General features: G+C 58.5%; 45 protein-coding genes (2 of these 45 only partly in view). 7 read left to right on the top strand and 38 right to left on the bottom strand.

The window, feature by feature from the left end; genetic code table 11:
* Positions 1-522, top strand: the 3' portion of a protein-coding gene (locus E0E20_RS00745; RefSeq protein ID WP_130836161.1) for a TetR/AcrR family transcriptional regulator. Its footprint begins 120 nt before the window's first position; the window shows 522 of its 642 coding nt (coding positions 121-642); its start codon lies beyond the left edge, outside the window; the stop codon is at positions 520-522.
* A gap of 3 nt (positions 523-525) precedes the next feature.
* Here the strand turns inward: E0E20_RS00745 and E0E20_RS00750 are convergent, their stop codons facing one another.
* From E0E20_RS00750 to E0E20_RS00930, 37 genes are all read right to left on the bottom strand, one after another.
* Positions 526-1281 carry a TVP38/TMEM64 family protein gene (locus tag E0E20_RS00750; RefSeq protein WP_130836162.1) on the bottom strand — a complete coding sequence of 252 codons (756 nt, stop codon included), beginning with the start codon at positions 1279-1281 and terminating at the stop codon, positions 526-528.
* 44 nt (positions 1282-1325) lie between these two features.
* Positions 1326-2066, bottom strand: a complete 741-nt coding sequence (locus tag E0E20_RS00755) for a type 1 glutamine amidotransferase (RefSeq protein ID WP_130836163.1) — start codon at positions 2064-2066, stop codon at positions 1326-1328.
* A 66-nt stretch (positions 2067-2132) separates the two neighbouring features.
* Entirely contained in the window at positions 2133-3509 is a 1377-nt protein-coding gene (locus E0E20_RS00760; RefSeq protein WP_130836164.1) for a Mur ligase family protein, read from the bottom strand.
* A 130-nt stretch (positions 3510-3639) separates the two neighbouring features.
* On the bottom strand, positions 3640-5043 hold the full coding sequence (locus tag E0E20_RS00765) for a beta-N-acetylhexosaminidase (RefSeq protein ID WP_130836165.1): 1404 nt from the start codon (positions 5041-5043) through the stop codon (positions 3640-3642).
* A 69-nt stretch (positions 5044-5112) separates the two neighbouring features.
* Positions 5113-8226, bottom strand: a complete 3114-nt coding sequence (locus E0E20_RS00770) for a glycoside hydrolase family 2 TIM barrel-domain containing protein (RefSeq protein WP_130836166.1) — start codon at positions 8224-8226, stop codon at positions 5113-5115.
* Positions 8227-8281: 55 nt separating this feature from the next.
* Positions 8282-9091: a carbohydrate ABC transporter permease gene (locus E0E20_RS00775; protein WP_330508632.1), complete on the bottom strand. Its 810-nt coding sequence runs from the start codon at positions 9089-9091 to the stop codon at positions 8282-8284.
* Positions 9084-9968 carry a carbohydrate ABC transporter permease gene (locus E0E20_RS00780; RefSeq protein WP_130836167.1) on the bottom strand — a complete coding sequence of 295 codons (885 nt, stop codon included), beginning with the start codon at positions 9966-9968 and terminating at the stop codon, positions 9084-9086. Before E0E20_RS00780 ends, E0E20_RS00775 begins: the two co-directional genes overlap by 8 nt.
* A 102-nt stretch (positions 9969-10070) precedes the next feature.
* Positions 10071-11447, bottom strand: a complete 1377-nt coding sequence (locus E0E20_RS00785) for an ABC transporter substrate-binding protein (RefSeq protein ID WP_130836168.1) — start codon at positions 11445-11447, stop codon at positions 10071-10073.
* Positions 11448-11661: 214 nt separating this feature from the next.
* Positions 11662-13095 carry an extracellular solute-binding protein gene (locus tag E0E20_RS00790; protein ID WP_130836169.1) on the bottom strand — a complete coding sequence of 478 codons (1434 nt, stop codon included), beginning with the start codon at positions 13093-13095 and terminating at the stop codon, positions 11662-11664.
* An 85-nt stretch (positions 13096-13180) separates the two neighbouring features.
* Positions 13181-14047, bottom strand: a complete 867-nt coding sequence (locus tag E0E20_RS00795) for a carbohydrate ABC transporter permease (protein ID WP_130836170.1) — start codon at positions 14045-14047, stop codon at positions 13181-13183.
* Positions 14047-14964 (bottom strand): carbohydrate ABC transporter permease, encoded by a 918-nt coding sequence (locus E0E20_RS00800; protein ID WP_130836171.1) that lies wholly within the window; start codon positions 14962-14964, stop codon positions 14047-14049. The genes E0E20_RS00795 and E0E20_RS00800 overlap by 1 nt, the downstream gene beginning before the upstream one ends.
* A 312-nt stretch (positions 14965-15276) precedes the next feature.
* Positions 15277-15969: a ferredoxin--NADP reductase gene (locus E0E20_RS00805; RefSeq protein ID WP_130836172.1), complete on the bottom strand. Its 693-nt coding sequence runs from the start codon at positions 15967-15969 to the stop codon at positions 15277-15279.
* Between the two features lie 19 nt (positions 15970-15988).
* On the bottom strand, positions 15989-16867 hold the full coding sequence (locus E0E20_RS00810) for an ROK family protein (RefSeq protein WP_130836173.1): 879 nt from the start codon (positions 16865-16867) through the stop codon (positions 15989-15991).
* Positions 16868-16962: 95 nt separating this feature from the next.
* A complete protein-coding gene (locus E0E20_RS00815; RefSeq protein WP_130836174.1) occupies positions 16963-18147 on the bottom strand; it encodes a lactonase family protein in 1185 nt (394 codons plus the stop codon).
* 122 nt (positions 18148-18269) lie between these two features.
* Positions 18270-18824 carry a prolyl-tRNA synthetase associated domain-containing protein gene (locus E0E20_RS00820; RefSeq protein WP_130836175.1) on the bottom strand — a complete coding sequence of 185 codons (555 nt, stop codon included), beginning with the start codon at positions 18822-18824 and terminating at the stop codon, positions 18270-18272.
* 48 nt (positions 18825-18872) lie between these two features.
* Entirely contained in the window at positions 18873-19175 is a 303-nt protein-coding gene (locus E0E20_RS00825) for a Dabb family protein (protein ID WP_130836176.1), read from the bottom strand.
* 14 nt (positions 19176-19189) lie between these two features.
* Positions 19190-21052, bottom strand: a complete 1863-nt coding sequence (locus E0E20_RS00830) for a diguanylate cyclase domain-containing protein (protein WP_130836177.1) — start codon at positions 21050-21052, stop codon at positions 19190-19192.
* Positions 21053-21386: 334 nt separating this feature from the next.
* Entirely contained in the window at positions 21387-21779 is a 393-nt protein-coding gene (locus E0E20_RS00835; protein ID WP_130836178.1) for a pyridoxamine 5'-phosphate oxidase family protein, read from the bottom strand.
* A gap of 28 nt (positions 21780-21807) precedes the next feature.
* On the bottom strand, positions 21808-23547 hold the full coding sequence (locus E0E20_RS00840; RefSeq protein ID WP_165443918.1) for a GGDEF domain-containing phosphodiesterase: 1740 nt from the start codon (positions 23545-23547) through the stop codon (positions 21808-21810).
* Between the two features lie 220 nt (positions 23548-23767).
* Positions 23768-24946, bottom strand: a complete 1179-nt coding sequence (locus tag E0E20_RS00845) for a serine hydrolase domain-containing protein (RefSeq protein WP_130836180.1) — start codon at positions 24944-24946, stop codon at positions 23768-23770.
* A gap of 41 nt (positions 24947-24987) precedes the next feature.
* Positions 24988-26493 (bottom strand): alpha-L-fucosidase, encoded by a 1506-nt coding sequence (locus E0E20_RS00850; protein ID WP_130836181.1) that lies wholly within the window; start codon positions 26491-26493, stop codon positions 24988-24990.
* Between the two features lie 270 nt (positions 26494-26763).
* Complete coding sequence (locus tag E0E20_RS00855) at positions 26764-27801, bottom strand: PHP domain-containing protein (RefSeq protein ID WP_165443919.1); 1038 nt, start codon at positions 27799-27801, stop codon at positions 26764-26766.
* Between the two features lie 240 nt (positions 27802-28041).
* Positions 28042-29127 (bottom strand): LacI family DNA-binding transcriptional regulator, encoded by a 1086-nt coding sequence (locus E0E20_RS00860; protein WP_130836183.1) that lies wholly within the window; start codon positions 29125-29127, stop codon positions 28042-28044.
* A 7-nt stretch (positions 29128-29134) separates the two neighbouring features.
* Positions 29135-30658: a 4-alpha-glucanotransferase gene (gene malQ / locus E0E20_RS00865; protein ID WP_130836184.1), complete on the bottom strand. Its 1524-nt coding sequence runs from the start codon at positions 30656-30658 to the stop codon at positions 29135-29137.
* Between the two features lie 48 nt (positions 30659-30706).
* A complete protein-coding gene (locus E0E20_RS00870) occupies positions 30707-31597 on the bottom strand; it encodes a carbohydrate ABC transporter permease (protein ID WP_442911466.1) in 891 nt (296 codons plus the stop codon).
* The gene (locus tag E0E20_RS00875; protein WP_130836185.1) at positions 31597-32448 is read right to left on the bottom strand and encodes a carbohydrate ABC transporter permease; all 852 of its coding nucleotides are present in this window, start codon (positions 32446-32448) and stop codon (positions 31597-31599) included. The genes E0E20_RS00870 and E0E20_RS00875 overlap by 1 nt, the downstream gene beginning before the upstream one ends.
* Positions 32449-32576: 128 nt before the next feature.
* Positions 32577-33944, bottom strand: a complete 1368-nt coding sequence (locus E0E20_RS00880) for an ABC transporter substrate-binding protein (protein WP_130836186.1) — start codon at positions 33942-33944, stop codon at positions 32577-32579.
* A 272-nt stretch (positions 33945-34216) separates the two neighbouring features.
* Complete coding sequence (locus tag E0E20_RS00885; protein ID WP_130836187.1) at positions 34217-36514, bottom strand: Tex family protein; 2298 nt, start codon at positions 36512-36514, stop codon at positions 34217-34219.
* A gap of 30 nt (positions 36515-36544) precedes the next feature.
* Positions 36545-37393 carry a DegV family protein gene (locus tag E0E20_RS00890; protein ID WP_130836188.1) on the bottom strand — a complete coding sequence of 283 codons (849 nt, stop codon included), beginning with the start codon at positions 37391-37393 and terminating at the stop codon, positions 36545-36547.
* Positions 37394-37417: 24 nt separating this feature from the next.
* Positions 37418-38335, bottom strand: a complete 918-nt coding sequence (locus E0E20_RS00895) for a transporter substrate-binding domain-containing protein (RefSeq protein ID WP_242622597.1) — start codon at positions 38333-38335, stop codon at positions 37418-37420.
* Positions 38336-38355: 20 nt separating this feature from the next.
* Positions 38356-39024: an amino acid ABC transporter permease gene (locus E0E20_RS00900; RefSeq protein ID WP_130836189.1), complete on the bottom strand. Its 669-nt coding sequence runs from the start codon at positions 39022-39024 to the stop codon at positions 38356-38358.
* Between the two features lie 211 nt (positions 39025-39235).
* Positions 39236-40696: a nicotinate phosphoribosyltransferase gene (locus E0E20_RS00905; RefSeq protein ID WP_130836190.1), complete on the bottom strand. Its 1461-nt coding sequence runs from the start codon at positions 40694-40696 to the stop codon at positions 39236-39238.
* A 15-nt stretch (positions 40697-40711) separates the two neighbouring features.
* Positions 40712-42616: a Na/Pi cotransporter family protein gene (locus tag E0E20_RS00910; RefSeq protein WP_130836191.1), complete on the bottom strand. Its 1905-nt coding sequence runs from the start codon at positions 42614-42616 to the stop codon at positions 40712-40714.
* Positions 42617-42807: 191 nt separating this feature from the next.
* The gene (gene mfd, locus E0E20_RS00915) at positions 42808-46461 is read right to left on the bottom strand and encodes a transcription-repair coupling factor (protein WP_130836192.1); all 3654 of its coding nucleotides are present in this window, start codon (positions 46459-46461) and stop codon (positions 42808-42810) included.
* Between the two features lie 225 nt (positions 46462-46686).
* Positions 46687-47283, bottom strand: coding sequence for an aminoacyl-tRNA hydrolase (pth, locus tag E0E20_RS00920; protein WP_130836193.1), 597 nt, complete (start codon positions 47281-47283; stop codon positions 46687-46689).
* 115 nt (positions 47284-47398) lie between these two features.
* Entirely contained in the window at positions 47399-48517 is a 1119-nt protein-coding gene (gene glgD / locus E0E20_RS00925; protein ID WP_130836194.1) for a glucose-1-phosphate adenylyltransferase subunit GlgD, read from the bottom strand.
* A complete protein-coding gene (locus tag E0E20_RS00930; protein WP_130836195.1) occupies positions 48514-49785 on the bottom strand; it encodes a glucose-1-phosphate adenylyltransferase in 1272 nt (423 codons plus the stop codon). The genes glgD and E0E20_RS00930 overlap by 4 nt, the downstream gene beginning before the upstream one ends.
* A gap of 353 nt (positions 49786-50138) precedes the next feature.
* On the opposite strand from E0E20_RS00930, the gene murC reads away from it, so the two are divergent.
* The 6 genes from murC (at position 50139) to E0E20_RS00960 (ending at position 57416) form a co-directional block, all read left to right on the top strand.
* On the top strand, positions 50139-51581 hold the full coding sequence (murC, locus tag E0E20_RS00935; RefSeq protein WP_130836196.1) for a UDP-N-acetylmuramate--L-alanine ligase: 1443 nt from the start codon (positions 50139-50141) through the stop codon (positions 51579-51581).
* A gap of 213 nt (positions 51582-51794) precedes the next feature.
* Positions 51795-52700 carry a DnaD domain-containing protein gene (locus E0E20_RS00940; protein WP_130836197.1) on the top strand — a complete coding sequence of 302 codons (906 nt, stop codon included), beginning with the start codon at positions 51795-51797 and terminating at the stop codon, positions 52698-52700.
* A 32-nt stretch (positions 52701-52732) separates the two neighbouring features.
* Complete coding sequence (locus tag E0E20_RS00945) at positions 52733-53761, top strand: ATP-binding protein (protein WP_130836198.1); 1029 nt, start codon at positions 52733-52735, stop codon at positions 53759-53761.
* Positions 53762-53821: 60 nt separating this feature from the next.
* Positions 53822-55030 carry a ribose-phosphate pyrophosphokinase gene (locus E0E20_RS00950; RefSeq protein WP_130836199.1) on the top strand — a complete coding sequence of 403 codons (1209 nt, stop codon included), beginning with the start codon at positions 53822-53824 and terminating at the stop codon, positions 55028-55030.
* A 749-nt stretch (positions 55031-55779) separates the two neighbouring features.
* Positions 55780-56133, top strand: a complete 354-nt coding sequence (locus E0E20_RS00955; RefSeq protein ID WP_130836200.1) for a helix-turn-helix transcriptional regulator — start codon at positions 55780-55782, stop codon at positions 56131-56133.
* Positions 56130-57416 carry a type II toxin-antitoxin system HipA family toxin gene (locus tag E0E20_RS00960; protein ID WP_130836201.1) on the top strand — a complete coding sequence of 429 codons (1287 nt, stop codon included), beginning with the start codon at positions 56130-56132 and terminating at the stop codon, positions 57414-57416. Before E0E20_RS00955 ends, E0E20_RS00960 begins: the two co-directional genes overlap by 4 nt.
* Positions 57417-57439: 23 nt before the next feature.
* Here E0E20_RS00960 and E0E20_RS00965 read toward each other — a convergent pair whose 3' ends face one another.
* Positions 57440-57671, bottom strand: partial view of a hypothetical protein gene (locus tag E0E20_RS00965; protein WP_130836202.1) — the end only. It continues 2324 nt past the right edge of the window; the window shows 232 of its 2556 coding nt (coding positions 2325-2556); its start codon lies off the right edge, out of view; it ends in the stop codon at positions 57440-57442.

A 57671-nucleotide genomic window follows, 5' to 3' on the forward strand; every position in this document is an offset into this window, starting at 1 on the left:
ATTTCATCCCGGGCAAAGGTCGCAAAGGGGACATTCTATCTCTATTTTTCGGACAAATATGATCTCCGGAACTTTCTCATCGCACACAAGGCCGGCCAGATTTTCCGCACCGCCAAGGAGCACATGCTGAAAGCGCGGGCCCTGCCGGGAGGAGCGGCGGCCTCTGTGGAGGACCGTATCGTCTTTCTCGCCTCCGACATCATCGACCAGTTTTCCGCCGATCCCTCGCTGATGCGCTTCATCTCCAAAAACTTAAGCTGGGGCATCTTCAAGCATGAGCTGGCGGTGTCCTCCGATCCGGAGGCCGTCGATTTCCGCGCCGTGTTCGAGGACGCCTTTGAGCAGTCCGAAGTGAGCTACGCCGACCCCGAGGTCATGATCTTCATGATCATCGAGCTGATCAGCTCCACCAGCTACAGCGCCATTCTCTATCAGGAGCCGATGGACATTCATGAATTAAAGCCCTATCTCCTGCGCGCCGTGCGCGATATCGTACGCGGTCATCAGCAAGACGGCATCTGACCGTCACACTTCTTGCCGCGCTTCCGGCTTTTCTCTCTCCTTTTTCTCGAGTCTTTCAAGAATCCGGTCCCTCTTCACGAGCACCAGCGCAATCACAGCGAGCTGAATCGCTATTGCCGCCACGCCGTACGCATATTTTCCCTCAAGAAGGAAGCGTCCTGTCAGACAGGACGACAGGATCGGAAGAAAGCAGCCCGCCGCCACCGCCTCGGCAAACTGCGCGAAATGGATTCTCGACTCGGCCGCCAGATAAGGCACGAAGCCGTTGGGCACGCCGGGAACCAGACAGGCAATCATGATGACGAAGCCCGGCTGCGTGGAATTCAGCCTGTCCATGAGCCATGCTGCCCGGCGTCCGGAACGGAAGCGCCCGGGCGTGCGGCCATGCATGCGTCTTGCGAAGAAAAACACTGCCATATTGGCAGACCAGTAGCCGGAAAAGCAGATGAGGAAGCCCTCGAGCCAGCCATAGATGGCGCCCGCCGCAATCTGGATCGGCGTTCCCGGAAAGAATATGCTCACTACCTGAAAAAAGGCCAGCACAAAAACGCTGAGCATGCCCGTCCATTTTCCCTCCGCCTCAAGATAGGCGGCGATCCGCTCGCTGTCCCCGTGCCGGAGCAGCGGGATCAGCTCCGGAAGCAGCTTCCCGAACGCATGCCAGAGGAGCCACGCCGCCGCAAAAAGTCCCGCTGTAACGGCGACCGCCCGCAGGAGGCCGCGTATTTTTCCTGTGTGCACCGCGCCGTTCTCTCTCATATTTCACCATCTATTCTCTTTCATATATCGCCGTTTATTCTCTTTCATATGTCGCCGTTCATAATTTTTGCGAGGACCGAGTCGTGCGCCAGCCTCTCAAAGCGGTCATCCAAAGGCTCCAGCTCCGCCCGCCCGTATTTTCTCTCCAGCGCGCTGGAAAGAATCGCATCGCACAACTCCGGATTCTTCGGCAGCACCGGGCCGTGGCTGTACGTCCCGAAGACGTTCCGGCTCCGGCATCCCTCCGTGCCGTCCTCTCCGTTATTTCCGCAGCCTTTCAGCACCGTCCCCAGCGGCCTTACCCCCTCACCGAGATACGTCCGTCCGCTGTGATTCTCAAAGCCCACAACGACGCTGCCGCCCGACTCTTCGCTCAGACGGAACGCGTAGTTGTCGATCATGCGCCGATCCGCTCCCACGGTATGAAAATTCACCGCGCCGAGAAAATCACAGCGCACCCCCTCGCGAGTCTCATAGTAGTGTCCCATCATCTGGTAGCCGCCGCAGATCGCAAGAAAGGTCTTCCCGTCCTCCACTGCCGCGCGGATCTCCTGTCCCTTTCCGGAGGCGAGGTCCGCGAGCAGCACCTCCTGCTCGAAGTCCTGCCCGCCGCCGATGAAAAAGAGATCGAAGCGGTCAAGCGCCGTCCTCTCCCCGATCCGCAGAGGCGTCGTCGTGACCCCGATGCCGCGCCGGCGAAGCCGCTCCTCCATGCAGAGAATATTCCCCCGGTCACCGTATAAATTCAGCACCTCCGGATAGAGGTGACATAATCTGAGTTCCATCCATTCCTCCCGCCGGCCCGCTTACGAAGCACCCCGCAAAGACATTTCCTCTTCTGCGGCCGGCGACTATTTCTCCCAGAACGCTTTCGCACCGGTCGCCTCGCTGAGCACGGCACGGAGTGAAAGCATGGCCGTGTAATTCGGCATCACAAAAACGGGGCGCTGACTCTCCCGCATCATGGCGAGGAGCTTTACGTTGTCTTTTTCGAGAACAATCCTTTCTTCCGGTACGCCTGCGTATTTCAGACGAAGCTGCATATCCTCCGCCCGGTCGCCGGAAACATAGACCTGCCGAAGCCGCGGATCCGCCGCAAAGCGCTCGTACTCCGCATCCCATATCCATGAGATATCATGTCCGTCCGCCGTCCGGTCATTGAGGCACAGCACCAGCGTGTAGTCCTCCGGAAGTCCTGTAAGAAAGCCGATGGTCTGCGTGCAGCCCGCCGGATTCTTCACAAGGATCATCTGCACCGGTTCCTTTCCCGGATAAAAGGTCTCCATGCGCCCGAAGCTGCTGTGCACGCCGGAAAGAGCCCCGATCGCCGCAGGTGCGCTCTCCCCCAGAGCCAGGCAGGCTGCCACTGCGGCCGCCGCATTATATACGTTGTAAATCGCGGGGAGAGGGATGCGCGCGGGATAGTTCTGTCCCCCGACCGAAATGCAGAATTCTGTCCCGGAGGCGTCCATGCGGCTTACTGAGCGCACAGATACCTCGGGCGGTCTGCGGCGGTAACCGCATGACGGACAGTAGAAATCGCCGAGATGCGCATAGGTATAAAAATGATAGCGATACGGCGCTCCGCAGCAAATACAGTGCGCCGCATCCGAGACGGCGCGGGGCTCCTGCCCTCCGAACGGCATATCCAGTCCGAAGTACACGACCCGGTTCGGCACATCCAGAGCCAGCGACGAGACAAGGGAATCCCCGGAATTAAGACAGAGCGTGCTCTCCGGAACGCTCTCCACGCCGCGCCTGATCTGCTCCAGCGTGTGCATGACCTCGCCGTAGCGGTCCAGCTGATCCCGGAACAGGTTGGTGACGACAATGACTCTCGGACGGATGAGCGGCACAACCTGCTTGAGGGCGCCCTCGTCGCACTCGATGACGGCAAAGCGCTTCCCCGGTCTCCCCCGCCAGTCCGCCGCACAGCAGAACTCCGCCGTCACGCCGGAGAGAAGATTCGCGCCGGATTTATTCGCGAGCACATCCTTCCCCGCTGCTGCGAGCGCCGTTTCAATCATATTCGAGGTCGTTGTTTTGCCGTTGGTGCCGGTGACGACCGCGATCTCCATTCCGCGGGCCGTCTCCGCCAAAATATTTTTCTGAAACTTCATGGCAGCCTTGCCCGGAAGCGCCGTTCCGCCGCCGCGCTTCGTAATGCGGAGCAGCGAGCGGACGAGCTTGCAGGAGGCCACAGCCAAAACTGTCTGCAATTTTTTCACAAATCAACCTCATAAAAGGATGCGGCGCCCTGACAGGCAGAGCGCCGCATCCATCAGAACTATCGTTTATCATAACAGTAAAACGCACGATTCGCAATTTCGGCCGCAGCAGAGCTTCTCCCCTGCCGCTTCATCCATGCGCCGCCAGCCCCGGGTCACCCGCACTGCGGGGATACCGCCTGCGGGAAAGTGCGGTACAGCCCTCATACCGCGCAAAGAAACTGTCATTATCCCGCGAGCTCTCCAGCGTCCACGCCGTCTCCGCAAGCGCCGGCAGGCTCGGATAGAGCAGCTGTCCCGCCGTTTCCAGATCAGGGATGTTCTCCGTCCAGAGCAGCCCTTCCAGTCCCTTAACCTGCTTCGCCTGTTCTTCATTCAGAAAATCCGGAACCGGGCCGCGCCTCAGAACCTCCCACGCATCGAAGTCACCATGGGGTCGGTTCAAATGACAAAACGATATATCGGAATTGATGATCTCTCCGCCCCGACCGGCAAATTCGGCAAGCTCCTCCTGCCCGCCGGAGCACAGCTGAACGATGAACTGCTTCGGTGAAAACGCACCGCCCCGAAGCGCCTCATTCCAGATCACGGGCCGCATGCCCCGCGCACGGAGACAGGCGCCGACACGCCCCACATACCAGCTCTGCAGCGCATCCTCATCGAAAAGTCCCAGCTCCGCCATCCTCTGGCGGCAGTACGGGCACGCGCGCCACTGACTCTTTATTTCTGCATTTCCGCCAATATGAATTTCCTTCGCCGAAAAAAGCTCCGTGATCTCGTCGAGAACATCCATGAGAAAATCAAAGCATTCCTCTCTCCCGGCGCAGATCAGGTTCTCAAAGATGCCCCCTCCTGCCGCAACCGGGATCGAAAAACCTGTACAGCCGAGCTCTGGGTAAGCCGCAACAGCTGCGGTCGCGTGCCCCGGGATCCCGATCCCGGGGATGACCGCAACATTTCTCTCCGCGGCGAAACGCAGGAGCCGGCGTATCTGCGTCTTTGTGTAGAAGCCCCGGTATTCTGTATCCCCGGCTCCTCCCGTCCCTGTCTCTCCGTTTCCCCGGGAGGATTCCCCTCCGCTCCGCACCGATCCGATCTCATGGAGGCGCGGATATCTTCTGCTCTCTATGCGCCAGCCCTGATCATCCGCAAGATGCCAGTGGAAGCGGTTCAGCTTGAAAAAGGCCGCCGCGTCGATCAGCGTCATGACATCCGGCTCGGAAAAAAAGTGGCGCACACTGTCCAGCATGAAGCCCCGTTGCGGAAACCGCGGTGCATCCTCGATCCGGATACAGGGAATTTCGCCCGGAAACTGCACGCGGAGCTGCTCCAGCGTCCGCTCCGCATAGAAAAGACCGGGAGCCTCTCCCCGCATGACGATCTTCGACGGGGACAGCTCCAGAAAATAGGCCTCTGCGCCTCCGGGGAGAGATACGTTCTCCCGGTATATCCGCGCATCCGGGGAGCAGCTCCCCGTGCCGGCAAATACCACCCGCACCGGCTTCGGAACCAGGTTCAGCGTAATATCTCTCATGATAAATCTCCATGACGGAACAATCCGGGAGCTGCGAACCAACTTCCGCCCCGCAGCCCCCTTTTCTGCTCAGATTCCGCGGAACATGAACGCAAAGTGCAGAGCCTGTCCCGCAGGCAGCAGATACTCCTCATGCGTCCGCGCCCCCCAGCTGTCGTCGCCGGCAATTCCCATCTGCATCATGGCACAGCGGACAACCGTGTGAAACACCCGCGGCAGCTCATAGGAATGGTGCGCCTCCTCAAGCTGCTCCGGCGTGTAGGGAATCGCGGAAAATTCCATACTGTCTCCCGCAAAAAACATTCCCCTCCCTCGGCGATCCGTCACCTTCGCCCAGCGGACGCCGGTACGGTTTCCTGTCTCCTGAGGGACGAGATAGGGCTCCATGTTCTCCTGAGCCGTGCGGGTGAAAATGCCAAGCCTCGCACCGTGGTTCCGGTCACAGTAATTTTCTTCCGGTCCAAGACCATACCACGTCACGCGATCATAATCCGCATTGAGACGGAACTGAAAGCCGAATGACGGCATCGGAGGAAGCCCAGGTGCCGGCTCGCAGTCTATCGAAACCCGCACCGCGCCGTCGCCGGTCACCCGATAGGTGATGTAGGCGACACTCCGGGGCGCGCTCTCCAGAAACACACGGAACGCAACGTCCACATAGCTGTCCGTTTGCACAAGCTTCGGATAGTCTCCGTACTTCAGATATTTTTCAAACTCACCTGCATACTCTGCCGGGACCGGACCCTGATAGAGGCTCGCCAGCTTCCACACACCGTACCTGGCCGCCATGCGGTTGCCTGCATCATTGTCTGTCGGCGCCCGCCAGAAATCCGGCCTCGGGACAAACTCGATCAGTTCCCTCCCGCCATAGCGGTAGGAAACGATGCCGTTCTGATTTCTGCCAAAAAGCACGGAGAAGTTTTCTCCCCGGACACCGATGTTCAGAACGCCGTTCACAACCGTAAGAGAGCCGCCGTCTCCTGCCTCCTGCACGCCGGAATAGCAGCTCTCTCTCTCCGGGGTTTCCCGCAGCACCTCCGCCAAGGCCTCCTCTGCTCCGGTTCCCACCGTGTAGACTCCCTGTCCGAACGCCAGCTCATAGCCGGCCTCTGCCCACGGCGTGCTCTCCCGCAGGCGAAACGAAACCGTCACCGCATATTCCCCATCTGCGGTCTGCACCGGGAACGGCAGCGGATAGCTCTCCTCCGAGAGCGGCGGAACATGCGTCGCAAGCGGTGCGCGGCGGATCACCCGCCCGTTTCGTTCCAGCGTCGCAACGCAGTCAAAGCGATCGGTGCCGACAAAGAGATTCTTGTTAATGATACGCACGGAGCTGTTTTCAACCTCAGCGCATATGCTCTGATAATTGAATTTCACCTCCTGCATCTTGGCATAGGGACGCCTCTGCGAATTCACGATGCCGTTCCCCGAGAAGTTATAATCGGTCGGCCGCTCTCCGCAGTCCCCGCCGTATGCCTGGAACTCCTCTCCGTAGCGGTTCCTGCGCCGTACCGCCTGATCAATAAAATCCCAGATGAAGCCGCCCTGATAGCGGGGCTCCCGTTCCTCCAGCTCGATATATCTGTGCATCGCGCCGTTCGAATTCCCCATGGAGTGCGTGTACTCACAGAGTATCAGGGGACGATCGGTGTGCTCGCGCAGAAACGCTTCGATCTTCGGAACCGGCGTATACATTTGGGAATACATATCGGACATCTCAGGATGGCGGGGATCATGGTCAATCCCCTCGTTGTGCACAAGACGATCCGGATCCTGTTCCCGGAAAAAATCCGCCATCGCCGAAATGACGGTTCCTCCGTAGGATTCATTGCCGCAGGACCAAATTACGATGGCCGGGTGGTTCTTATCCCTCTGGTAACAGGAATTGACACGGTCAAGCAGCATATCCATATATTCCGGCCGGTCCCCGGGGACGATCTCCGCCTCCGTGATTCGCCCCCGCATCATCGCATCCCAGGAACCGTGGCTCTCCATGTTGCTCTCCGCAATCATATAGAGGCCGTATTCGTCGCAGAGCCTGTAGATCATCGAAGCGTCCGGATAATGACAGGTGCGCACTGCGTTGATATTATTGCGCTTCATCGTGATAATGTCCGAGATCACGTCCTCCCGCACCACCGCACGTCCACGGTCGCAGGAAAACTCATGCCGGTTCACGCCGCGGAATACAATTCTCTTTCCATTGATGCACATGAGACCGTTCTTCATTTCAAAGCGGCGGAAGCCGACCTTTTCCCGGATCACTTCGGTCTGCGCACCTCCGCTGTCGCTGATGGCAAGCGTCAGCTCATAGAGATACGGCTCCTCGGCACTCCAGCGAAACGGTTCTTTCACCTCCAGGGCAATGCGCGTCTCCGTGCTCCCCTCCGCGACGACCGTTCCCTCCGCATCGCGCAGCGTGTAAGCGCATTTCCCGGGGCGGTTTCCGTAATCAAGCGTCACCTCAAGCCTGCCGTCACGGTAATGTTCATCCAGAAGCGCCCGGATACGCAGATCATAGACGTCCGCCGCCGGCCTCGTGAACAGGTAGACCTCACGGAAAATGCCGGAAAAGCGATAAAAATCCTGATCCTCCAGCCAGCTCGACGCCGTCCATTTGAACACCCGGACGGCGAGCTTGTTTCTCCCGGTCCGGATGTAGGACGTCAGGTCAAATTCGGAGGGCGTGAAGCTGTCCTCGCTGTAGCCGACATACTCTCCGTTCAGCCAGAGAGCAAAGCCGCTCTCCACCCCCTGAAACGAAATGAATACGGGCCCGCTGCCGAAGCTCTCCGGAACCTCGAAATACCGGACATAGCTGCCGACCGGATTGAAGCGCTCCGGAATCTGTCCCGGCACGATGTCCTCGCTCCCGTCCCACGGATACTGAACGTTGATATAGGCCGGGACATCGTAGCCCTCCATCTGCATGTGAGCGGGCACACGGATGCTGTCCCAGCCGCTGCAGTCAAAACTGTCTTTCTCAAAGCCCCGGATCGCAGACACCGGGTTCGGCGCGTAGGAAAACCGCCAAAGACCGTTCAGCGAATACCGGAAGCTCCCTTCTTTCCCCTCGCCTTCCCCAGGCAGAAGCGCCTCATGGTCCGAATGGGCCGGCAGAACATTCTGCTTATAGACCCGCGGATCTCTCACTATGTTGAAATCAAAAGTCTGCTTTATCATGTTCAAATCCATACTCCCCGCCGCGCTCTTCGCGGCATCTGCGCCTGCCCGGGCGTCAGCCCTTTACCGCGCCCATGATTCCGTTTGTGAAGCTCTTCTGCAGTCCGAAGAAAATAATCGCCGTCGGGAGTGTGCAGATCAGAACTCCGAGCATCAGCATACCATAATCCACAGTATACCCTCCCAGCAGGTTTGCCACCAGCATCGGCATCGTAGTCGAATTGTTATCCTGAAAAATTACCTTCGGCCACATATAGCTGTTCCACGAGTTCATAAACGTGACCGTGACGGCCGCTCCGTAGGTCGCCTTCATTGTCGGCACGAACATGCGCAGAAAGATCCCTGTCTCCGAGAGCCCGTCCACGCGGGACGCCTCGATGATCTCCACCGGAAAGCTCCGCGCCGCCTGCCGGAACATCATGATGAGGAACGGCGTCGCTACGGAGGGAAGCACGAAGGCCATGTAGCGGTTGACCATGTGCCAGCCCGAGAACATGCGGAACAGAGGAATCATAATCGCCACAAAGGGGAGCATCATCGCGAGAAGAAGCACCGAAAACAGAGCGTCCTTTGCCCGATCATGATAAATCTCAAAGCCATAGCCCGCGACAGAGCAGACCGCCATGGCGAGAAAGGTCTGCACGATGGCATTGCGGAACGAATTGATCAACGCCCGGAAGAGATCCTGCTGCAACAGAATCGAGCGGAAGTTTTCCGCGAGATACAGACCGGGAAGCATGCGCCCCCTGACGACGTCAAGACTGTTGTTCGTGGCCGACGACGCCATCCAGTAAAGCGGAAAAACACAGACCGCCGAAATGACGATCAGAAACAGATATACCGCTGCTTTTTGCCCCTTAGTCACGCTTATCACCCACTTTCATCTGAATAAACGACAGGACGGCAATCATCACCAGAATCACGACCGACACCGCCGCCGCATAGCTGAAATTCGGACTCTGTACAAAGGAGGTGTTGTAAATATAGTGCGACATGGTCATGGTTTCCCGGCCCGGGCCGCCGTTTGTCAGGTTCACCGACTCGTCGAAAAGCTGAAGCGTCCCGCTGATGGACATGATCGCCGTCATGAGTATCGTCGGCCGCAGAAGAGGCACCGTAATATGGCGGAACGAGGCGAACACCGAGGCTCCGTCGATCTTGGCCGACTCATAGAGCGCATAGTCGATGCTCTGCATCCCCGCAAGGTAAAAAACCATGTTGTAGCCGGTCCAGCGCCAGACGAGCGCAATGATGATCACGGCCCGGGCCGCCGTGCCGCTTTGAAACCAGCCCACCGGCGCCATGCCGACGCCGCGGAGCATCGTGTTCACAAAGCCGTCGTTGGCGAACATCGAGCGAAAAATCATCGAGTAGGAGACCAGCGAGGTCGCGCAGGGAAGAAAAATCATCGTGCGGAACAGACCGCGGAAGCGCAGACTCCGGTTGTTCAGAACAGACGCCAGTATCAGCGCCAGCAGCAGCATGATCGGAACCTGAATGATAAGATAGACGAACGTATTTCTCATCGTCTGAAAGAACACCCGATCCTTGAGTATCCGTGTATAGTTTGCAAAGCCGTTCCAGCTCAGATTCTGCCCTACGCCCCTGTGGAGCGACAGAATGAACGCCTGCAGCATCGGGTAAAAGCTGAACAGGAAGATAAACGCCGTCGCCGGGATCACAAAAAACCAGCCGGTCAGCAGCTTCTTTTTCTGTAAGGTAAGACCCTTTTTCCGATTCATGGAACCTCCGCTTTCCAAAACAGGAGCCCAGCGCTGCGCGCCTGCGCGCGCAGATAAGCTCCTGTCCCCATGATCTGTGTCGTTTTTGCGGACAGCCGGTTCTCAGCCGCCCATATTGAACTCTACGGTATCCTGCGCCGTCTGCAGCTCGGCCTCGAGATCCGCGCCGCTCTGGATCACATTGGAGAGGGCCACGCCGACCGCGTCGCGGGCGTCGTAGTAATATGCCCCGGTGATGTTGGACGGAACCTTTCCCGCAAAGTCGATGATCTTGCTGTAAATCGCATCGCCGCCGAAGAAGTCCTGCGGCTTGCTGTAAACATCCGAATCGCCCGCCGGCAGATAGGTCGCGATAGCGCCGGAGGAGGGAAGGATAGCCTCATAGAACTCTACGTTGGAGCCGAACGTTCCGTTAAGGAAATCGATCGCCAGCTCCTTATTTTTCGTCGCCGTGCAGACAGCCCACGAGGAGCCGCCGTTGTTGGAGTAATTGACCGCTCCGGTCACTCCGTCCAGGCGCGGCATATTGGTGATTGCCCACTTTCCGGACTGATCCGTCGCCGCCGTGATGGAGCCGATGATCCAGCAGCCGTTCACAACGCCGGATACCGTCCCGTTCTGTATGGAAGCGATATACTGATCCCAGTCCGTCACCTCCACGAGGACGCCCGCCTCCACCATCTGGCGATAGTAGTCCAGCGCTTTCAGAAGCTGTTCGTTGCCCACGATATTGACCGTTCCGTCCTCCTTGAAGAGAGACGCCCCGCAGGACTGCAGCATCTCCATAATAAGATCGGGCGAGCCGGACTGCGAGGTAATCAGCGGGTTGCCGGTCGCCTCCTTGACCTTTTTGCCGAGCTCAATATACTGATCCCATGTGATATCGGTGAAATCGTCGACACTCAGCCCGGCCTGCTCCAGATAATCCGTCCGGTACGCCGCGATGACCGCGCCGTTGTCAAAGGGCACGCCGTAATTCTTTCCGTCCTTTGTGGAGTAAGCGCGCTTGCCCTCTCCGAATTTGGAGAAATCGATGCCGGAATCCGTGAGGTCCGTGAAAACCTCCGGGAAGTTCGTCATGTACTTCTGATAGGAGTTGTCCTGCATGAGGAAAATATCCGGCAGCGTGGAGAGATCGCCCGAGGAGGCCGCCGTCGTGATCTTCGTCTCGATATCGTCCGAGAGCACCTCGACCACATTCAGCTTGAAGTCCGGGTGATCTTTCTGATAGAACTTCTCCGCCTCTTTCATCGCATAGATATTAAACGCAGGATCCCACGTCCACACCGTCAGGGAATTGGCGTCCGCGCTGGCGCCCGCCGTCTCCTCCGCCACGCTCTCCTCTGTCTCCGCGGCCGCAGTGTCTTCCGGTGCGGCGGATGCCGGCGCCGTTCCTCCTGCTCCGGCACTGCCGCAGCCTGCAAGCGCCGATGCCGCCATCACGCCCGCCAGAACGGCCGCTGCTATTTTTCTGTTCATCGCTGTCCTCCTTGAAAATGTTTTGTTCATTTCCGTTCCCTGGAGCGTCATGTTGTTCCGGCTATTTTTTATATTTTAGCTGCTTTTTCGCTCCGCTTTTTATGAACTATGTATATTTTATATCACATGGAAAGCGAAAAAGCTTGCATTTATGAACATATTATGATTATTTTCAACCATATATTAACTGCCTGCGATAATACCGCCTGCTCCGTCACCGATCCGCCAGCGCGGCTTTCATTGCCGCATCCTCCTCTTCTCCGATCTGCTTTCCGTCCTTCTCCAGACCGAACAGCTCCGTCATGCAGTGTTTGTGCACCTCCGTGACCGAAGCCGGCAGATACTGATCGTACCAGAGCTGAACATTCGATGCGTTGAAGAAAACATCCGCAAACGTCTTCATATTGGGATCGTCCACCTGATCCGCAAAGCCTTCTATGGACGGGATGGTGGCATTTTCCATCTGCTTTTTATTGTAGATGTCATCATTGTAATACTGTGTCGCAAGAACATAGCAGGCCTCAAGCTTCTCCTGGTCCACGGAGCCGTCAGATTTCCAGCAGTTGAAAGAAAAACCGTTTCCGATCGCCGTTCCCACCTCGACATTCTGCGGAACGCCCTTTGCTTCCGCCTCGGCATCCTTCGGGAAAGGCATGACGCCGATGTTCGCCTCATACCACTCCTTGTTATCGGTCGCAATGGATCTGCACTGCCACGACCCCTGCAGCATCATGGCGCAGGTATTGTCATACAGAAGCTGTCTGTCCTGTCCGTCGTCCGTGCTCAGGCTGTTGACGCCGTCCGGAAAGTACCCCTTTTTCACCCAGTCCTGAATCTTATCGGACGCCCAGATAAACGCCTCAGAGGTAAAGCTCCCCCCGTTTTCCTGCATATAGGCCGCATTGAACTCATCATTGCCGGAATGACGCGCCACCAGATACATATAGTACATAGAACCGGTCCACTGCGAAGCATTTGCCAGAGAAAACGGCGTGTAGCCGGCGTCTTTCAGTGTCTGGCAGACCTTCTCCAGCTCATCTATGGTCTCCGGCGCCTTATCGATTCCGACATTCTCGAAAATTGTTTTGTTGTAGAAAATTCCGCAGCCCGAGAGCCCTCCATACGGGATGGCGAGGAGCTTTCCGTCATAAGACGCCTGCGCCGCGGCGGCATCGATAAACGCGGGATGGTCGTACGTGTTATACAGCTCCGTCAAATCGTTGACAAAGCCGGATCGATAATACTCCGCCATCGGTCCGCCGCCCCAGTGCATGTACATATCCGGCGCCTGCCCGGAGGACATGGCGACAACCAGCTGCTGCTTGTAGTTGTCGTTCTGCATGTGCGTCTGCTCGACGGTGATGTTCGGATAATCCTTCATAAAGCGCTGCACGGCGTCCTCCTGAATGTCCTTCGTAGGAGATTCCGTCGCGATATCCCAGAGCTTGATGGTCAGCGGCGCTTCCGTAAGCCTGGGGAGATTCTTTCCGTCCGTCGCTTTCCCGGATGTCTCTGCGGTTTCCGCGCCCGCCTCCGCCGGAGCGGCCTCCCCGCTCCCGCCGGAACCCGTTCCGGACGCTCCGCAGCCCGCCAGCAGGGCTCCGGCAGTCACAACAGCAAGAACAGCAGACAACAATCTTTTTTTCATAGCTTCCTTTCCGCCCACCGTTCCTGGGCAGGCACTGCGGGAAGAACACCGCGGACCGCAGCGTCTCCGACCGCTGTTATATGGTTTACCCCTTGACCGCCCCGGCCATCATCCCCTTGACCAGCTTGTCCTGAAAGATGATGAAAAGGATGATCATCGGCAGCGCCGAGAGCGTCAGAACCGCCAGAATCAGAGGAATATCCAGAGAATGCTCTCCCTTGAACTGGCCGAGCGCCAGAGGAAGCGTCTTATTGCCAGGAGACTGAATCAGCGTGTTGGCAAAGGCAAATTCATTCCACATGGACACACCGTTGTAAATAGCCAGCGTGGAAAGCCCCGATTTCGACAGTGGCAGAATGATCTTTGAAAAATTCTGATACCGGTTGCAGCCGTCGATCTGGGCCGATTCCTCCAGCTCTCTCGGAATGGTCATCATAAAAGCGGTCAGAATGAACACCGCCATGGGGAGCGCAAAGGTGACGTATGGGCCGATCAGCGCTCCCAGCGTGTCGTAGAGTCCGACATCCGTAGTCATCTTGAAAATCGGAATCAGCGTCACATGCATCGGCACCGACATCATCGCCACAATGCCGGCATAAATCAACGGCCGGAGCCGGAACTGCATCCGCGACAGCGGGTAGGCCGCCATCGAGGCGATCGCAAGCATCAGCAGCAGAGATACCGCCACCACAATGACGCTTCGCAGAAAATATCCGAAGAAGCCATTCCGGATCACCTCGGTATAATTGGTAAAAATCCACGGCTCCGGCAGATGAAACACTCCCTGGGAGAGCATGTCAAACTGCTTCCGGAAAGAATTCAGCACCATGAATACGAACGGCGAAAGCGTCAGAATCACCTGCAGAAAGGCAAAGAAAAACGCGATTCCCCAGCCGATCCGCAGCCTGCCCTTATGCCCTTTCTGCTCCTTGTCTCTTTCTCTGCCGGCCATCAGTAATCCCCTTTCCACGTGAAAATTTTCTGGAACAGCAGCGCTATGGCTGTGATCAGAATGAACATTCCGGCCGCCGCGCACGAGCCGTAGCCCATGTTGAACTGCTGAAAGGAGAGCTTATACATGTAGGTGGCCATAAGCTCCGTCCCATTGACCGGTCCTCCCTGCGTCATGTTCCAGATGAGGTCGAAGTATTTCAGTGAGCCGATCAGGGACATGGTGCAGGCCGTCCTGAAAATCGGTGCAAGCAGTGGTATGGCGACTCTCCGGACATACTGCCCTCTGGTCGCGCCGTCGATGACCGCCGCCTCATAGAGACTGACGTCAATATTCCCGTAACCCGCGATGAAGTACACCATATAGAATGGAGTGAACTGCCACGCCATGACCGCAATGATCGTCAGCAGAGCGTTGGGATTCTGCCCGAGAAGATCGACATTCGTCCTCGTCCCCTTAAAGAGCGTCGCCAGCGACGAAATGATCCCGCCGTTTGTGGCAAGCGCGTAGGTGAACAGGAATGCGATGGCCACCGAGCTCATGAGATTCGGAAGAAACCAGATGATCTTGAAGATGTTCAGCTTTCTCCCGCCCGCGTCCAGAAAGGTGGCCAGCAGCATGCCGATCGGAATCTGAATCAGAATCGAGAATGCCATCACGATGAGGTTGTGCAGAAACGACTTCCAGAACAGTGCATCCCGGATGAGGCTCTTCCAGTTCTGCAGCCCGATGAAAATCCTGTCAGAGGAAATGCCATTCCATTTATACAGGCTGATGTCAAAGGTCTCGATCACCGGATAAATGATGAATATGGCAATCAGCAGAAGCGCCGGCGCCAGGAAAAACGCCGCCGCGCCCGCCGTGCTCCTTGCCCTTTCCCTTGCAAGGCCTCCTGTTCCCGTTCTCTCTCCCGACACACAGACCTCCTCTCCCGACTCCCCGTCTGCGCCGCGTTTCCTGTACTCTTCGACTTTTTCTGTTTTCCATCAATATGCTGAGCAGAAAGGGTATGCATATAAATCATATTATGCAAATTTTTATTCTGTGTCAATTCAAAGCCATAAACACTTCACAATTCATCTGTTTCATTTCAACCTGTTTTAATCATTTTTCACAAAATCCGCCGCTTCGGCCCCTCGGCAGCGCGCCTCCCAGCCCCCTTGCGGCACGCAAAAAACCGGCAGAGACACATCTCTGCCGGCCCCGGTTCTCCATCCGCCTGCCGCGGCTCAATATCCCATGAAGTTGTCCGTGAGAAGATTTTCCTTTTCTATCCCCAGCTCTCCGAGAAGCTTTGTAAAAAAGCTGTTCATTCCGGGAGACCCGGCGATCAGATACTCCGCCGCATTTCCATGCTCCGCGGCATACGTTTTCACACGGTTCGTAAATTCATCCTGATCCGAGAACAGGCGGATTTCCAGTCCCGGCATTTTCCGCTCCGTCTCTTTCCAGAAATCTCCGTAGACATATTCGCCCCGGTTATCGGAATAAAAAACGGAAACCAGATGCTCCCCTGCCCCCTGCTCCGAATAATGACGGAGCAGCGAGCGCGCCGGCGTGATTCCGATGCCTCCCGCCACGATCAGCGAGCGCTCTTTCTCAAAATGCAGGTCAAAATCGCCGAGCGCCGGAGCCACAAGCAGAACATCCCCGGGCGCAAGACCGCGGAGGAGCTGCTCCTTGTAGCTCGAATGCGGCTCCGCAATCCTCGTCGTGAACATGAGACAGCCGTCCTCCGGCGCAGACGCGATCGTGAATACCCTGCTGTCCCGGTCGCCCTCCGCCACCTCGCGGTCCGTCAGGCGAAACAGCGCATGCTGCCCGGCTTTCCATGAAAACCCGTCCGGGATCTCCATGACAAAGCTGTAGGAGTCACTGTTCTCCTGAATCTTCCGCGTGAACCTTGCTTCAAAAAAATTCATATCTCCTCCCTGTCCCACGTTACCGCGCTTTCCGCACCGCCAGTTCCCCAAGGCGGAGCGCCCCCATGATTCCCTGATTGTCACAGAGCGAGGCGGGGACGATATAGCTGTCCATATCCTCCAGCTCCGGTGTCTGAAGATAGCCGTTTATCAGACGATGCACCTTCTTGCGGATCATGGGGAAAAGCTGCTCCTGATGCATGACGCCGCCGCCCAGAATGATGCGCTGCGGAGAAAGAAGCATGATGACGCTCACCAGAGCCTGCGCGATATAATCGCTCTCCAGCTCCCATACCTCCGGACGGTCCTTCAGTTCCACCGCCTTTTTACCCCAGCGCTTCTCAATCGACGGCCCTGAGCAGAGTCCCTCGAAGCAGTTCGGATGGAAAGGGCACACGCTCCCGCTCGGATCCTTTTTTGAGACACGGAGCAGAATATGCCCGGCCTCCGGATGCAGCATCCCGTGCAGAAGCTTTCCTCCTGCAAAAATCCCCGCGCCGACGCCGGTGCCGATGGTGTAATACACCACGCAGTCCAGTCCCTTGGCCGCGCCGTAGGTGACCTCTCCGAGACACGAGCCGTTGACGTCCGTATCAAGTCCGATCGGAACCCGAAGCGCATCGCGGAACGCCCTCAGCACATCGCAGCCCTGCCATGCCAGCTTGGGCGTATTGAGAATCTTCCCGTAATTCGCCGACCCCTCGACCACATCAACCGGGCCGAACATGGCGATCCCCAGCGCCTCGATATTCCTTGCGCGGAAATATTCCATCATCGGAGGAATCGTCTCATCCGGAGTCGTCGTGGGAATCGAAATCTGTTCCTCAATACGTCCTGTCTCATCGCCAACGGCGCAGACCATCTTTGTCCCGCCGCCCTCCAATGCACCGATTCTCATAGCGCCTCTCCTCCTTCTTGCATCACAGCAAACACAGGACGCCCCTGGCGTTCCCGTATCCATCATAAAATATACCCCCTGTTTTCGCAATCCTGTCATGCAAAGGCAAAGCAGACAACCGCGCCGGCCGCCGTCTCGTGATTCATCGTGAGCATGCCGCTCTCCTCATCTCTGCGGAAGATCACAATGTTATCGCTGTCCTGATTCGCGGCAAGAAGCCACTGCCCCGAGGGAGAAAGAGCAAAGCCCCGGGGATTTTTTCCGCCGCTCAAAATCCACTGTACCGGCCGCAGCACCGCTCCGCCGCCCTCCTCGTTCACACAGAAGACCCCGATGGTATTGTCGCCCCGGTTCCCGACATACAGAAAGCGGCCGTCCTCCGAGAGCTCGATCCCGCCGAGCCCGCCCCGCGAGGGCGACTTCGGCGCCACCGACGGCAGCTCATCGACATAGCGCAGACCATATTCCGCATAGCGCTTGTCGATCCTCTCGATTTCAAGAACCGCGATACGGTTCGAAAGCTCTTCGGTCACATACAGATAGCGCCTGCCAAACGCAATGCTGCGGGGACCGGATCCGCGCTCAAACCACGCGTCTGAGCAAAGTCCCTCAGCCCGACGCGTCTTGAGGAACTGTCCCCGGTCGATATTCCCGTCCGCCCTGAGGCGCAGCACCTCCGTCCGGTCCTTTCCGAGATCGTTGACAAAAAGCCAGTCCCGGTAAACGGCGGCGCAGTGAATGTGCGGCTTCTCCTGACGCAGCTCGTCCCGTCCCGCCCCGCGCCGGTCAGCCTCCGTAAAGCGCCGGCGCAGCGTATGGACGCTCTCCGGATCCAGACGTCCGTCCGCATCATAGGAGAGTACGGACAGACTGCCGCCCTGATCATCCCCGTTGTAATTGGCGATATAGACATGACCGCTTCCGTCCCGCCCGGAACGTACGCTCAGATGACAAGGGGCTGCGCCCCCGGTCGGCGCCCCGCCGATGCGCCAGAGACTCCCGTCCGCGCCATCAATGTGCCAGCTCCACACCGCTCCTCCATCCCGCTCTCTGCCGTCGAAGCGCACACGGTCCAGCTCCGCAGCGGCAAACAGCGTGCGGCCGTCCTCACTGAGCGCGAGCCATGACGCATTCTGCGCCTCCGGATAGCTCCGCCTTTTTGCAAGAATCCCGGTCTCCTCATGAAAGTCCCAGAGAACGATGCCGTCTCCCCGCCCGATCTGAACCGTCCCGTCTCCCATCAGGACAGGAGCGTTGTAGCTTCCTGTATACAAACGCATATTTTTACCTCAGTACCAAAAGCCCGGACTACCGGAAATGCTCCGGCATGATGACATTCATGAAAATCCCGCTCCGGCTGCGAAATCTCCGCCGCGGTCTTCCTGCAAAATACGACCGCCCCTCACTTCCCGGCGAGGTCCACAACAAGCATCCTATGTCCCGCCGCGGCAAGAATCGGGCCGAAAACATCCCGGGTCCTGATTTTCAGACTGGAGGTGTTGACACAGGGATGGCAGCCGATGAACTCCTCCCCAAGAAGCTCCCGGTCCACTAGAAGCTGCACCTGCCCTTCTGCATCATTCATCAGGCCGAGTACACTCGCCGAGCCCGGGGCGCAGCCCGTCATCTCCTCCATCTCCTCCGGCGTTCCAAAAGAAAGGCGCGACGAACCGATCTGAGCGGACAGCTCCCTTGTCCTGAACGGCTTCTCACCCGGAAGCATCAGCAGATAAAAACTTGTGTGCTGCCGGTTGGCAAGAAACAGATTCTTGCAGACCGCCGCCTGCAGCACCGCGTCGATCCGGGCGCAATCCTCCATCGTATGGGCCTCGGCATCCGGGTGATCCGTCCGCCAGTAAGAAATTCCGAGAGCGTCCAGAAAATCATAGACACGAAGCTCCTTTTCCGCACGGCCCTCATTCGAAGCCGGTCTCCCGGCCATCAGCTCATAATCCATTTCTGTCAGAATCCCCTTTGCTTCGTGGTTTCCTCCGGAAGCTTCCGCTCAGCACTCATAATCCATGCACAGACGCGTCCGTGTGTACGGCCGCACCCGGCCGTCCGCGACCGCCACATGCTCCGGATGAACAGCGTAGGCCGCGAGTGCCGCCTCATTCTCCAATGTACTGTCCAGCAGGATATCCGCGTTGGATGAGGCAAGCCCCTCTGTCTGCACATGAACCGCAATGAGCCCCGGAACCTTGCCGATAAGACTCTCCAGCCCCTCCCGGATCCCTCTCTTTACGCTTTCCCGCTCGGCATCAGAAAGTTCCTCCTTAAGCTGCCACAAAATCATATGCTTTACCATATTCCGCCTCCTGATCAGCTCTTGCGCTGCTTTTTCACCTCATACATATCTCTGTCCGCCAGTACGATATAGTCTTCGAGAGGGCACTCCTCCTCAGGCTGCGTCACCGCAAGGCCTATACTGATCGGAATTCCTTTCGCCTCCAGCCGCTCCGTAACCTGTTCCCGGAAGCACTCCGCCCGCGCGCGGCTCTCGCAGGGAAAGACCGCGACAAATTCATCTCCCCCATAGCGGCAGACAAAGCCCCCCTCCGGGACCGCAGACTGGAACGTCTCCGCAATACTCTGCAGCAGACAATCCCCGTAGCCGTGTCCCCTCACATCATTAGCCTGCTTGAAATCATCTGCATCCGCAAAACAGATGGCGCACGAAATCCCCTCGCTCTGGAGCTTTGCAAAGGCAGGCAGAAGCTTTTCCGTAAAAGCGACCCGGTTGTACAGCCCCGTGAGCTGATCTCTGTCATAGGTTTCCTGCAGCTGCCGAATCACGCTGCGAAGCCTCGCGTCCCGGTAGCGATGCTCCGCAACCCGCGCAAAAAGCATCTGTACGCTGTAATAGAACGAACCGTCCGACAGAAAGCGTGGATTCAGCACGGCAAAAAAGCCGATCATGCGCGCGCCGATATGGAACGGCGAAAACATCCACGCATTGCCCGGCGCTTTCTCCCTTACAAGGCGGAAAAAATCCGCCGGCTCCATGGGTCCTGCCGGGCGGCCCGCCAGCAGACCGCCCGCCACAGTAATCTTCCGGCAGTCCCACTCCTCTCCGGCAAGCGCATCTTCCATTCCCGTGAGATACAGCCTCCTGTCGACCAGCGTAAAAATCGCGTCGCATGCAAAGCAGGAGAGCTGTCCGCTTCCCCAGCAAAGCGCCTCCTTGAGTGTCTTCTGCTGCTCCATGCCGTGTTCCAGAACCGCCAGATACTCATCGTTGTTCCGCCTGCCGATACCTCCCAGAATCTGATCCCGGATATGGCTGCGGTAATTGACCCGTCCCTCGTTCGGACAGCCACAGCTCTCCGAATACAGGACCTTTGAGAGTACAAAGGTCTTGTCCGGAATCTGCCCCCCGTCAAGGAGAGTGTTCAGAAGCCGGGCGGCGCGGCGGCCTATCCGCTCCCGCCCGAGCTGCACCGTTGTGATCTGCGGCTCGAAATACGCGGCCTTGTCCAGATCGTCAAAGCCTGTGACCCGAATATCCCGCGGCGTTTCGACTCCCGCGCGGGCCGCTGCCGTGATCACGCCGCAGGCCAGATTGTCATTGGTGCAGACGATGGCGTCCGGAAGCTCTTCGCCGTTTTTCTCGCTTCGTTCCAGCAGTGCTTTCATGGCATTTTCGCCGCTCCGGTAATCGAAATCTCCGTAAAGGATCGGGTTGCTCTCTGCGGAAAGCCCAAAAGCCCGCAGCGCATCGACGTATGCACGGACGCGCTCGGCATTTTCGAAATTGTCTTTTGCGCCTGCCGCACAGGCAAAGGTCCGGCAGCCGTGGACGCCGTGCAGATGCTTCATGAGCTCCCGCGTGGGTGTGTAGCCGTCGATTCCGACATAATAAAAGCCGTCGATCACAAGCCCGATGCTGATGACCGGAACGGAGAAGCTCCTTAGGTACGCGACGACCCTTTCCCTGCGCTCCGGATCAATGATGTTCGTCGCATCAAGAATAATCCCGTCCGGAGGCCATCTGCCCGCAAGCCGGAAAATGCCGTACTCTCCGTCGTTCCATTTCTGATCTGGGTACCAGTTGCCGTTGCAGCTGTAATGATACAGTTCCCAGTCCCGGCGCTCCTTCCGGATCCAGTCCAGCGCGCCATCAACCCACGCATATGTTGTATACTGATTCCATCCGTCCGCAATAAACGCTATCTTCTTGCCCATGGCCCGTTCTCCGCCGTCCCGTCTTGACCGGTAATCCCCCGAATTCTCCCCTCTTTTGCATATGCAAAACGGGAAGCCGCCTGACGCGCCTCCCTCGCTGTTTTTTCAGTGTAGCGTCTCTGACATTAAATTTCAACGCAGGATTTTCGCGTTTTAGCCCGACCGGTATGGCACCGTCACGCTCCGCAGCTCGATCCGCCGGTCGCTCCTGCCCCCGTCGTGAGGAATCTCAGCCGCGCTCTCACGGAGGGAACGGGTATCTTGAACCTTCGGAACACCGCATTTTAGCTCTGCGCGCCGGGAGAATATCGTCTCGTGGCAGAGACCGGTCCGGTCAGAACTGATGCCGCTCCGGCTCTTCCGTGAAGCTGCGGATCTCCGCTTTCGCGTTTTTCAGGAAAAATACGGCCGTGTTTCCATCGCCCGCCGCATACATGCGCTTCAGGGACGGGTTTGCCTCCAGCACGGCCTCCTGCGCTTCCATCCTTTCATCGGGCACCGCCTCTGCCGTAAGGCGGATCCAGCGCCCACCGGCCATTCCGGAAATCTCCACCTTGGGATTCGCCAGCATCTGCTTCGCCACAGGCTTTTTCAGGCCGGTATGGATGTACAGCCGGTCCTCGAAGATACAGACTGCACCGAACGGGCGCACACGGGGCTGATCTCCCTCCGCCGTGGCCAAATACCATACGCCTGCCTGCTTCAGAAATTCATACACTTTTTTCATCACAATCCTCCATGCGGAAGCACTTTTCTTACATAGCACTCCCCGGCATTTCACAGGGAAGCATCGGCTCCCCGCTCTTGATCTGAAACAACAGCTCGTCAAAATCCTTCGGCTCCGCATGAAGATAGCCCTGTACCCTGCCGCAGCCGATCTCCTCGAGAAAGCGCTGCTGCTCCTCCGTCTCCACGCCCTCCGCCAGCGTCTCGACACCAAGCTGATCCGCCGCCTTCACCACCGATTTCAGAATAACGCGGTTCGCGCCTCCATGCTCGTCCAGCTCCCGCATAAAGCGGATATCCAGCTTGATCAGATCGAATGTATATTGATGCAGAACATTCAGGGCGGAATAGCCGCTGCCGAAGTCGTCCACCCAGATCCGTATGCCGTGCTCCTGCAGCTCCCGAATCTGTTTCCGAAAACACTCTGTCGCCGCTGCCACATCCCGTTCCGTAATCTCCAGAATGAGGCACTCATGCTCGACGCCGTAGCGATCCAGTATTCCGAGAATCCGCTCCACCGCATTCTCCGTATCGAAATCCTGCGCAGACAAATTGACCGAAACCGGTATGAGGGCAAGCCCCGCCTCGCGGCGCACGGCAACCTGCCTTGCCACCTCCTCGAGCATGTACATATCAAGCCGGTGCACCAGATGGTATTTTTCCAGAATGGGGACAAATTCAGCGGGCGAAATAATTCCGCTCTCCGGATCAATCCAGCGGGCCAGCGCCTCAAAATTGCAGACCTTAGGCGCTTTTGTGCGGACGATGGCCTGATAAAACACCCTGATCCAACGATTTGCCAGCGCTTCCTCGAAGCGGTCCCGGATATAGCGCTGTCTCCAGTATGCATCCTCCAGTTTCGCAGAGTACAGGGCACAGCGCTTCTGCATATCGCTCCCGATACTCTTCATGGCGAAGCGGGCACGGTCGAGAGCGCGGATGCAGCCCGTCTCGTCCGCCTCGACCGGCGCGGCACCGGCCCGCAGCCTTGCCCCGTTTCCCAGGGCACGGCAGCGCACCTGCTGACAGGCGGCGGCAATCCTGCTTTCCACCTCTCCGATCCGGGTCGTCAGCACAGCAAAATGATCGTCGGCAATCCGGAACACTGCGCCGTCCGAAAACACGAGCTGCAGAATCTCCCCCACAAGAAAGAGAAGTTTGTCTCCCTCGGCAAAGCCGTACTGCTCATTGTAGCCCCGCATCCCGTCAATATCGAGATAGACGCAGACCGGCGGCCCGCCTTCCGCCCGGAGCCTTACGACCTCTTCCGCGGCGAATTTATGAAAAAAATTCAGATTCGGAAGCTCCGTGACCGGATCCCTATAATACGGATCCCTGCGGAACACGCTGCCGCTTTCCCTGAGAAAGCTCATCTGCTCCCGGATGCTCAGATTGATGAAAAGGAGCACCGTAAGACGGACCCCCTCTTCGGGAAAAAGACTCCGCCCAACGACATGCGTAAGACAGCAGGGACCGTCGCAGGAGCTGCGGCTCCGGTATACGACATCGCACTCACACTCGCCCGCCGTCAGAGCCTCTCCCACTCTGAGAACAAGGTTCAGGTCCTCCGGCTCAACATAGCGGAATACCCGGGTGAGGTTCTCCATTTCAATTTCTTCCCGGCGACATTTTTTCTCTCTGCAGTAGCCGTCCGATACCAGCAGCGTAACAGCCTCGCCGTCCACGCTCTGACAGATCACCAGAGGAATATGAAGACATTCATACGCTCTTCGGAATTCCGGTGAAAATTTGTAGATCTCATTGCTCATCCCTGACCTCATAACAGCAGCTCATCGCCTGTAAATATGAATATAAATATAAATGCTTCTGCCGGCCGGATAACTCGCCGGCAACAAAAATAAAACAGCACAATGATTCTGTATTGTCCCCCTCATTGTGCTGCCCTGTATATTTATACACTACTTCTTCCCTGATGCTCAACCCTCAATATGCAGAATGTGTGAGCCTGCGGCGGCATGTGCTTGTTTTTCATCCGCCGAATACAATATTCCGCAGTTTTCTTGTCAGCCCTCCGGTACCATAATCGACGCGCTGTATCATCATGAGCAGAACCGTGCGACTCTCCGGCGCGATCGTGAGATAAGCGCCAAGCCAGCCGTCCCAGCCGAATTCTCCTTTCTCTCCAAGCGTTCCGGCAAGAGACGGATCCCGGAGCACGCGGACAAAATTCCCGTAGGAATGTCCCTCGAGCCCCTGCCATTCGGAAAACGCCGCCTGCCGCGGCCCGTCGAGACCGGCGCTGCGGAAGAAGCGCACCGTGCCGGGACGCAGGATCTCGCAGGAAGCGCCCCTGCCCTCCGCGGCCAGCATCCGCGCAAAGGAGGCCATATCCTCTATGGTCGAAAACAGCCCGGCGCCGCCCGACTGAAACGGATTTTCCCCGCCGTCTCCCCGAATTGCGAGATTCTGTCCGGTATACAGCTCCGGCGCGGAGCCGTCCCCGAAGCAGGTATAGGCCGAGGCAAGGCGCGCTCTCTTTTCCTCCGGCACCGAAAACGCCGTATCTCTCATGCCCAGCGGATCAAACAGGCGCTTTTTCAAAAAATCCCCGTAGGGCATGTCCGCAACTTTTTCAATCACCGCGCCGAGAACATCGGTCGACGTTCCGTACTGCCAGCGGCTCCCCGGCTGAAAGGCGAGCGGAAGCTTCCCCATGCGGGCGGCAAATTCCTGTGTAGTCAATGCTCCCGGCGTCCCCAGCTTTCCGCACATCTCGTCAAAGAGTGCGGCGGAGCCCCACTCCGCCCGGTTCGCCTCGCCCGGATAGCAGAGCCCGGAGGTCATGCTCAGACAGTCCCTGAGATTCACCGGACGGTCCGCCTCTGTCAGGCGATCTCCCGCCTGTACTTTCTGTCCTCGGAACGCCGGGATGAATTTTTCGACCGGATCGTAGAGATCCACCCGCCCGTCCTGCGCCAGCAGCATCATCGCGGCGCCTGTCACAACCTTGCTCATGGAATACAGGCGGACAATCGTATCACGGGAAAACGGGATGTTCTTCTCGATGGAAGCCTTTCCCGCCTCCGCATAACAGAGCTCTTTGCCCTCCTGCAGGAGCAGAACGTTTCCGCCCGCAATCTCCGCCCGTCCGACAGCCGCCTCCAATGCGCCTTTCAGAAGCGCTTCCTGATCCTCATTCCAGTTCATACTCTTACCTCTCGTCTGTTCCCCTCTGCAATCAAAAAATATTATTTCAGCGTCACCCGGAACACCACCGGGCTGTCCGACGAAACGCCGTCCGCCCGGATCGAAAGTCCCTCCTCGTTCCTCTCCCAGCAGACCTTCCTCGGGCTCCCGTCCGGATTCGCAAAGCCGAGAAGCTCGACATTCCCGATCAGGGCGTTGAAATCCGTCTGCGTCGGGTGCGGCACGCGCGCGAGAGAGCGGACATTCACTCTGCCGTTCTCCGGCCAGTGCATCGCAAATACATAAATCCGGCCGTGATTCACCGTAAAGCGGAAGTCCTCGGACGTAAATTCCGTGTCGACGCGGTCTGCAAAGGCGCCGCCTTTCGGCCCGGTCGGCCCCTCCTCCGCAATACGGAACGGGCGGCTCCCGTAAATCGCCTCGCCGTTCACCCGGAGCCACGCCCCGATTTCCCGGAGGATGGCCGCGTCCTCGTCCGAGATCGTCCCGTCCTCTTTCGGGCCCACATTCAGAAGCATGGAGCCGTTCTTCGCCACTGCGTCCACGAGATCATTCAGAATCACGCCGGGCCGCTTATACTCGTTCTCCGGCGTATAGCACCACGAATTCTTCGCAATGGCGGTATCGGTCTGCCACGGCTCCACCTGCGCCCGGTCGTACGAACCGCGTTCCGTGTCCGCGACCGCCGTCCCGAAAGGAAACGCATCGTTCTTGTTCGCGATCATGACCTCCTCGCCCCGCGCGGCCGCGCTGTTATAATAATAGGCCGCTATCTTTTTCAGGTACGGGCGCGCCGCCTCGTGCATGATCCACCAGTCAAAGTACAGCTCGCGGGGATGGAAGCGGTCGATGATCTCAACGGTGCGGATCATCCAGTCGTTCAGAAATTCCTTTGACGGCGCCGGAGCAATCTGATTGTCATCAATAATCCCCTCCTCATCCATCCTGACGGAGGGCCAGTAGAAATCCCCTCTTTTTTCGGCATTCGCCGGTACATCCGAGGGAAAGTCCCTGCCATGGTCAAAGAAGAACCAGTGCTCGATGCGGTGACTCGACGCGCCGGCAAGCAGGCCGCGCTTACCCGCTGCATCCATCAATTCCATGATCAGGTCGCGCTTCGGGCCTTTCTCCCACGCATTCCATTCCGAGAGCTCGCTCCGGTACATCTGGAAGCCATCGTGGTGCTCCGCGACCGGAACCACATAGCGCGCGCCCGCCTCGGCAAAGAGCTCCGCCCACGCCTCCGGATCAAAATGCTCGGCCCGGAACATCGGAATGAAGTCCCGGTAGCCGAACTGAGACTGCGGCCCGTAGGTTTTCACATGATGTTCAAACTCCGGCGTCCCCTGAATGTACATGCTGCGGGGGTACCATTCATTCCGGAACGCCGGCACGCTGTACACGCCCCAGTGAATGAAGATGCCGAACTTCGCGTCCCGGAACCAGCGCGGCGTCTCATGCTGCGAGAGCGAATCCCAGTCCGCGGCATACGGCCCCCGGGCGATCCCCTCCTCAATGTGTGCAAGCCACTTCTCCATATCGTACATAATCTTCCCTTTCCGTGCTCCCGCGCACCGTCGTTTTCCTGTACTATGGTGACACACACCAGACTCTGCGCTCTATTATAGCCTCTTTTCTTCGTTCCTCCTACCATGCGGGAGGCTGCTTTCAAACGAAATCATACGAAACTTTCATGCAGCGCCGGCAGGGGTTCGCAGCTCCCTCCGGTGCGCAAAAAATCCCTCCGCATGTCCGCCGCGGGCGTAAGCCGCAGCAGGCATACCGAGGGATGCTTTATCCGCCTTATAATATTTTTTTCAGTCCGTCCGGCCGCTCCGCAGCGGAATCGGCGAGGTGTACGCCCGCCTCCCCTCTCTTGTCAGCAGCTCCGCGCGGAGATAAAACTCCCCGGGTTCCGCATGGTAATCCACGCTCCCGCCCCTCACGCCGCGCACGCGCTGAGGCACCCAGATGGCGTTGCTGTAAAACACCGCCGTCATCACATCGGCCGAGCAGTCGATATGCAGGTCGCCTCTCTCCTCATCGAGCTGCACGTCGTAGATGAGGGGCCCGCGGCTCGCGTAGAACTGCCCGTCCCGAAGCCCGGCGAGGATGCTGCCGCTCGTGAGCTCCGCCGCCTTTACCATTGTGAAGCTACGGCACTGATCCCCGTTGTAGCTGTGCGCGTCATCCCCTGCCACCGCCGGCATCAGGATGCCGTGGTGGGTCGCCCAGATGTCAAACCACGCCGAAGCATCCGCCCTCTCGCCATTCCACGGGATATCCGAGACGGCGTTATAGATCTCCGCTGCCGCAAAGCCCTCCACCTCCCGGAGCCCCGCCGGATCCATGACGGACCATGCGGGATGGCAGAGAACAGCGATTCCGCCATTTCCCCGGATATGATCGACAATCTCCTGCGGCGCCGGATGCGGGCAGCGGAGGAATGCCTCGTCGCCTGTATCCTCCGTCATGCCGATGCCGAGAATGTGCCATGTCGCCACATCGCCGGGCATCCGCGTATTGGCGCCGCCGGTGTCCCACTCGACGCCGGACAGGAGCAGCATGTTCTCCGGCACAGAAAGTCTCTCCCCGAAACCGTTCTCTCCGGTGCTGTTCTCTTTCGTGCCGTTCTCTTTGGTGCTGTTCTCTCCGGAAAGCACCCCGCTCCGGCCGGGCTCCAGCGTAATGCCCGGACGCCGGTGATCGGTCAGCGCGGCAAAGTCGTAGCCCGCCCGGTGATAGATATCAAGAGCCTCCTGCGGGGGCAGCTTACCGTCCGACCGCGTACTGTGCATGTGGAGATTTCCTTTGTACCAGCTCCCGTCTGTCCGGAAGATCGAATGAAACGACATGGTAATCCTTTATGCCGAAGCACTTTGTGCAAGGCACGCGCCGTAAAATCCGCGCAGGCGGTTTTACGGCTGCGATCAGGGGCAATTTGGGCTTCGGCACAAATTGCCGTGTGAAGCATCTCTGCGCCGGCGCACAGAGATGCGAGCCGCTTCGCGTCTCATGCCATCCCACTACGTGGCAGCACTTTTCGCTCACGGAGCAAATCAACGCATCAGCGTGATTTTTCACACTATCCTTTCTTATCCGTGCAAAAGCGGTGAAGCAACGTCCCCGGCGGCCTGCTGCGAAGCATTTGATTTTGCCGGACCTGAGGACTCCCGCACAGCGAGCTCCGCCGGCATCAGGATGGTCTCAGGCTTTCCCTTTTTCCCGATCATATCAAAGAGCAGCCGGATTGTCTCCTCCGCCATCTCCTCTGCGGGCTGAACAATCGTCGTAATCCGGGGCGCATAGAAGTTCCCGATCGCAATCCCGTCATAACCCGTCACGGAAATATCCTCCGGAATCCGGAGCCCCGCATCCAGAATGGCGCGGCAGGCGCCGATGGCAAAAATATCGGCGATGCAGAAGACCGCCGTGAACGGCTCGTCCGAGGCGAGGAGCTTTCTGGCCTCCTCATAGCCGTTTTCTATCGTGTAGTGCTCATTCCCGTTGGGCACCACCTCGCGGACGAGCTTCGGATCCGCCGTGAGCCCGTGCCGCCGCAGCGCGTCCGAATAGCCCTGATAGCGGAGCTGACCGACCGACGGCACGCTGACCGCGTCGGTGATGATGGCGATCCGCCGATGCCCCTGCCCGATCAGATAGTCGATCAGTTTTTCGGATTCCAGCCGGTCGTCCACCGCGACATTCGCATACCATGTCTGCTCCCCCTGCGGCATGCCGACTGTACTGAACACAAACGGCACTTTGAGCTGGCGGAGCATCACCTCGTCGTGAGTGAAATTACCCCCGAGGAATACGAGGCCGCGCAGGCGCTTTTCCTTGACAAGCTGCAGCGCGACCTGCACTTCATCCTCCCGCGCCTCCACATGGCGGAGGATCGTCGTATAGCCCAGCTTCTGCGCGCGATCCTCCATAACCTGTATCATGCGGTTAAAAAACTGATTGGTGATGCCCTTGATCAGCAGAGCGATGCTCCGCGCATCGCTCTTTTTCAGATTGATCGCGCTGTTGTTCGGCACAAAGCCGGTCTCGGCGATCACCTCCATGATCTTGCGGCGGGTCGTCGGATTGATGTCCGGATGGTTGTTGATCGCACGGGACACCGTGCTCACGCCCACGCCGCACAGACGCGCAATGTCTCTGATCGTTGTCTCTCCCATAGATGCCTCATATCCGCCCGTAGGCTGCCGCCAGCGCGCGCATCCGCTTTGCCAGATCGTCTGTCGCGGCGCCTGCGGTAAGACGCCACCGCCAGTTCTGCCCGCCGAGGGTCGACGGATGATTGATCCGCGCCTCGTTTCCGAGATTCAGATAATCCTGCATCGGGATGATCGCCGTATCCGCGACGCTCATGAATGCGCAGCGGATGCAGTCCCACGCGGCCGACTTTTCGCTCCGGATCCCCACATAGCGCTTGGCAAACATTCTGTCATGGCGGTTCACGCCCACGTACCAGCCCCGCATGGTCTCATTGTCGTGCGTCCCGGTATAGACGACGCAGTTGTGCCTGTAATTGTGGGGCAGATAATCGCTCTCCTCCCGCGAATCAAAGGCAAACTGGAGCACCTTCATCCCGGGATACCCGGTTTTTCTCACAAGCCTGCGGACCGAGGGGGTCATATAGCCCAGATCCTCCGCGATGATGGGCCGGTTCCCCAGCGCGCTCCGGAGCGCGGCGAAGAGCTCGTAGCCCGGCCCCGCCGCCCACTGTCCATTCTCCGCGGTGCTGTCCCCGTAGGGGATCTCATAGTACTCGTCAAAGCCCCGGAAATGGTCGATCCGCACCACGTCATAGAGCGCGAAGCAGTGCCGGATGCGCTCTATCCACCACGCATAGCCGGTCTGCCGGTGATAATCCCAGCGGTAGATCGGATTTCCCCAGAGCTGTCCCGTCGCGGAAAAGCCGTCCGGCGGGCAGCCCGCCACAACGGTAGGATAGCCCTTTTCATCGAGCTTGAAAAGCTCCGGATGGCTCCATGTGTCCGCACTGTCAAACGCGACGTAGATCGGAATATCCCCGATAATGGAAATTCCGTTCCGGCCCGCGTATTCTTTGAGCTCTCGCCACTCCCGGTCAAACAGGAACTGCTGGAACTCATAGAAGCGGATCGCATCGGCAAGCTCCCTGCGGCAGCGCTCCACGGCGGCCTGCCTGCGCAGACGGATCCCCTCATCCCACTCGATGAAGCACCGCCCCTGATTCGCCTCCTTGACCGCGCTGAACAGCGCGTAGTCCGGGAGCCATGCGCTCTCGCGCTCCGCAAAGCTCCGGAACGAGGCGCGGGCCGCATCGTACTCCGCGCCGGCCCAGCGCTTTTTCACATGAAGGGCGAAAGGACTGTTCTGATACGCCTTTTTGAGCATCCGGAAACGGCTCCGGTACACGGCGTCATAATCCACATAGCCCGGATCACTCCCCCAGTCGCAGGCCGAGAGCTCCTCCGCGGCAAGCCAGCCCTCGCGGACCAGCTCATCGGGGTCGATGAAATAAGGGTTTCCCGCATAGGTCGAAAAGGACTGATAGGGAGAGTCCCCGTAGCCGGTCTGGCCGAGCGGAAGAATCTGCCAGTAGGTCTGTCCGGCCGCTTTCAGAAAATCAACAAATTCCCGGGCTTCTGCGGAAAAACAGCCGATGCCGTACTTCGACGGCAGGCTCGATATCGGAAGAAGAACACCACATTTTCTTTTCATACTCTTTCTCATTTCTCCCGGAAAGGAAGCGATCTCTCCGGGCCAGACTCAGCCCTTGACCGCTCCCGCCACGACGCCCTCGATGATATACTTCTGCGCAAAGAGATACAGAAGAATGACCGGGACGATCGTAATGACGATGCAGGCCATCATCGGCCCCATCTGCACGCTGCCGTAGCTGCCGCGGAAATACTGAATGTCCATCGGAATCGTGCGATACTTTTTGATGTCGAGAACCAGCGTCGGCAGAAGATAATCATTCCATACCCACATCGTCTCGAGAATCGCCGTGGAGATCGTCGTCGGCTTCGTGATGGGCATGACGACCCGGAAGAAAATCTGCAGCGGGCTGCAGCCGTCGATCATGGCCGCCTCCTCGATCTCGACCGGCATGGACTTCATAAAGCCCGTGAACATAAAGACCGCGAGCCCCGCGCCGAAGCCGAGATAGACGATGCAGATATTGTACGGCGTATTGAGCTTCAGCGTGTCCGCCGTCTTGGCGAGGGTGAACATGACCATCTGAAACGGCACGACCATGGAAAACACGCAGAGCAGATACATAATCCTGCCGAGAGCATTTCCCGAGCGCGAGATATACCACGCGCACATGGAGCAGCACAGCAGAATCAGCGCGACCGATGTCACGGTGATAAACAGACTGTACCAGAACGCGCTGAGGAAGTCCATCTTTGTGACGCCGTAGACATAGTTCGCCAGCCCCGCAAAGTCCTCTCCCAGAGGCAGTCGGAAGATCCGGTCCGTGGAAATCGCCGACTCGATCTTGAGCGAATTGGCGATGATCATGAATACGGGATAAATCCAGAGCACAAGGACCACCGAGAGAATGCCCGTGATCACATTGTTCGTGCGCTCTTTTCGTTTCGCAAGGGCCTGCGCCCTGCTGTTTGGGCTCATGCTGTCGTTCGCTGCGGCCATCATGCCTGCACCTCCCTCGACTTCGTAAAGCGAAGCTGAATCAGAGAAATCACAACCACCACGAGGAAGAAGATCACGGCCTTGGCCTGCCCGATCCCTTTCCACTGCGGCCCGCTCCGGCTGTAAAAGGTGTCGTAGATGTTCATGGCCAGCATCTGGGTATTCTTGGCCGGCTCGCCGTTTGTCAAAGAGAGGTTCTGATCAAAGAGCTTGAACGAATTGGTCAGCGTGAGGAAGCTGCAGATCGTAATGCTCGGCATGACCATCGGCACCTTGATCCGCACCAGCGTCTGCGCCGCAGTCGCCCCGTCGATCTGCGCCGCCTCGATGAGCTCGGGCGAGACGTTCTGGAGCCCCGCGATATAAATGATCATCATGTAGCCGATCTGCTGCCACGCCATCAGAATGATGAGTCCCCAGAAGCCCTCTTTTTCCGAAAGAGCGAGAAGCGGCCAGCCCCATTTGGAGAGCAGCCCGTTCAGAAGACTCTGCCAGATATAGCCGAGAACGATGCCGCCGATAAGATTGGGCATGAAAAACACCGTCCGGAACAGATTGGTCCCCTTGATCTTGCGGGTCAGGAGAAGCGCCACGCCAAAGGCCGCCAGATTGATGATCAGCGTGGAGGCCACCGTGAACAGCGCCGTGAACCAGAACGCGTGCACAAAGGTCGGATCGGCAAACACTTTCATATAGTTGGAAAAGCCGACGGGCTTCACCTTATTGACGGTCTGAAACTGACAGAACGAGAGATAGATCCCCCACAAAAACGGCCAGAGAAAGCCGATGATAAACGCGGCCAGCGTAGGCAGTACAAAGACCGGCCAGTATCTGCGGATTGCTTTTTCCATTGATAGCCCCCATTCAGGGAAACGCTTCCCTTGAAAAAGGGCGGGCAATCATTACAATCGCTCGCCCCCGTAACTCTTCTGACCCCGGCTCAGTCCGGCGCAGACCGGAACCGTACCGCATCAGTTCATCACTGCATCATTGCGTACTCGCTTGCCCAGCCGTCGACGAACGCCGCTTTCACGGCCTCCCAGTCGCCGGTGCCCGCCGCATAGGCGGTCAGCGCGGAGCCGACGCCGTTCTTCCAGTTCTCAGAGGGCATCGTGGTGAAATTCCATGACACCGGCGTCTTGCCCGCTGCGGTCATCTCCGCGTCCTGCTTGACGAACACATTGGGAGACTCCTGCGCCGTGGTAAAAGGAATCGTAAAGCCCATGTCCTCAGCCATCACCTTGGTTCCGGTCTCGGAGCTCACGCACCAGTTCATGAAGTCAAGCGTGGCCTGAATGTCCTCCGGAGCCGCCTCCGCATTCACGCACCAGTAGTTCTCCGTGCCGGTGCAGAGACCCTCTTTCGCATCGTTGACGCCGAAATAGATCGGGATCATCGCCAGCTCGTCGTCGCTGTACTTGTCGGACAGGCTGCCGTACTCCCATGAGCCGTTCTGATAGAAGACCGCCTCGCCGTTCAGGAACTCGTTTCTCGCATCGTCCGCCGTCTTGGCCGAGAGCTCGGCCGGATCGCAGGTGCTGTCGGTGATATACAGATCGAACACGTTCTTGTAGTTGTCAAGGTAACTGCCCTTGATGGCGTCCGCCCGGTCGATGCCGTCCTCCTGATACTCATAATAAATCGGAAGATTGGCAAGATGCGTCTTGAATCTCCAGTCGGAGGAGGCATCCATGCCGGTAGAGGCAAACGCGCCCTTTACGCCGAGCTCGTCCGCTCTCGCCTGAATGTCGTCCGCAACCTTTTTCAGATCGTCAAAGCTCTGGATATCGTCCACGGAATAGCCGGCTTTCTCCAGAAGCGCCTTATTGGTGATGATGCCGTAGGACTCGATGACGTAGGCCACGCCCGCGATCGCTCCCTCGTCGTTCTTCAGCGCGTAGGCATCGGATGTCAGATTGCCGACAATGTCGGAGCCGGTCAGATCGTAGCAGTAATCTTTCCAGTTCGCAAGGCCGACCGGGCCGTTCACCTGAAACAGGGTCGGCGCGTCGCTCTTTGCGATTTCGGACTGGAGCGTCGTCTCATACTCGCCGGACGCCGCGGTAACAACCGTCACCGGAACGCCGGTCTCCTCCGTGTAGGCTGCCGCAAGGCTCTGCCAGTGCTCATCCGCCTCGGGCTTGAAGTTGAGATAGTAGACCTTGCCCGCCGCGCTCTCCGCGCCGGCCTCAGCGGTATCCGCCGTCTCTTCTCCCGCGGCTGTTTCTTCCTCCGCAGCCGTCTCTTCCGTCTGCGCCGCCGGTGCCGACGCGGTGCTGCCGCAGCCGGCGAGCACCGTCGAAGCCATCGCCGCACCAAGAACCGCACTTACCAATTTCCTGTTCATAATGTTTCTCCCTTTCTAAAGCGCACTGCGCGCTTTTTGAAAAATGATGGTTCTCTTACCGGAACCTGCTTGAAATCCCCGGAAGCAGCCGTCGCCGTCTCCGGGTTTTTGGAATCGCAACCGGCAACGCTACCGGTAACGGTTCCGGAACTGTCTTTATTATAGTATCTTCTGTCGCCTGCGCAAGCCTTTTCTGACGGATCCGCTGCGATTTGTGAGAATTTACCGGAAACGTTACCGGAAATTTGTTCAAAATGACAGGCGGCGCATCCTCACATTTTCCCGTTCATGGAGAGGGCGATCCTCTTTCTGGCCGCATCCACCGAGACGACCGTCACCGTCACCACATCGCCGACGTGCACGGCCTCCAGCGGATGCCGGATAAAGCGGTTTGATATGCGGGAAATATGAACCAATCCGTCCTGATGGACGCCGATATCCACGAACGCGCCGAAGTCGACGATGTTGCGCACCGTGCCCTTAAGCTCCATGCCGGGCCTTAAATCCTCCATGGACAGGACGTCCGAACGCAGCACCGGCGCCGGCATATCCTCGCGTGGGTCCCGCGCCGGCTTCTCCAGCTCTCCCAAAATGTCCGCCAGCGTAAGCTCTCCAATCCCGAGCCGCTCCGCCTCGCGCTTCCGGTCCTTTACAAGCAGCTTTGCCATCCGGAACGAGGAGGGTTCGTCCGAAAGTCCGAGCCCTTGGAGGAGCTTCTTCACCGCACTGTAATTTTCCGGATGGACGCTTGTCGCATCCAGCGGCTCCGTCCCCCCGCTGATCCGGAGAAAGCCGGCGCACTGCTCAAAGGCTTTCGGCCCGAGGCCGGAGACGTGCAGCAGCTCCCGGCGGCTCCGGAACGCCCCTTTCTCCTCCCGGCAGCTGACGATATTTTTGGCCAGCGTCCGGGAAATGCCTGAAATATAGGACAGCAGCGAAAAGGAGGCCGTGTTCAGATCGACGCCGACGCGGTTCACGCAGGCTTCGACCACGCCGCCGAGCGCCGTTCCGAGCTTCTTCTGATCCATATCGTGCTGATACTGCCCGACGCCGACCGACCTCGGATCAATCTTCACGAGCTCCGCCAACGGGTCCTGAAGCCGCCGCGCCATGGACGCCGCGCTCCGCTGCCCCACATCAAAATGCGGAAATTCCTCTGTCGCGAGCCTGCTCGCGCTGTACACCGAGGCGCCGGCCTCGTTCACAATGACGTAGCGGAGCTGCGCATAGACGCGCTTCTCCTCCGCCGTCCCCGGCCCGCTTTGGAGCTCCCTGAGAAAAGCGGCGATGATCTGCTCGGACTCGCGGGAGGCCGTCCCGTTGCCGAGGCTGATCAGCGTGACGCGGTAGCGGTCGATCAGCTTTTTCAGGACCGCCTTTGCCTCGGTCACCCGGTTTTGCGGCTCCGTCGGATAAATCACCGTCGTGTCGAGAACCTTGCCGGTGGGGTCGACGACCGCCAGCTTGCAGCCCGTCCGGAACGCCGGATCCCAGCCCAGCACCACCTGCCCCGTGATCGGGGGCTGCATCAGAAGCTGCGACAAATTCTCGCGAAACACGGCGATCGCCCCATCCTCGGCCCGCTCCGTGAGGGCGCTCCGGATCTCCCGCTCAATCGCCGGCGCGATAAGGCGCGCATAGCCATCCTGCACCGCCGCGCACAGAAGCGGCTCCGTGTAGGGGTTCGGCCGCTCCGGATCCCGGATTAGCCGGAGCCTCAGATAATCGAGAATCTCCTCCGCGGGCGCCAGGACGCGCACGGTGAGAAATTTTTCATTCTCGCCCCGGTTGACAGCAAGGATGCGGTGCCCCGGCAGCGTGCGGAGCGCCTCTTCAAAATGGAAATACATCTCATAGACGGCGCGGCGGTCTGCGAGCTTTTTATTCACGGCCGTCCCGCCTCCTGCCGTCTTTTCTGCCTTTCCCGTCTTCTCCGCCTTTGCTGCTTTTTCCGTCTTTTCTTCCGATGCGAGCGTTCCCTCCGCCCACGTTTTTTCCCGGATCCATGCGCGGTAATCCGCATTGTCAGAAATCATTTCAGCAATGATATCCCGCGCCCCGGCCAGCGCCTCTTCGGCGGTAAGTGCCTCTGCCGCGCTCTCCTCCGCGTCCTCCGGGGGGATCTCTTTCATGCGCAGAACAAATTCCGCCGCCGTCTTTTCGAGCGGCTCGGAGGCCGTCTGCTCCAGAATATAATCCGCCAGCGGCTGCAGGCCCCTCTCTCTGGCGATCCCCGCCCGGGTGCGGCGCTTCGGCCGGAACGGGCGGTAAATGTCCTCCACCGCAACGAGCGTCTCCGCCGCCTCGAGCTGCGCCCGGAGCTCTCCGGTCAGCTTTCCCTGCTCCTCAATCGAGGCGAGCACCGCCGCTCTCCTCTCCTCAACGCCGCGCAGATAGAGGAGCTTCTCATGGAGCGCCCGGAGCTGCTCGTCGTCCAGAGCCCCCGTCTGCTCCTTGCGGTAGCGGGCGATAAAGGGAATGGTATTTCCCTCGTCGATGAGCCGGACCGCCGCCTCCGCCTGTCCCTGTCTGATTCCGAGCTGCTCTGCGATTGTACGAATGATATTCATCTGTCTTTTCCGTCCTTTGTATTCCGTCTGTCAGCGCTTCGGGAAAAACGCCAGCGCAACCGCGCCGGGCCCCGCATAGGTACCGATCGTCGAACCGACGCGCGTCGTCGAAATTTCTCCCTCAAAGCCATCGTAGAGACTCCGGCTGTCCTCGATGTATTTGCGGACAAGCTCGTCCGAATTTCCCGACCATGCGACGCATATCGGCAGGGCAAAGTCGATGCCGCCCTGTTTTTTCACATATTCCATGAGCATATTGTTGCCGTTGCGGGAGCCGCGCGCCCTGCCGATGGCGACAATCCGGCCCTCCCGGATCGTGAGCACCGGCTTGAGCGACAAAAGGCCGCCCGCAAAGGCCGCCGCCCCGCCGATCCGTCCTCCCATTCGCAGATATTCCAGCGTATCAAAAAGCGCGATGACGGATACCTCATGCGCCTTTTCCCGGAGCACCGCGGCGATCTGCGCGGCGTTCATCCCCTGATCGCGGAGACGGACCGCCAGCTCCACCAGAATATAGAGGGCGCAGCAGACCACGTGACTGTCGACAACCTCAATACCGCTGTCAAATTCCGCAGCGGCAGCGCAGGCGCTCTGATAGCTCCCCGAGAGTTCGGAGGAGAGGCAGACGGCGACGACCTCGTCGCCCTGTGCCCGCGCTCTGCGAAACGCCTCTCCGTAGCGAGACGGTGTGATCTGGCTTGTCTTCGGCAGCACATCTGTCTCGATGAGCTTCGTATAAAAGTCGGACGGCGTGATGGTAACGCCGTCCTCATATTCCTCCTCGCCGAAGCACACGGTCAGGGGCAGCACGGTAACGCCCCACTCCGCAGCGACAGACTGCGGAATATCACTTGCTGAATCGGTAATGATCTGCAGCATGGCTTCTCTGTCCTCCGTAATCCGTCAGTTATCCTGCGTGAGATCGGCTCCGAAATACTTCTCGGACAGGGAAGAGAGTGTCCCGTCCTCACGCATTTCGGAAAGAATGCGGTCAATTTCCACCCGCAGCGCCGCATTGTCCTCTCCCTTCGTCATCGGAATGGCATAGGCGGTCGCCGTCTCGCTGACCGCGGCGATCCGCAGCGGAGCGTCCGGAACGGCTTTCATATAATCGCCGAACGAGGTGGCGGCATTGATCGTCGCGTCCACCTGCCCGTTCATGACCATCTGCAGTGTCTCCACCAGCGTGTCCACACCGCTGACCTGCGCGCCGTACTGCTCTCCCAGCTCCTGATAGGTCGAGCCGATGGAATTTGCGGTCGTCCGCCCTTTCAGATCCTCAAAGGAGGTGATGTCCGCATTGTCCTCCGCGACAATGAGAACCGGCCGGTCATAGGCGTAGGGCTCCGAGAAGTCATAGCTTTTCTGCCGCTCCTCCGTGACATCCACGCCGTTCACCACAATATCATAGCGTCCGGAATCCATTCCGGCAAAAAGGCCGTCCCACGGGCCCTCCACAAGGCGCACGGAAACGCCCATGCGCTCCGCGAGCTCTCCGGCGACCTCCACGTCGAAGCCGACCAGCTGATCCTCCTCGTCATGATAGGAAAACGGCTGCCAGTCTCCCTCGAGACCGACCACCAGCTCCCCCTGCTCCCGGATGCGCCCGAGATGATCGGCCGCCGCCCCGCCGGACGTCTCCGTTCCCGAAGCGCCTGCCGCAACGTTTCCCGATCTGCCGTTTTCCGCTTCGCTGTTCTCCTGCCCCGCGCTGCCGCAGCCGGACAGCGCAAGCGCCGCGGCCGCGGCAAATGCCGCGAATATGACCGCTTTCCCGTTCATCACGATGGTATTCCTCACTGCTTTTGTATTCCGCATCATTCTTTTTCCTCCCGTTCCGACTACTGGATTCCGTACTTTCCGAGGCGCTTCTCGCCATAGCGCTGCACAAAGCTCAGAATTGTTGAAAACATCAGGTAGATAAACGCCGTCTCAAGATACAGCGCCATGGTCTCATAGGTGCGGCCCGCAATCCGCTGCGCCTGAAAAAACATTTCCGCCACCGTGATATTCGCCGCGAGAGAGGTATCCTTTACCATGGCGATCAGGGAATTTCCCAGCGCGGGGAAGGCGGAACGGAACGCCTGCGGCAGCACGATGTAGCGCATGATCTTCAGCTCGCCGAGCCCGAGACACTGTCCCGCCTCGGCCTGTCCGGACGGCACCGCCTCCAGCGCGCCGCGGATCGTCTCCGCATCGTAGGCCCCTGCGTTGACCGCAAGCACAATAACCGCCGATAGAAAGGGGTCCGTCATCACGCCGATCCCCGGAAGCCCGAAGAACACCACGTAGAGCTGCACGAGGAGCGGCGTCCCCCGGATCATCCAGATATAAAAGCGCGCCAGATGCCGGAGCACCGGAACGCGGGCATACTGAATCAGCGCGACCGCAACAGCGATCACCATCGCCAGTGAGAACGAAATCGCCGTGAGCGGTATCGTCACGTAAAGTCCCTTGATCAGAAGCTGTGGAAACGCCTCGGCCATCACCTCAATAACATGTGCATCCATGATCTGCTCCCAGCGGATAGAATTTTCGATTTGTTCCATATGCTATCAGAAAACGGGGCTGCTTTGCAAATGCTTCCGACGGACAAAGCGCAACAAACAAAAGGTAAACAAAAGCGCCCGCCCCGCCGGAAAATTCCGGCGGGGCGGGACAGACGCATCCTCATACAGCAGCTTTTTCCGGCAGAGCTGCACTCCCGGACGGTGCGCGTTTTTACAGATTCTTTTCCGCCACCTCATCGAGGAGACGCAGCTTCGTATCATACAGCTTCTTCGAGAGGTCGACGTACATCTGGTGAGGATTCACGAGACGGCGCGATTCCTCCCAGAGGGTATTCTGCTCTTTCATGCAGTATTCCCGTATCTTCATGGTCGGCATGGAGCTGTAAACGCACTCGCCCGCCCGGAAAAGCTGCACCATCAGCTCGCGGAGCTCATACTCGCCCGCTCGGCACCGCGTCTTTTTCCACGGCTCCTGCGGGTCAAAGAGCACCAGATCCTCATCCTCAGAATAGGTCTCATCCGCAAAGCAGATGAGATCGGCCTGCACCTTGCCGTTCGCCTTATCGTAAATGCGGTATATCTTCTTGTCTCCCGGATTCGTCACCTTTTCGGAATTTTCAGAGACCTTGATTTTCGGAATGAACGTCCCGTCGTCCCCCATGACGGCCGCGAGCTTATACACACCGCCGAACGCCGGATTGTCCTTCGCCGTGATGAGATTCGTGCCCACGCCCCACGAATCGATGGCCGCTCCCTGCGTCCGCAGCGAGTCGATCAGATACTCGTCGAGATCGTTCGAGGCGCAGATCTTCGCCTCCGGATAGCCCGCCTCATCGAGCATTTTCCGCGCTTTCTTTGAAAGATAGGCGAGATCCCCCGAATCGAGGCGGATGCCGATATGATCCGTAGGAAGTCCCTTTTCCCTCATATAATCAAAGGTCCGGATGGCGTTGGGCACGCCGCTTTTCAGCGTGTCGTAGGTGTCGACCAGAAGCGTGCAGCCCGTCGGGTACAGATCCGCATAGGCCTTGAACGCCTCCATCTCCGAATCGAAGCTCATGATCCAGCTGTGCGCATGGGTTCCCATGACCGGCACGTCGAACAGCTCGCCGCACAGGACATTGGAGGTTCCGACGCAGCCCGCGATCACCGCCGCCCTCGCGCCGTAGGTCCCGGCATCCGGCCCCTGCGCGCGCCGGAGGCCGAACTCCATCACGCCGCCTCCCCGCGCCGCATAGCAGATGCGGGCCGCCTTGGTGGCGATCAGGCTCTGATGGTTGATGATATTGAGGATTGCCGTCTCCACAAGCTGCGCCTCCATGATCGGCGCGACGACCTTAACGAGCGGCTCCCGGGGAAAAATCAGCGAGCCCTCGGGGATCGCATAGATGTCCCCGGTGAAGCGGAAGTGCGCAAGATATGTAAGAAAATCCTCGTCAAAGAGTCCGAGTCCCCGCAGATATGCGATATCCTGCTCCGAGAAGTGAAGCTCCTTGATGTACTTGATGAGCTGCTCCACGCCGCACATGACAGCGTACCCGCCGCCGCAGGGATTTGTGCGGTAAAACGCATCGAAGATGACGGTGCGGTTTTCTTCGTTGTGCTTGAAATATCCCTGCATCATGGTCAGCTCATAAAGATCCGTCAGCAGTGTCAGATTCTGTCTGTCCATAGCGATACCTCCGTGCTACACCCTGAGCGCCTTTTTGACGGCCTTGGCGCTCTTTTCCTTTTTGGCCGCCTTGCCGGATTTTGCTCCGGCCGCCGTCTTTTCGCGCTTTACATATTTATCCACTGCGTCCGCCGTCCCGTCCTCATCCTTTTTCAGTCCCGGAAGAGCATAGGTCTCCTCAAACTGGCGCACCAGTGCGCTGAACTCCGGGGTGGCCGCCTCCCGCTCGTGCATAAGATACTCATGCGTATCAAAACCGTCCTCGCCCACCTGCAGAAGATCCACCGCTATGTTTGAGCAGTGATCCGCGACGCGCTCGTAGCTGATCGCTATATCCTGAAGAATGAAGCCCGCCTCCACCGTACACTTGCCCTTGCGGAGCCGGCGCACATGGCGGCGCTTTTCTTCCATATTGATCCCGTCGATGACGCTCTCGAGCGGCTCCACCTGCCTCGCCAGCGCAAGATCATTGTCGATAAAGGCCCGAACCGCCATGTCCACAATGCTCGACACGGCTTTCCCGTAGACCTGCATCTCCTCTTTCGCCTTGGCGGAGAACGCCAGCTCTTTCTCGTGCAGCTCTCTCGCCGACTGCATGATGTTGAGCGCATGGTCGGTCATTCTTTCAAAATCGTTGACGCAGTGCAGAAGAATCGACAGCGTATGGCTCTCCCGCGCGGAGAGATTCCCCCGGCTCAGCTTCACAAGATAAGAATTGAGCTGATCCTCGTAGTCGTCAACCATTTCCTCAATGCGTCCGACCCGGGCCGCCTTTTCCTCGTCATAGACAAACACAAGCTCCATGGCGGCGTCCATGGCCTCGCGGGAATACTTTGCCATATTCCCCATCGCCGTCCCGGCCTGCTCGAGCGCAAAGCTCGGCGTATCAAGAAAGTGCTCGTCAAGAATAGCGATCCTATGCAGCGCCGTCTGTTCCCCGGGGAGCACCGGAATCATCCTCTCGACCATACGGACCAGAAGCTCCGAGCCGGGCAGAAAGACCAGCAGCGCAGCGATATTAAAGCAAGTGTGGATGGTTGCGATCATCACCGGGCTTGTGATCACGCCCATGAACGGAAAATGAACGATGGAATTGATCGCGTAGAAGGAAATCATGAATACGCCGGCCTTGATGATGCAGTAGATCATCTGGAGCCATGCCGCCCGTCTGGCCGTGCGGTTTGCACCGATTGCACCGATGAGTCCCGTGATCGCGGAGCCGATGTTCGCTCCCATGAGCGGAGGGAACATGGAGCCGACCGTCAGGGAGCCGCTCATGGAAATCGCCTGAAGAATACCGATGGAGGCCGAAGAGCTCTGCAACGCCACCGTGACGATCAGTCCCGCAAGAAGCCCCAGAAGAGGGCGGTTTGAAAACATGGTCAGAAGTCCCACAAAATCGGGATCGTCCGCGAGCGGGGACAGTGCACCGGACATCGTCGTCATGCCGATCATCAGCACGGCGAAGCCCATGAGAATCTGCGCCGCCTTGCGGGTCCTGTCCTTTTTGGCCATCATGATGAGAATCACGCCGGCAAGCGCCAGAATCGGCGCGAAATGATCCGGCTTCACAAGCGACAGAAATACGTTGCTTCCCGAAATGCCTGTCAGGGACAGGAGCCATGCCGTGATGGTCGTTCCGACGTTGGCGCCGATGGTGACGCCGACCGACTGCTCGAGCGTCATGATCCCCGAATTGACAAGGCCGACGACCATGACCACCGTCGCGCCGGAGGACTGGATCACCGCCGTCACGCCGGTTCCCAGAAGAGCCCCTTTCCACTTATTGGAAGTGAGCCGTTCGAGCAGCCGCTCCAGCTTTCCGCTGGAGGCCGATTTCAGACCGGCCCCCATGACCTCCATCCCGTAGAGGAACAGAGCCAAGCCTCCGAGCATCTCTATGAACTGAAATATTGTCATGGCAGACCTCGTGCTGCGGACGCTCTCTCAGGGCGCACCGCCCCGTTCCGCAGGATATCATGCGGCGCGAGGTTCTGCGCAGCACAGGCCTCGTGAGCAAGCATCGGTTATACCGGCGCTCCGCATGGAGCTTCCGGCGTCATACATTGTAAATTTTATATGAATTTTTACTTAAAAACAAGTTAACAGCGTCACCGGAGCAGCTCGGACATGCGCACGAGCAGCTCCTCCGTCGTGACCAGCAGCATCTCCTCTTCCTTTTCCCTGAGGCCGGAGGGCTTCCACGAATACTCGAACTCCGGAGGCTGGGCGATAAAGCGCAGGCGCGGCCGGTATGCCGCAAGAAAGGCCGGGATATTCTCCACGCGCAGGCGGGCAAAGGGCGCAGGAACGAGCCGTATCATCCCCGAATAGCCCCGGATCTCGGCAATCTCGAGCTTTTTTGCAACCGAACGGATGAGCGCGATGCGCAGGAGATTTTCCGCCGGCCCGGGGATGCTGCCGAAGCGGTCCGTCAGCTCATCCCGCATATCCTCGCAGTCCTCCGTGGAGTCAACGGCCGCAATTTTACGGTAAATGTCCATCTTCTGCTCTTCATTGACGATATAGCTCTCCGGCAGAAAGGCATCCACGTCGAGCTTCACCTCGGTCTGCACCTCGGGCCGCTCGTCCCCGTCCGCAGGCGCGGAGCCGGGCGCTGCGGGGAGCGGGAGCCCCTCCCCGTCCGCAGAGACAGCACCCGGAAGCTCTGCGGGCGCCGCCTCCGCCCGGCTCTTCGCCTTTCGGATCGCCTCGTTCAGCATCTTGCAGTAGAGATCGTAGCCCACAGCCATCAGATGGCCGCTCTGCGTTTTTCCGAGCACGCTCCCCGCACCGCGGATCTCCAGATCCCGCATGGCGATGCGGTAGCCGCTGCCGAGCTCCGTGAACTCGCGGATCGCTGCGAGCCGCTTCTCCGCCTCCTCGGCCAGCATGCGGTCTTTCTTATACATCAGAAAAGCATAGGCCGTGCGGGCGGAGCGCCCGACGCGCCCCCGGAGCTGATAGAGCTGGGCAAGACCCATGCGGTCCGCATCGTTGATGATGATGGTGTTGCAGTTGGAAATATCCAGCCCCGTCTCGATGATCGTCGTCGAGACAAGCACATCAATGCGATGACTGATGAAGTCATACATGATGCGCTCGAGCTCGTCCTCTTTCATCTGCCCGTGCGCAAAAGCGATCTGCGCCTCCGGGACCATCTCCCGGAGCCGTCCGGTGATGAGGTCGATGTCGTTGACCCGGTTGTGGACGAAATACACCTGCCCCTTGCGGGAGAGCTCGCGCACAATCGCCTCCCGTATCATCTCCTCGTTGTACTCCATGACATAGGTCTGAATCGGTCGGCGCTCGCCCGGCGCCGTCTCAAGAATACTCATGTCGCGGATCCCGACAAGGCTCATGTGGAGCGTCCGGGGAATCGGCGTCGCCGTCAGTGTAAGCACGTCGACACTCTCCCGCGCCTGCTTGATCTTCTCCTTGGCCGCCACGCCGAAGCGCTGCTCCTCGTCGATCACAAGAAGACCAAGCTTTTTGAACTTCACATCTTTGCTGAGCAGACGGTGCGTCCCGATCACGATGTCCACCGTGCCGTTCGTGACGCCTTTCAGCGTCTTCTTCACCTCCGCCGCGCTCCGGAAACGGGACAGCACCTCAATCGTGACGGGATAGGTGTGCATTCTCTCAAAAAAGGTATTGTAGTGCTGCTGCGCGAGAATCGTCGTCGGCACGAGCACCGCCGTCTGATAGCCGTCCTGCACCGCTTTGAACGCCGCCCGGATCGCGATTTCCGTCTTGCCGTAGCCCACGTCCCCGCAGATCAGCCGGTCCATGATTTTCGGCGACTCCATGTCCGCCTTGGTCTCGGCAATTGCCATGAGCTGATCCTCGGTTTCCCTGTACGGAAACAGTTCCTCAAACTCCCGCTGCCATTCGCTGTCTCCGGAAAACGCATGGCCGCTCCGAAGACGCCGCTTTGCGTACAGCTCGACCAGATCGTCCGCAATGACGCTGACCGCTTTCTGCACTTTCCGTCGCGTGTTCGACCACTCCTGCGTTCCGAGACGGTTCAGGCGGGGGCCCTTTGCATCCTCGCCGTTCCCCGCGTATTTTTGCAGCACCTCGAGATCGTTGGGAGAAACATACAGAATGTCGCCCCCGCCGTACTCGATCCGGATATAGTCCTTTGCGACATGCTCCACCTCGATCTTCTCGATGCCCCGATAGATTCCTATGCCGTGATCGACATGCACGACATAGTCGCCCGGCCGCAGCTCCACGTAATCCGCAATCGCGCCGGCCCCCTTGTGACGGTGCCGCTTTTTCTTTTGCTGCTTCTCCTCTCCGAAAATATCCGCCTCGGTAATCACGGCGAATTTAAGATCGGAGTATTCAAAGCCGTGCAGAACATGTCCGTATGCCGTTTCAATCTCGCCCGGAGCAAGCACGCGATCCGGGTTCTCGCTGAAAAAGGCGGTGACATCCGCCCCGGTCAGCTCCTGCGCCAGACGCTTCGCCCGCGTACGGGAGGCGGAGAGAATCACCGTGCTTCCTCCCTGCGCCCGTCTCTTCATAAGATCATCCAGAAGAGCCTCAAATCGGCCGTTGTAGGGGAGCGTCCCTCTCGCCCTCAAATGGACGGTATTTTTTTCTCCCTCCGGAAAAAACAGGCTCTGTGAAGAGAGCGTGCAAAGTCCCGCCCTGCGGAAAGCGAGCGTCCCCGCGGCCGCCCTCTCCACGGACAGAAGCAGCTCCATCTGCCCGGGCAGGATGTAGCCCTTTTCGGCCCGGTGGCTCATGCTCTCGCGAAATTCCAGCTCCACCGCCTCGCCCTGCTCGCGCACGCGCTCCGGCTCGTCGAAAATGAGGAGGCTCTCCTCCTTTGAAAAGAGGTCGAGAAAGTTCACGGTATTCGGATAAAAATAGTGGATATAGCTTTCCAGTCCGCTGTAATCACGCAGCTCCTCCGCCTGCGCGATCACCACGCCCACCGTCTGCCCGAGGCGCCCCGCCTCCTCTGTCTTTCCCTGCGAGCGGAGCACCGCCTCCTGACGCTCTTTTTCCTCCCTTATGCGGCGCAGGCCGTCCACCGCGCGGCTCTCCGAGAGGATCATTTCCATCGCCGGGTAGATGCGGACAAGCTCCAGCGCCTCGATCCGCCGCTGCGTCAGTACGTCAAAGCTGCGGATCGACTCGATATTATCGTCCCAGAACTCGATGCGGACCGGGTTGTCCTCCGTGAGGTCAAAAATATCCACAATATCGCCGCGAACCGCAAACTGCCCCGGGCTGTCCACCTGCGCGTTTCTCTCGTAGCCCATGGCCGCCAGACGCTTGGTGACGGTCTCGAGACGGATCGTCTCATTTTTGGATATGCCAAGAACGCTCTCCCGCAAAAGGGCGAGCGGAAGCTGCGGCGTCATCAGCGCCGCAAAGGTCGCGACCACCGTGACCGGACGTCCCTCCAGTATCCGGCGCAGGCAGCGCAGGCGCTGTATTTCAATCTCGCGGCTGCGCAGATCCGCCTGATAAAAGATGAGGTCCTTGGCCGGAAACAGCATGGTATTGCGATCATAGAGCAGGCAGTCGTCATAGATTTCCCGCGCCCGAAGATCGCTGTATGTCAGGAACAGTCTCGACTTTGCCCGGCTCTGCAGCGCTTCATCCGAGGCAAGCGCAAAGGCGAGATGAACTTTCTGGGAATCCACGCAGCCGTCCGCCGCGGCCTCACCTCTTTGGGGACGGAGGGAGGCAAGCATGGCTTCGTACTGGGGAAATCCTTTCAGCGGAGAAAATAGCGTTTTCATGATAATCACCATGCCGAAGCACTTTGTGCGAGGCACGCGCCGTAAAAACACCCTGCGCCGGCGCGCAGGCTGCCGAGCCGCTCCGCGGCTCATGCCATCCCTCTACCTAACAGCATTTTTCGCTCGCTGAAAGGTCCGCGCAGGCGGTTTTGCGGCTGCGATCAAAGGCTATTTGGGCTTCGACACAAATAGCCGTATAAAAAATCGGCGCATCAGCGTGATTTTTCACACTATGCTGATGTCTTTCTTATTCTTTCTGCTGTTGAAGCGGTTCATGGCGGCGTCGGCGCCCTCCTGCAGTATCAGGGCGGCCGCATCCGCGGCCTGCTCCTCTGCCTCGCGGATACGGCTCTCCGCCTCCCCGCGGGGACGTCCGAGGACATAATCCGCCAGATCATAGTCCGGACCGGGCTTTGCCCCCACTCCGATCCGGATCCGCATAAACGCATCGCTGCCAAGCTGCTTCACAATATTCTTCAGTCCGTTGTGCCCCCCGGCGCTGCCCTTTTTCCGGATGCGGAGCTGTCCCTCCTCAAGATCGATGTCGTCACTGATGACAACCAGCTCCGAGGCCGGATCCGCCTTATAATAATCGACGATCTCCCGCACCGCCTCGCCGCTGAGATTCATATAGGTAAGCGGCTTGATCAGAAGAACCTTGTTCCCCTCGATGAAGCCTTTATACACCATGGATCTTCCGAAGCGGCTGCCCCCGTCCATGCGGTACCGCTCCCGGAGCACATCGATCACGGCAAAGCCGACGTTGTGCCTTGTTCCCTCGTATTCTCTCCCCGGATTGCCGAGTCCGCAGATCATAAACATAAGCGCCGAATCCCTCCGATATCGTGCACAACAGAGGGAAGCCTTTACGGCTTCCCTCTGTCAGATTTCTGCTGTTTGCAGTATACACGATTGTAGCACATAAATGCGACAGCGCCTATATCGGATACCGGGCGCTCTTTTCAATGACGATCTTCACGTCGTTCTCACCCCGGTAATAGGCGTTCGCCTGCAGCGTCCCGCGGCTCTCCACGATGCAGTTCTCCAGATAGGTATTGTCGCCGATGTAGACGTCATTCAGGATGATGGAATTGCGGATCACGCAGTTATTGCCCACGTACACTTTCTGGAACAGGACGGAATTTTCCACCGTCCCGTTGATGATGCAGCCCGCCGCCGCGAGGCTGTTCTTCATCGTCACGCCGACGTTGAACTTTGCGGGCGGCAGATCAAGAACCCTCGTATTGACCGGCGGGTACTGACGGAAGAAATAATCCCGGATCTCCGGGCGGAGGAAATCTATATTCGTCCGGTAATAATCCTCAACGGAGGCGATATTGCTCCAGTAGTCAGTCATGCGGTAGCCGTAGATGCGCTTCACATGGCGGTAGCGGATAAGGATGTCCTGCACCAGATCGTAGCGGCCCTCCTCCTGCGCTTTCTCCAGCAGCTCGATGAGCTGCCGCCTGCGGATCACGTAGATGCCGCAGGAAATGGTGTTGGAACGGGCGACGATCGGCTTCTCCTCAAAATCGAGAATGCGCCCGTCCTCATCCATTCTGACCGTGCCGTAGCGCTCGACGCAGGCCTCCGCCGGCATCTCCCGCACCACGATCGTGATGTCCGCTTTTTTGTCGATGTGATACTTGAGGACCTCGTTGTAGTCCATTTTATAAACGCAGTCGCCCGACGCAATAACGACATAGGGCTCATGCGAGTGCCTGAGAAAACGGAGATTCTGCGCAATGGCGTCCGCCGTCCCGCGGTACCAGCCCCCGGACTCGCCGGTCAGCACTGGCGTCAGCAGATACATGCCGCCCTGCTTTCTGCCGAAGTCCCACCACTTGGACGAGCTCAGGTGCTCGTTGAGGCTGCCGGAATTGTACTGCGTGAGCACCGCCACTTTTTGAATGTGCGACCACTCCATGTTGCTCAGCGCAAAGTCGATGCTGCGGAAGCTCCCCGCGATCGGCATGGCGCACACCGCGCGCTTTGCCGAAAGCTCTTTCATTCTTCTGCTGTTTCCGCCTGCCAAGATGATCCCTATCGCTCTCATACGCCGTCCTCCCTGACAAGGCTCCGTCCGCTCTCAAGACGGCCGTCCGGATAGTCCTCCGGGACGGTGCTGCCGGAGATAAGCACATTCTTGCCCGCCGAAACATGCGGCGGCACAATGCTCTTTTCCCCGACGACGACAAGACCCTCGCAGTATATCTCCGGATTGGTCTCGTTCGGCTGCTCGCAGCCCTCGCCAAGACGGACACCCTCCCCGATCCGGACGCCCTCGGCCGTAATGACCTTTTCGAGACGGCAGCCCTCGCCGATCACCGTGTCATTCATGATAATGGAGTCGCGCACAACCGTCCCCGCGCCGATCGAGACGCCGGTTCCGATCACCGAGTTATAGACGCACCCGCAGATATCGCTCCCCTCGCCGATGATGGAGCGCTCCACCGCGCTCTCCGGGCCGAAATACTGCGGCGGCAGCGTCTCGTTGCGCGTGTAGATCTTCCAGTATTCCTCATAGAGATTGAACTCCGGAATGATGTCGATCAGCTCCATGTTGGCCTGCCAGTAGGAGGTCAGGGTCCCGACGTCTTTCCAGTAGCCGTTGAATTCATAGGCGTACAGCGCCTCTCCCTTTTCCCGGCAGTAGGGAATGACATGCTTGCCGAAATCCAGATTCGGACAGTTGGCGTTGGACACGAGCGCATCTCTCAGCGCCTCCCATGAAAAGATATAAATTCCCATGGAGGCCAGATTGCTGCGCGGCTGCTCCGGTTTCTCCTCAAAATCCACAATGCGGCGGCGCTCGTCCGTGATCATGACGCCGAAGCGCTTCGCCTCCTCCATCGGCACCGGCATGACGGCAATCGTGACGTCCGCTCCGCTCTCCTTATGGAAATCGAGCATATTCTCGTAATCCATTTTGTAAATGTGATCGCCGGAGAGAATCAGCACGTAATCCGGGTGGTAGCCCTCCATATAGTCAAGATTCTGGTAAATCGCATTCGCCGTCCCGGTATACCATTCGGTATCATGCATCTTCTCATAGGGAGGAAGCACCGTGACGCCACCCACATTGCGGTCAAGATCCCACGGAATCCCGATCCCGATATGCGTGTTGAGCTTCAGGGGCCGGTACTGGGTCAGGACGCCGACCGTATCCACACCGGAATTGATGCAGTTGCTCAGCGGAAAATCAATGATGCGGTACTTCCCCCCGAAGCAGACCGCCGGCTTGGCCATCCGCGATGTCAGTATTCCCAGCCGGCTTCCCTGCCCTCCGGCCAGCAGCATGGCAATCATTTCTTTTTTCGTCATTGCAGCTCCTCTGTAACTCTTTTTCAAAGCGGAGCATCTGCGCTGCCGGCGTTCAAAATGCTCTCCGTCCCCCGGCTTCCGCTCCGGTCTGTGTAATAAATTATACCACAGGATTTGAGCAAAAGGAACATCCGGCGTTCTTTTTGAGTCGTTTTGCTGTGAAAATTGCACAAAACATTCCGTCCCGGCAGCCGTCAGCGCTGAGACATTCACAATTTTGCCCCGGAGCTCTCCCGCTCCGCCTTTTCATGTTGGTTTTCAGCGGATTTTTACTATAATAAAGAATATAGACGGGAATGCGCACAGCGCACAGCCGTGCCCCTCGTTTCTTTTCCAAGGAAAGGCAGACATCCATGTATCAGATTGATTTTCAGAAACCGGTTCACGTTTATTTTGTCGGCATCGGCGGCATCTCGATGAGCGGGCTTGCGGAGATTCTTCACTCCCGCGGGTTTCGCGTCTCCGGCTCCGACCGTCAGGCATCGCCCCTCACCCGCCGGCTCGAGGGCCTCGGCATGAGGATATTTTACGGACAGAGGGAGGAGAACATCACGCCGGATATCGATCTCGCCGTGTTCACCGCGGCCATTCATCCGGACAATCCCGAATTTGCGGCCGTCCGCCGCATGAACATCCCCTCCCTCACCCGCGCGGAGCTCCTCGGCGAGCTCATGAGAAATTATGACTGCCCGGTCGCGGTCGCGGGGACGCACGGCAAGACCACGACGACCTCCATGCTCTCAGAGATCCTTGTCGTCGCGGATGCCGACCCCACGCTCTCCATCGGAGGGATGCTCCGCAGCGTCGGAGGAAATGTGCGCGTCGGCCGCTCGGAGCTGTTCGTCGCGGAGGCCTGCGAATACACCAACAGCTTCCTGTCCCTCTTTCCGAAAATCGGCATCATTCTCAACATCGACGCCGATCATCTCGACTTTTTCCATGATCTGGACGACATCCGCCGCTCGTTCCGCCGCTTTGCGGAGCTCCTCCCCACGGACGGCTGTCTGATTGTAAACCGCGGCATCGAACGTCTCGAAGAGCTCACGGACAGGCTCACCTGCCGCGTTATCACCTGCGGTGATTCGGAGGACTGCGATTACCGCGCCGTGGACATCGCCCCGGACGGGTCCGGACTTTTTTCCTATACGCTGCAAAGCCGCGATCCCCGCACCGGAGAGACTTTCGTTTCGCGCGTCCGCCTGCGGGTGCCCGGAGAGCACAATGTCCATAACTCCATGGCCGCTCTCGCCGCCGCCGATCTGTGCGGCGCTCCCCGCTCCGCCTCCCTCGCCGCTCTCGCCGCCTTTGAGGGAACCGAGCGGCGCTTTGAGCACAAGGGAAGCTTCGACGGCGTCACCGTCATCGACGACTACGCGCACCATCCCACCGAGATCCGCGCCACCCTGCACGCCGCGCAGGCATATCCCCACCGGAAGCTCTGGTGTGTGTTCCAGCCCCACACCTACACGCGGACAAAGGCCCTGCTGCATGAATTTGCGGAGGCCCTCACCCTCGCCGACGAACTTGTGATCGCCGACATCTATGCCGCCCGCGAGACCGACACATTGGGGGTCAGCGCGCAGGTCCTCCGGGACGAGATCGCCGCGCTCGGCCGCCGCTGCCATTATGTCGGGGATTTTGACGCCATCGAAAAATTTCTTAGGGCAAATTGTCACAACGGCGATTTGTTGATAACCATGGGTGCGGGAAACGTCAATGAAATCGGGGAAAAGCTCCTTCAGCGGCCGGTTTTCACCATGTTATCCACCGTATCCACAGCACCGGTCTGTGAATAAGGATGTAGACAACCCGCTCTCTGTCTGCGGCGCTTCGCGCAGGTTTTCCACCATATCCACAGTTTCCACGCCCGGACAGCGACTCCGGACGTCCCTGCGGGAAGCCCGCTTTTTCCGGCACATTTGACAATTTCAGAAAGAATCTCCCCATGCTATACTTGCTTCTGTTCAAAAGAAAAAACAGAAGCAGAACGGCCGGGGGGAAAAGGGGAGTTGCTCACGATTTACAGCAAAAACAGGATGGATTCCACGCTGGTGTCGAATCTGTTCATCGACGAATATATGACGGATGCCAACGATGCACAGCTCAAGGTGTATCTCTATTTGCTGCGCTGCATGGCATCCGGCAAAGCGACAAGCATCTCCGATATGGCGGATCGCTTCAACCATACGGAAAAAGATATTCTGCGCGCTCTGCGCTACTGGGAATCCAAGGGGCTTCTCTCGCTCGCGTTCGATTCCGCGCGCAATCTGACCGGCATCTGCATGAACACGCCCGGCGAAAGCACGGAGGACGGAGCTGCCCGGACGGGGATGCCCGGCCGCTGCGTCATCTCCATGGCGCCAGTTCTCGCCGGCGTTCTCGGGGGAGAACGCAGCGCCCGCGGGCCTGCGGACAGAAGCGTGAGTCCGGCCGCGCCGTCGACCCCGGAAAGCGCCTCCTCTGCCTCGAGGGACATTGCCGGAGACACGGGGCTCCCGCTCCCGGATGCCTCCGCTGCCGTCCCTGCACGGACCGCACGCACCCGCTCCGCCGCAGCGCTTGAGGCGTTCCGCGCGGATCAGAAGCGCCGGGAGCTCCTGTTCGTCATTGAACAGTATGTCGGCAAGCCGCTCGCGGTAAATGAGATCCGCACCGTCGCCTATATCGCGGAAGAGCTTCATTTTTCAAATGATCTGATCGATTTTCTCTTCCAGTACTGTGTTGACCGGGGCAAAAAGGATTTCCGCTACGTCGAAAAGGTCGCCGTGAACTGGGCGGAAAAGGGGATCACCACGCCCGGACAGGCCCTCGAGGAATCGGCCGGGAAGAATCGCCGCTCCGGAAAAACCTCTTTTGCGCAGTTCCGGCAGAACCAGTATGATTTCAACGAGCTGAGCAATATTCTCGACAACTGAAACCGCAGCATCACATCACACAAAGGATCACCATGTCCCTGAGCAAGGATCAGTACGACAGCATCCTGCTTGGCTATTCGCGCAGGCAGGACCGCAACCGTCACGAACTCGACAGACGGCGGGCGGAAATTTACGCCCGCATTCCCGAATACCGTTCTCTGGAGGAAAGCGTCCCCGTCATGGGGATGCAGGCGCTGCGCCGTATCCTTTCCGCAGCCTCTGCAGCGGAAGAGGCACCACAGCCGCTCCGCTCCGCTCCCTCCGCGGCGCCCGCTTCTGATTTTGCCGCGCGCATGGCGGATATCGCCGCCGCAAAACGGCGTCTCCTCGTTTCAAACGGGTACGCCGCCGATTATCTCGATCCGATTTACGACTGTCCCGACTGCCGCGATACCGGGTATCTGGGCGACAGAAAATGTCACTGCTTCCGACGTCAGGAAATTTCCATTCTGTATGATCAATCCCATCTGAGCGAGCTGGCCGCCGCGCAGAATTTCGATACGCTCCGGGAGAGCTGGTACTCCGGCGAGGATCTGATCCGCTTCCGAAAGGCGGCGGCCGCCGCCCGGGCCTTTACGGAGGAATTTGGCCGGGTTCACCGCAATCTTCTCTTTCACGGCACCGTGGGAACAGGAAAATCATTTCTTTCCGTGTGTATTGCACAAAAGCTGCTCGAAACCCGTCATTCTGTGATATACTTTTCGGCTGTGGGGCTTTTTGACCATATTTCCGCTCTGTCCTTTGACTACCGGAACCGCGAGCAGTTCACGGACTTTCTGTCCGATCTATACGGTTGCGATCTTCTGATCATCGATGATTTGGGCACCGAGATGACGAACGCTTTCATTTCCACCCAGTTCTTCTCTCTGATCAACGAACGGCTCCTGCGGGAAAAGGCAACGGTGATCTCCACCAATCTCTCTCACCGCGAGCTCCGGGACCGCTACACCGACCGGGTATTCTCGCGGATCGCCAGCCGCTACGAGTCCTACGAATTTTCCGGGACGGACATCCGGCTGCAGAAAAAAATTCTGGAAAAGCGGGGACTTTCCCCGGTATAGTGCCGGAAGCAGCTTTCCGGCCTCAGAAATTTTCCGAACTCAGAAAGGGACAGTATTGATATGGAAACCAGCAGAAGAGAAGAAAAGCGCAATCTGGAAAGCATTCCGGCGGGCTCCCTCGGACTGATTCCTCTCGCGGGCTGCAAGTCCATGGGTGAGGAGGTGGACTACTACCTCACCAAATGGCGCGCCGAGCGTGAGAGCGAGCACAAAAACAGTCTCGCTTTCGCAGGCTATCAGCGTCCGACCTACATCGTAAAAGGCGAAGTTCCGCGCTTCGGAACCGGTGAGGCCAAGGGCATCCTCAAGGAATCGGTCCGCGGCATGGATCTCTACATCATGGTGGACGTCTGCAATTACAGCATGACCTACTCTCTGTTCGGCGAGGAAAATCACATGTCTCCCGACGACCATTATCAGAACCTCAAGCGCATCATCGCGGCGGTCGGCGGCAAGGCAAGACGCATCACCGTCATCATGCCGTTCCTCTACGAGAGCCGCCAGCACAAGCGCTCCGCGCGGGAATCGCTCGACTGCGCCATCGCGCTGCAGGAGCTTGTCCGCATGGGCGTGGACAACATCATTACCTTTGACGCCCATGACCCCCGCGTGCAGAACGCCATCCCGCTGAGCGGCTTCGAGACGGTGCAGGCCTCCTACCAGTTCATCAAGGGGCTGCTCCGGAACGAGCGCGACCTCACGATCGACGCCGACCACATGATGGTCATCAGCCCGGACGAGGGCGGCATGAAGCGCGCCGTCTACATCGCCAACGTTCTGGGCCTCGATATGGGAATGTTTTACAAGAGACGCGATTACACCCGCATCGTGGACGGGCGCAACCCGATCATTGCGCACGAATTCCTCGGCTCCAACGTGGAGGGCAAGGACATGATCGTGGTCGACGACATGATCTCATCCGGCGAGAGCGTCATCGAGGTGGCCCGCGGTCTCAAGGAAAGAAAGGCGGGGCGCGTCTTCGTCTTCGCTACGTTCGGTCTGTTCACCTCCGGGCTTTCCGAATTTGACAGGGCCTATGAGGAAGGCGTAATCAGCCGCGTGCTGACGACAAACCTCATTTATCAGACGCCGGACCTGCTGGAACGCCCTTGGTACGCGAGCTGCAGCATGAGCAAGTATGTCGCCTATATCATCGACACCCTGAACCATGACAGTTCCATCAGCGACCTGCTGAACCCCAGCGACCGGATCCAGAATGCCGTTTCCCGCTACCGCATCTCGCAGAAAACCGGCGAATGGAAAGACTGATATCACGACCGGCACAAAAATCCGATATAGGATCCGGCGCGCCGGGATAGGCGGCCGGTTTCAAAAGCCGCCCGAAATTGGCAGATGCCCTCCTGACCGGATATCCGGCCATGCGGACACACATCAATGGTTCGGGCGGCTTTTATGATGCAAAATTTTGCATTTTGTTTTGATTTTTCTGTGTTAGTAAGAAAAATATTGCATTTTATTTTCTTTCGTCACATAATATTCATTGCACAATATAAAATACACAGTCAAATACCCCGCAGCAAGCTGCGATGGGGGATAAGGGCAATTTTGGCTTCCACTATGGAAAGCCTACTAATAAAAAGTCAAGCATAGATTTGAAAAAAGCAGGCAGAAATGGAGGCGCCACAAAAAGACCGCCAGTAATGCCGGTCTGAGAAAAAGAAGAAACACATTTGCTATTCAGTGGTAGATGGAGAAGCCAAACACTCCTTTACCCTGCCGTAGTAGATTCTGAGAAATTTATTCGCTCCAGCCGTCATATAGACCTGATACGGCTTCCCCTCTGATTTGAACGCACAAGACGCGGTTCAACCTACGTAAACCGAACAGCTGCGAATGAGTGGCTGGCAGACAGGCTTTCCAACGGACGCGGGGTCCAAGGAGGAATCCGTCCGAACCAATGCCACTACATTCTAACAGCTTAAGCAACGAGCGGATCATATCCCAACTGGCTGTTGGGGGTATGACCACTACATCTTTTATATTAGGAGGAGGCTGCCTTGAAAATCAGTTTTTACTCATCGACGGAGGAGGTTCTCTCCGAGCTCGGAAGCCGGATCCGGGCCGCGCGGATCAGTCTGCCCGCCACGCAGAAAGAAATGGCGGAGCTCACAAACCTTTCGCAGCGGACCATCAGCAATCTCGAAACGGGAAAGGACGTATCGTTCTCCACCGTCATCGACGTGCTCCGGGCTCTGGGAAAGCTGCAGAGCCTCGAGCTCATGATTCCCGAGCAGGGACCGCGGCCGAGTCAGCTCGCCGCTCTGGGAAAGCCGAGGGAACGGGCCAGCCGCAGAAAAAGCGCGGAGGCGGAAACACCGTCCGCATGGAAATGGGGGGATGATCTGCCATGACCGCCGCAGAAGTCATGCTTTGGGGCACCCGGATCGGAACGGTCGCCTTTGACGACAGTACGAGGCTCGGCTCCTTTGAATACGACCCGGCCTTTCTCTCCTCCGGCATAGAGGTCTCTCCCATCACCATGCCCCTCTCCCGCCGCGTCTACATCTTCCCCGAGCTGGCCGGCCCAAGCTTTCACGGGCTGCCCGGGCTCCTTGCCAACAGTCTTCCGGATAAATTCGGCAACGCCGTTATCGACGCGTGGCTCCGCTCGCAGGGACGGGATCCCGCGAGCTTCAACGCGGTGGAGCGCCTTTACTGCACCGGAAGCCGCGGAATGGGCGCTCTGGAATACGTGCCGGCCCGCGGGCCCGCTGCCGCCGGACCGGAGAGCATAGAAATCGAGCGTCTGGTCACTCTGGCCGCGGATATTCTGCATGCCCGCGAAGAGCTTCATGTCACCGCCGGAGAAAACGCCATGCAGGAGATCATCCGCGTCGGTTCCTCCGCCGGAGGGGCCAGAGCCAAGGCGGTCATCGCGTGGAATGAGGGGACCGGCGATATCCGCTCCGGTCAAATCGAGGCCGGCAGCGGCTACGGGTACTGGCTCATCAAATTCGACGGCGTAAGCGGAAACGGCGATAAGGAGGGCGAGGATCCGCCCTGCTATACCCGAATCGAATACGCTTACTTCCTGATGGCACAAGCCGCCGGAATACAGATGAGCGAATGCCGCCTGTATCAGGAAAAGAACAGAAGCCATTTCATGACGCGCCGCTTTGACCGCGATCCCCGGACCGGCAGAAAGCTCCACATGCAGTCGCTGGGCGGCATCGCGCATTTCGATTTCAATCAGCCCGGCGCATACAGCTACGAACAGGCGGCCCGCGTCATGCGTCAGCTCCGGATATCCGGCACGGAGATCAGCCAGTTTTACCGGCGAATGGTCTTCAATGTTCTCGCGCGGAATCAGGACGATCATGTAAAAAACATCTCGTTCCTGATGGACCGCCGCGGCCGATGGAGCCTCGCCCCCGCGTATGACGTGACCTATGCCTGCAATCCGGGCGGCCGATGGACCGGCACGCATCAGATGTGCGTGAACGGAAAGAGAGAGCAGATCGCTCTGCCGGATCTGCTGGCCGCAGGAAAAAACATGGGCATAAAAAAAACAGAGGCCGGGCGGATCATCGACGCCGTCCGCCGCAGCCTCTCCCTCTGGTATGAATTTGCAGAAACGGCAGGGCTCCGCGAACCGGAGGCACAGAGCATCGCCCGGCAGTTTATCTCCCTCTGACCGGCGGTAATGACGTGCCCGCCTCATTCCGCCCGCATCCGATAGCAGACATAACCGCCGCCCTTTGTGAATTTTTCCTCCGCGGCCTCCCGTGGCATGCGCTCCACCGAGCCGGCCGCCGGATCGACCACCACGACAATACTGCTGTTGTAGCCTGCAATGAGGGCCGCACGGTTCCCGCCGTCGCTGAGCGCGAGCACCGGCTTCTCCTCGCTGACGTAATACAGAACGGAATCGAGACTGCAGCCTGCCAGA

This window comes from Lachnoclostridium sp. Marseille-P6806, from assembly GCF_900625025.1.
In the GTDB taxonomy this organism is placed as follows: domain Bacteria; phylum Bacillota; class Clostridia; order Lachnospirales; family Lachnospiraceae; genus CAG-791.

Bases quoted from the DNA above. Each gene is read 5' to 3' on its own strand.
- E0E20_RS00855 (WP_165443919.1), bottom strand. From the start codon at position 27,801: ATGTCGTTTCATTCGATCTTCCGGACAGACGGGAGCTGGTACAAAGGA.
- E0E20_RS00765 (WP_130836165.1), bottom strand. From the start codon at position 5,043: ATGAGAGATATTACGCTGAACCTGGTTCCGAAGCCGGTGCGGGTGGTA.
- E0E20_RS00950 (WP_130836199.1), top strand. From the start codon at position 53,822: ATGGAAACCAGCAGAAGAGAAGAAAAGCGCAATCTGGAAAGCATTCCG.
- E0E20_RS00870 (WP_442911466.1), bottom strand. From the start codon at position 31,597: ATGGCCGCAGCGAACGACAGCATGAGCCCAAACAGCAGGGCGCAGGCC.
- E0E20_RS00875 (WP_130836185.1), bottom strand. From the start codon at position 32,448: ATGGAAAAAGCAATCCGCAGATACTGGCCGGTCTTTGTACTGCCTACG.
- mfd (WP_130836192.1), bottom strand. From the start codon at position 46,461: ATGAAAACGCTATTTTCTCCGCTGAAAGGATTTCCCCAGTACGAAGCC.
- malQ (WP_130836184.1), bottom strand. From the start codon at position 30,658: ATGAAAAGAAAATGTGGTGTTCTTCTTCCGATATCGAGCCTGCCGTCG.
- glgD (WP_130836194.1), bottom strand. From the start codon at position 48,517: ATGAGAGCGATAGGGATCATCTTGGCAGGCGGAAACAGCAGAAGAATG.
- E0E20_RS00830 (WP_130836177.1), bottom strand. From the start codon at position 21,052: ATGGGCAAGAAGATAGCGTTTATTGCGGACGGATGGAATCAGTATACA.
- E0E20_RS00910 (WP_130836191.1), bottom strand. From the start codon at position 42,616: ATGACAATATTTCAGTTCATAGAGATGCTCGGAGGCTTGGCTCTGTTC.
- E0E20_RS00780 (WP_130836167.1), bottom strand. From the start codon at position 9,968: ATGAATCGGAAAAAGGGTCTTACCTTACAGAAAAAGAAGCTGCTGACC.
- E0E20_RS00835 (WP_130836178.1), bottom strand. From the start codon at position 21,779: ATGAAAAAAGTGTATGAATTTCTGAAGCAGGCAGGCGTATGGTATTTG.
- E0E20_RS00805 (WP_130836172.1), bottom strand. From the start codon at position 15,969: ATGAATTTTTTTGAAGCAAGGTTCACGCGGAAGATTCAGGAGAACAGT.
- E0E20_RS00755 (WP_130836163.1), bottom strand. From the start codon at position 2,066: ATGGAACTCAGATTATGTCACCTCTATCCGGAGGTGCTGAATTTATAC.
- E0E20_RS00930 (WP_130836195.1), bottom strand. From the start codon at position 49,785: ATGACGAAAAAAGAAATGATTGCCATGCTGCTGGCCGGAGGGCAGGGA.
- E0E20_RS00900 (WP_130836189.1), bottom strand. From the start codon at position 39,024: ATGGATGCACATGTTATTGAGGTGATGGCCGAGGCGTTTCCACAGCTT.
- E0E20_RS00770 (WP_130836166.1), bottom strand. From the start codon at position 8,226: ATGATAAAGCAGACTTTTGATTTCAACATAGTGAGAGATCCGCGGGTC.
- E0E20_RS00890 (WP_130836188.1), bottom strand. From the start codon at position 37,393: ATGCTGCAGATCATTACCGATTCAGCAAGTGATATTCCGCAGTCTGTC.
- E0E20_RS00790 (WP_130836169.1), bottom strand. From the start codon at position 13,095: ATGAAAAAAAGATTGTTGTCTGCTGTTCTTGCTGTTGTGACTGCCGGA.
- E0E20_RS00815 (WP_130836174.1), bottom strand. From the start codon at position 18,147: ATGCGTTTGTATACAGGAAGCTACAACGCTCCTGTCCTGATGGGAGAC.
- E0E20_RS00850 (WP_130836181.1), bottom strand. From the start codon at position 26,493: ATGTACGATATGGAGAAGTGGCTTGCACACATTGAGGAGGGGATCGCC.
- E0E20_RS00860 (WP_130836183.1), bottom strand. From the start codon at position 29,127: ATGGGAGAGACAACGATCAGAGACATTGCGCGTCTGTGCGGCGTGGGC.
- E0E20_RS00960 (WP_130836201.1), top strand. From the start codon at position 56,130: ATGACCGCCGCAGAAGTCATGCTTTGGGGCACCCGGATCGGAACGGTC.
- E0E20_RS00905 (WP_130836190.1), bottom strand. From the start codon at position 40,696: ATGGACAGACAGAATCTGACACTGCTGACGGATCTTTATGAGCTGACC.
- murC (WP_130836196.1), top strand. From the start codon at position 50,139: ATGTATCAGATTGATTTTCAGAAACCGGTTCACGTTTATTTTGTCGGC.
- E0E20_RS00895 (WP_242622597.1), bottom strand. From the start codon at position 38,335: ATGATGCGGAATACAAAAGCAGTGAGGAATACCATCGTGATGAACGGG.
- pth (WP_130836193.1), bottom strand. From the start codon at position 47,283: ATGTTTATGATCTGCGGACTCGGCAATCCGGGGAGAGAATACGAGGGA.
- E0E20_RS00945 (WP_130836198.1), top strand. From the start codon at position 52,733: ATGTCCCTGAGCAAGGATCAGTACGACAGCATCCTGCTTGGCTATTCG.
- E0E20_RS00880 (WP_130836186.1), bottom strand. From the start codon at position 33,944: ATGAACAGGAAATTGGTAAGTGCGGTTCTTGGTGCGGCGATGGCTTCG.
- E0E20_RS00845 (WP_130836180.1), bottom strand. From the start codon at position 24,946: ATGAACTGGAATGAGGATCAGGAAGCGCTTCTGAAAGGCGCATTGGAG.
- E0E20_RS00840 (WP_165443918.1), bottom strand. From the start codon at position 23,547: ATGAGCAATGAGATCTACAAATTTTCACCGGAATTCCGAAGAGCGTAT.
- E0E20_RS00750 (WP_130836162.1), bottom strand. From the start codon at position 1,281: ATGAGAGAGAACGGCGCGGTGCACACAGGAAAAATACGCGGCCTCCTG.
- E0E20_RS00795 (WP_130836170.1), bottom strand. From the start codon at position 14,047: ATGGCCGGCAGAGAAAGAGACAAGGAGCAGAAAGGGCATAAGGGCAGG.
- E0E20_RS00885 (WP_130836187.1), bottom strand. From the start codon at position 36,514: ATGAATATCATTCGTACAATCGCAGAGCAGCTCGGAATCAGACAGGGA.
- E0E20_RS00825 (WP_130836176.1), bottom strand. From the start codon at position 19,175: ATGGTAAAGCATATGATTTTGTGGCAGCTTAAGGAGGAACTTTCTGAT.
- E0E20_RS00810 (WP_130836173.1), bottom strand. From the start codon at position 16,867: ATGAGAATCGGTGCATTGGAGGGCGGCGGGACAAAGATGGTCTGCGCC.
- E0E20_RS00785 (WP_130836168.1), bottom strand. From the start codon at position 11,447: ATGAACAGAAAAATAGCAGCGGCCGTTCTGGCGGGCGTGATGGCGGCA.
- E0E20_RS00820 (WP_130836175.1), bottom strand. From the start codon at position 18,824: ATGGATTATGAGCTGATGGCCGGGAGACCGGCTTCGAATGAGGGCCGT.